Origin of the sequence: Moorena sp. SIO1F2, assembly GCF_010672755.1 — a bacterium.
Lineage (GTDB): Bacteria > Cyanobacteriota > Cyanobacteriia > Cyanobacteriales > Coleofasciculaceae > Moorena.
In genome coordinates this window covers 1-57,326 of the sequence record NZ_JAAHFV010000019.1, presented here as the reverse complement: position 1 = coordinate 57,326, position 57,326 = coordinate 1, and the positions used below count along the sequence as shown (strand labels likewise).

At 44.2% G+C, this 57,326-nt stretch carries 56 protein-coding genes; 32 read left to right on the top strand and 24 right to left on the bottom strand.

The features are described from left to right. Positions 1-19: 19 nt before the first annotated feature. From F6J94_RS04305 to F6J94_RS04290, 4 genes are all read right to left on the bottom strand, one after another. Complete coding sequence (locus F6J94_RS04305) at positions 20-1,309, bottom strand: glucose-1-phosphate adenylyltransferase (protein WP_293037203.1); 1,290 nt, start codon at positions 1,307-1,309, stop codon at positions 20-22. A gap of 497 nt (positions 1,310-1,806) precedes the next feature. Then, positions 1,807-1,959 carry a hypothetical protein gene (locus F6J94_RS04300; protein WP_293018999.1) on the bottom strand — a complete coding sequence of 51 codons (153 nt, stop codon included), beginning with the start codon at positions 1,957-1,959 and terminating at the stop codon, positions 1,807-1,809. Between the two features lie 187 nt (positions 1,960-2,146). Next, positions 2,147-2,578, bottom strand: coding sequence for a VOC family protein (locus F6J94_RS04295; protein WP_293037200.1), 432 nt, complete (start codon positions 2,576-2,578; stop codon positions 2,147-2,149). Beyond that, positions 2,575-2,895: a hypothetical protein gene (locus tag F6J94_RS04290; protein WP_293037197.1), complete on the bottom strand. Its 321-nt coding sequence runs from the start codon at positions 2,893-2,895 to the stop codon at positions 2,575-2,577. Before F6J94_RS04290 ends, F6J94_RS04295 begins: the two co-directional genes overlap by 4 nt. Positions 2,896-3,208: 313 nt before the next feature. On the opposite strand from F6J94_RS04290, the gene F6J94_RS04285 reads away from it, so the two are divergent. Further along, complete coding sequence (locus F6J94_RS04285; protein ID WP_293037195.1) at positions 3,209-3,973, top strand: TIGR00297 family protein; 765 nt, start codon at positions 3,209-3,211, stop codon at positions 3,971-3,973. Between the two features lie 197 nt (positions 3,974-4,170). Here the strand turns inward: F6J94_RS04285 and hetR are convergent, their stop codons facing one another. The 3 genes from hetR to F6J94_RS04270 all read right to left on the bottom strand — a co-directional run bounded on the left by hetR (position 4,171) and on the right by F6J94_RS04270 (position 7,049). Then, the gene (gene hetR, locus F6J94_RS04280; protein ID WP_287247612.1) at positions 4,171-5,070 is read right to left on the bottom strand and encodes a heterocyst differentiation master regulator HetR; all 900 of its coding nucleotides are present in this window, start codon (positions 5,068-5,070) and stop codon (positions 4,171-4,173) included. Between the two features lie 294 nt (positions 5,071-5,364). After that, complete coding sequence (locus F6J94_RS04275; protein ID WP_293018990.1) at positions 5,365-5,610, bottom strand: hypothetical protein; 246 nt, start codon at positions 5,608-5,610, stop codon at positions 5,365-5,367. Positions 5,611-6,185: 575 nt separating this feature from the next. Then, positions 6,186-7,049 carry a PhnD/SsuA/transferrin family substrate-binding protein gene (locus F6J94_RS04270; protein WP_293018988.1) on the bottom strand — a complete coding sequence of 288 codons (864 nt, stop codon included), beginning with the start codon at positions 7,047-7,049 and terminating at the stop codon, positions 6,186-6,188. A 60-nt stretch (positions 7,050-7,109) separates the two neighbouring features. Here F6J94_RS04270 and F6J94_RS04265 point away from each other — a divergent pair, with 60 nt between their 5' ends. Next, positions 7,110-8,012, top strand: a complete 903-nt coding sequence (locus tag F6J94_RS04265; protein ID WP_293018986.1) for a DUF3365 domain-containing protein — start codon at positions 7,110-7,112, stop codon at positions 8,010-8,012. Positions 8,013-8,330: 318 nt separating this feature from the next. Here F6J94_RS04265 and F6J94_RS04260 read toward each other — a convergent pair whose 3' ends face one another. The 3 genes from F6J94_RS04260 to F6J94_RS04250 all read right to left on the bottom strand — a co-directional run bounded on the left by F6J94_RS04260 (position 8,331) and on the right by F6J94_RS04250 (position 11,671). Further along, a complete protein-coding gene (locus F6J94_RS04260; RefSeq protein ID WP_293018984.1) occupies positions 8,331-9,602 on the bottom strand; it encodes a serine/threonine-protein kinase in 1,272 nt (423 codons plus the stop codon). 78 nt (positions 9,603-9,680) lie between these two features. Continuing rightward, on the bottom strand, positions 9,681-9,992 hold the full coding sequence (locus F6J94_RS04255; RefSeq protein WP_293037192.1) for a hypothetical protein: 312 nt from the start codon (positions 9,990-9,992) through the stop codon (positions 9,681-9,683). Between the two features lie 71 nt (positions 9,993-10,063). Beyond that, entirely contained in the window at positions 10,064-11,671 is a 1,608-nt protein-coding gene (locus F6J94_RS04250; protein WP_293037189.1) for an adenylate/guanylate cyclase domain-containing protein, read from the bottom strand. A 489-nt stretch (positions 11,672-12,160) separates the two neighbouring features. Between F6J94_RS04250 and F6J94_RS04245 the strand changes: the two genes are divergently transcribed. Together F6J94_RS04245 and F6J94_RS04240 are read left to right on the top strand one after the other, a co-directional pair. Further along, on the top strand, positions 12,161-13,528 hold the full coding sequence (locus F6J94_RS04245) for an NAD-dependent succinate-semialdehyde dehydrogenase (RefSeq protein WP_293037184.1): 1,368 nt from the start codon (positions 12,161-12,163) through the stop codon (positions 13,526-13,528). Positions 13,529-14,298: 770 nt separating this feature from the next. After that, on the top strand, positions 14,299-15,936 hold the full coding sequence (locus F6J94_RS04240) for an acetolactate synthase large subunit (protein ID WP_367142158.1): 1,638 nt from the start codon (positions 14,299-14,301) through the stop codon (positions 15,934-15,936). Here the strand turns inward: F6J94_RS04240 and F6J94_RS04235 are convergent. Then, entirely contained in the window at positions 15,919-16,107 is a 189-nt protein-coding gene (locus F6J94_RS04235; protein ID WP_293037178.1) for a restriction endonuclease, read from the bottom strand. The genes F6J94_RS04240 and F6J94_RS04235 overlap by 18 nt on opposite strands. Positions 16,108-16,222: 115 nt before the next feature. Here F6J94_RS04235 and F6J94_RS04230 point away from each other — a divergent pair, with 115 nt between their 5' ends. The 6 genes from F6J94_RS04230 (at position 16,223) to F6J94_RS04205 (ending at position 21,678) form a co-directional block, all read left to right on the top strand. Continuing rightward, the gene (locus F6J94_RS04230) at positions 16,223-16,360 is read left to right on the top strand and encodes a hypothetical protein (protein WP_293037175.1); all 138 of its coding nucleotides are present in this window, start codon (positions 16,223-16,225) and stop codon (positions 16,358-16,360) included. Between the two features lie 494 nt (positions 16,361-16,854). Further along, entirely contained in the window at positions 16,855-17,094 is a 240-nt protein-coding gene (locus F6J94_RS04225) for a hypothetical protein (RefSeq protein WP_293037172.1), read from the top strand. Positions 17,095-17,142: 48 nt separating this feature from the next. After that, complete coding sequence (locus F6J94_RS04220) at positions 17,143-17,547, top strand: T3SS effector HopA1 family protein (RefSeq protein ID WP_293037169.1); 405 nt, start codon at positions 17,143-17,145, stop codon at positions 17,545-17,547. Between the two features lie 2 nt (positions 17,548-17,549). Continuing rightward, a complete protein-coding gene (locus F6J94_RS04215; protein ID WP_293018973.1) occupies positions 17,550-17,702 on the top strand; it encodes a hypothetical protein in 153 nt (50 codons plus the stop codon). Positions 17,703-18,600: 898 nt separating this feature from the next. Further along, entirely contained in the window at positions 18,601-19,926 is a 1,326-nt protein-coding gene (locus F6J94_RS04210) for a hypothetical protein (protein WP_293037166.1), read from the top strand. 72 nt (positions 19,927-19,998) lie between these two features. Further along, complete coding sequence (locus tag F6J94_RS04205) at positions 19,999-21,678, top strand: iron uptake porin (RefSeq protein WP_293037163.1); 1,680 nt, start codon at positions 19,999-20,001, stop codon at positions 21,676-21,678. A 5-nt stretch (positions 21,679-21,683) separates the two neighbouring features. Here the strand turns inward: F6J94_RS04205 and F6J94_RS04200 are convergent, their stop codons facing one another. Both F6J94_RS04200 and F6J94_RS04195 read right to left on the bottom strand, forming a co-directional pair. Further along, a complete protein-coding gene (locus tag F6J94_RS04200; protein ID WP_293037160.1) occupies positions 21,684-25,895 on the bottom strand; it encodes a TIR domain-containing protein in 4,212 nt (1,403 codons plus the stop codon). Positions 25,896-26,068: 173 nt separating this feature from the next. After that, positions 26,069-27,310 carry a caspase family protein gene (locus F6J94_RS04195; protein ID WP_293037156.1) on the bottom strand — a complete coding sequence of 414 codons (1,242 nt, stop codon included), beginning with the start codon at positions 27,308-27,310 and terminating at the stop codon, positions 26,069-26,071. Positions 27,311-27,547: 237 nt separating this feature from the next. Between F6J94_RS04195 and F6J94_RS04190 the strand changes: the two genes are divergently transcribed. Beyond that, positions 27,548-27,757 (top strand): hypothetical protein, encoded by a 210-nt coding sequence (locus F6J94_RS04190; RefSeq protein ID WP_293018964.1) that lies wholly within the window; start codon positions 27,548-27,550, stop codon positions 27,755-27,757. Between the two features lie 6 nt (positions 27,758-27,763). On the opposite strand, the gene F6J94_RS04185 is transcribed toward F6J94_RS04190, so the two are convergent. The 3 genes from F6J94_RS04185 to F6J94_RS04175 all read right to left on the bottom strand — a co-directional run bounded on the left by F6J94_RS04185 (position 27,764) and on the right by F6J94_RS04175 (position 30,029). Then, entirely contained in the window at positions 27,764-28,387 is a 624-nt protein-coding gene (locus F6J94_RS04185) for a DnaJ domain-containing protein (protein ID WP_293037153.1), read from the bottom strand. A 237-nt stretch (positions 28,388-28,624) separates the two neighbouring features. Further along, a complete protein-coding gene (locus F6J94_RS04180) occupies positions 28,625-29,221 on the bottom strand; it encodes an ATP-dependent Clp protease proteolytic subunit (RefSeq protein ID WP_070393421.1) in 597 nt (198 codons plus the stop codon). Positions 29,222-29,372: 151 nt separating this feature from the next. Beyond that, positions 29,373-30,029, bottom strand: coding sequence for an ATP-dependent Clp protease proteolytic subunit (locus F6J94_RS04175; RefSeq protein ID WP_070396724.1), 657 nt, complete (start codon positions 30,027-30,029; stop codon positions 29,373-29,375). A gap of 474 nt (positions 30,030-30,503) precedes the next feature. Between F6J94_RS04175 and iscB the strand changes: the two genes are divergently transcribed. From iscB to F6J94_RS04125, 10 genes are all read left to right on the top strand, one after another. Next, positions 30,504-31,775 (top strand): RNA-guided endonuclease IscB, encoded by a 1,272-nt coding sequence (iscB, locus tag F6J94_RS04170; RefSeq protein WP_293018953.1) that lies wholly within the window; start codon positions 30,504-30,506, stop codon positions 31,773-31,775. Between the two features lie 69 nt (positions 31,776-31,844). Further along, positions 31,845-33,086 carry a VWA domain-containing protein gene (locus tag F6J94_RS04165; RefSeq protein ID WP_293037148.1) on the top strand — a complete coding sequence of 414 codons (1,242 nt, stop codon included), beginning with the start codon at positions 31,845-31,847 and terminating at the stop codon, positions 33,084-33,086. Positions 33,087-33,655: 569 nt separating this feature from the next. Beyond that, entirely contained in the window at positions 33,656-33,862 is a 207-nt protein-coding gene (locus F6J94_RS04160) for a ssl1498 family light-harvesting-like protein (protein WP_365939914.1), read from the top strand. 52 nt (positions 33,863-33,914) lie between these two features. Further along, positions 33,915-34,145, top strand: coding sequence for a hypothetical protein (locus tag F6J94_RS04155; protein ID WP_198954070.1), 231 nt, complete (start codon positions 33,915-33,917; stop codon positions 34,143-34,145). 88 nt (positions 34,146-34,233) lie between these two features. Beyond that, positions 34,234-34,440, top strand: coding sequence for a ssl1498 family light-harvesting-like protein (locus tag F6J94_RS04150; RefSeq protein ID WP_070393419.1), 207 nt, complete (start codon positions 34,234-34,236; stop codon positions 34,438-34,440). A gap of 52 nt (positions 34,441-34,492) precedes the next feature. After that, a complete protein-coding gene (locus tag F6J94_RS04145; protein ID WP_198954069.1) occupies positions 34,493-34,723 on the top strand; it encodes a hypothetical protein in 231 nt (76 codons plus the stop codon). A 77-nt stretch (positions 34,724-34,800) separates the two neighbouring features. Then, positions 34,801-35,031, top strand: a complete 231-nt coding sequence (locus F6J94_RS04140) for a hypothetical protein (protein WP_293019005.1) — start codon at positions 34,801-34,803, stop codon at positions 35,029-35,031. Between the two features lie 11 nt (positions 35,032-35,042). Next, the gene (locus tag F6J94_RS04135; protein WP_293018949.1) at positions 35,043-35,234 is read left to right on the top strand and encodes a DUF2949 domain-containing protein; all 192 of its coding nucleotides are present in this window, start codon (positions 35,043-35,045) and stop codon (positions 35,232-35,234) included. A gap of 433 nt (positions 35,235-35,667) precedes the next feature. Further along, positions 35,668-37,548, top strand: a complete 1,881-nt coding sequence (gene ftsH4 / locus F6J94_RS04130; protein WP_075906153.1) for an ATP-dependent zinc metalloprotease FtsH4 — start codon at positions 35,668-35,670, stop codon at positions 37,546-37,548. Positions 37,549-37,653: 105 nt separating this feature from the next. Next, complete coding sequence (locus F6J94_RS04125; RefSeq protein ID WP_293037145.1) at positions 37,654-38,001, top strand: hypothetical protein; 348 nt, start codon at positions 37,654-37,656, stop codon at positions 37,999-38,001. 3 nt (positions 38,002-38,004) lie between these two features. Here the strand turns inward: F6J94_RS04125 and F6J94_RS04120 are convergent, their stop codons facing one another. After that, the gene (locus F6J94_RS04120) at positions 38,005-38,145 is read right to left on the bottom strand and encodes a hypothetical protein (protein WP_293037142.1); all 141 of its coding nucleotides are present in this window, start codon (positions 38,143-38,145) and stop codon (positions 38,005-38,007) included. Positions 38,146-38,801: 656 nt separating this feature from the next. On the opposite strand from F6J94_RS04120, the gene F6J94_RS04115 reads away from it, so the two are divergent. The 8 genes from F6J94_RS04115 (at position 38,802) to F6J94_RS04080 (ending at position 48,562) form a co-directional block, all read left to right on the top strand. Further along, positions 38,802-38,960, top strand: coding sequence for a hypothetical protein (locus F6J94_RS04115; RefSeq protein ID WP_293018944.1), 159 nt, complete (start codon positions 38,802-38,804; stop codon positions 38,958-38,960). Between the two features lie 803 nt (positions 38,961-39,763). Then, positions 39,764-41,095, top strand: a complete 1,332-nt coding sequence (locus tag F6J94_RS04110; protein ID WP_293037139.1) for a sedoheptulose 7-phosphate cyclase — start codon at positions 39,764-39,766, stop codon at positions 41,093-41,095. Between the two features lie 11 nt (positions 41,096-41,106). After that, on the top strand, positions 41,107-41,940 hold the full coding sequence (locus F6J94_RS04105) for an O-methyltransferase (RefSeq protein WP_293037136.1): 834 nt from the start codon (positions 41,107-41,109) through the stop codon (positions 41,938-41,940). 71 nt (positions 41,941-42,011) lie between these two features. Continuing rightward, positions 42,012-43,340: an ATP-grasp enzyme gene (locus tag F6J94_RS04100; protein ID WP_293037133.1), complete on the top strand. Its 1,329-nt coding sequence runs from the start codon at positions 42,012-42,014 to the stop codon at positions 43,338-43,340. A 51-nt stretch (positions 43,341-43,391) separates the two neighbouring features. Beyond that, entirely contained in the window at positions 43,392-44,528 is a 1,137-nt protein-coding gene (locus F6J94_RS04095; RefSeq protein ID WP_293037130.1) for an NAD(P)-dependent oxidoreductase, read from the top strand. Between the two features lie 400 nt (positions 44,529-44,928). Beyond that, positions 44,929-45,909, top strand: a complete 981-nt coding sequence (locus F6J94_RS04090) for a DMT family transporter (RefSeq protein WP_293037127.1) — start codon at positions 44,929-44,931, stop codon at positions 45,907-45,909. Positions 45,910-46,060: 151 nt separating this feature from the next. Further along, entirely contained in the window at positions 46,061-47,470 is a 1,410-nt protein-coding gene (locus F6J94_RS04085) for a sodium/proline symporter (protein ID WP_293037124.1), read from the top strand. A gap of 48 nt (positions 47,471-47,518) precedes the next feature. Beyond that, positions 47,519-48,562, top strand: coding sequence for a D-alanine--D-alanine ligase (locus tag F6J94_RS04080; protein WP_293037121.1), 1,044 nt, complete (start codon positions 47,519-47,521; stop codon positions 48,560-48,562). Positions 48,563-49,075: 513 nt separating this feature from the next. Here the strand turns inward: F6J94_RS04080 and F6J94_RS04075 are convergent. Continuing rightward, entirely contained in the window at positions 49,076-49,348 is a 273-nt protein-coding gene (locus F6J94_RS04075) for a hypothetical protein (RefSeq protein ID WP_293037119.1), read from the bottom strand. 484 nt (positions 49,349-49,832) lie between these two features. On the opposite strand from F6J94_RS04075, the gene F6J94_RS04070 reads away from it, so the two are divergent. Continuing rightward, entirely contained in the window at positions 49,833-50,762 is a 930-nt protein-coding gene (locus F6J94_RS04070) for a hypothetical protein (RefSeq protein WP_293037117.1), read from the top strand. Between the two features lie 444 nt (positions 50,763-51,206). Here the strand turns inward: F6J94_RS04070 and F6J94_RS04065 are convergent, their stop codons facing one another. After that, positions 51,207-51,902 (bottom strand): hypothetical protein, encoded by a 696-nt coding sequence (locus tag F6J94_RS04065; protein ID WP_293037115.1) that lies wholly within the window; start codon positions 51,900-51,902, stop codon positions 51,207-51,209. 310 nt (positions 51,903-52,212) lie between these two features. Here F6J94_RS04065 and F6J94_RS04060 point away from each other — a divergent pair, with 310 nt between their 5' ends. Further along, a complete protein-coding gene (locus tag F6J94_RS04060) occupies positions 52,213-52,755 on the top strand; it encodes a hypothetical protein (RefSeq protein ID WP_293037113.1) in 543 nt (180 codons plus the stop codon). A gap of 293 nt (positions 52,756-53,048) precedes the next feature. Here the strand turns inward: F6J94_RS04060 and F6J94_RS04055 are convergent, their stop codons facing one another. The 5 genes from F6J94_RS04055 to F6J94_RS04035 all read right to left on the bottom strand — a co-directional run bounded on the left by F6J94_RS04055 (position 53,049) and on the right by F6J94_RS04035 (position 56,116). After that, entirely contained in the window at positions 53,049-54,146 is a 1,098-nt protein-coding gene (locus F6J94_RS04055) for an anthranilate phosphoribosyltransferase family protein (RefSeq protein ID WP_293037110.1), read from the bottom strand. Between the two features lie 30 nt (positions 54,147-54,176). After that, a complete protein-coding gene (locus F6J94_RS04050; protein WP_293037108.1) occupies positions 54,177-55,172 on the bottom strand; it encodes a LysR family transcriptional regulator in 996 nt (331 codons plus the stop codon). Between the two features lie 257 nt (positions 55,173-55,429). Then, positions 55,430-55,633 carry a hypothetical protein gene (locus F6J94_RS04045; protein ID WP_293037106.1) on the bottom strand — a complete coding sequence of 68 codons (204 nt, stop codon included), beginning with the start codon at positions 55,631-55,633 and terminating at the stop codon, positions 55,430-55,432. 92 nt (positions 55,634-55,725) lie between these two features. Further along, the gene (locus F6J94_RS04040) at positions 55,726-55,887 is read right to left on the bottom strand and encodes a hypothetical protein (protein WP_293037103.1); all 162 of its coding nucleotides are present in this window, start codon (positions 55,885-55,887) and stop codon (positions 55,726-55,728) included. Between the two features lie 43 nt (positions 55,888-55,930). Continuing rightward, positions 55,931-56,116 carry a hypothetical protein gene (locus F6J94_RS04035; protein WP_293037100.1) on the bottom strand — a complete coding sequence of 62 codons (186 nt, stop codon included), beginning with the start codon at positions 56,114-56,116 and terminating at the stop codon, positions 55,931-55,933. A gap of 293 nt (positions 56,117-56,409) precedes the next feature. Between F6J94_RS04035 and psbA the strand changes: the two genes are divergently transcribed. Further along, positions 56,410-57,326 (top strand): photosystem II q(b) protein (psbA, locus tag F6J94_RS04030; protein ID WP_293037097.1); only part of this gene is annotated, 917 nt, incomplete at its 3' end.

Genomic DNA, 57,326 nt, shown 5'->3' with positions numbered 1-57,326 from the left:
CCGTTTCCACCCCATAGGACTAAATCACGGCTCCATGGGGAATTACGGCATTTTTGAGCACTACAACAATGCCATTACGAATATAAAATCCCTCGCTTTCGCAGTTGGCTTCTTCTACACGATCCTTGTTGAATATTTTGACATTGTTACCGATACAAGCATTTTTATCGATAATTGCACGACGAATAACAGTATCCTTACCAATCCCTAAAGTCACTTGGCCTTGTTCTTGGGCTGATAGACGTTCTGTTAAAGATTGATAGTAGTCAGCCCCCATAATTAAAGAGTCCTCGATAACTGTTCCAGCTTCCACTCGCGATCGCAATCCCAATACCGAGTTATTAATGCGGCAGTCTTTGAGAATACACCCTTCCCCAATAATTGACTCTGTTACCCGACAGTCTAAAAGCTTTGAGGGCGGTAGATAACGAGCCCTGGTGTAAATCGGAGCATCTTCCTGATAAAAGCTAAAGGATGGCTTAGGTTGACGAGTCAGGGATAAGTTAGCATTGTAGAATGCCTCAATAGTGCCGATATCTTGCCAATAATCATTAAATAAGTAAGCTTGAATGTTATACTTTTGCATCGAGGCTGGGATAACTTCGTTACCAAAGTCTGTGTGCTCAGAATTAGCTTCGAGGAGTTCTTTCATCACTGCTTTACTAAAGACATAAATCCCCATAGAAGCAATATAAGGACTATTTCTGGCTTGTTCTGGTGTCAGTCCAAGCACAGTAGTATCCACTTGCATTTGTTTAAGCAATTCCCCTGTAGGTTTCTCGCGAAAGTCAATCACCTTGCCCCGATCATCAATTTGCATCAAGCCAAAGCTAGATGCCCGTGTCTCATCAATAGGCACAACCGAAAGAGTAATATCCGCTCTAGTGTCCCGGTGACGTTGGACAAATAAGCGATAGTCCATCCGGTAGAGGTGGTCTCCTGATAGAATTAGGTATTCATCAACATCCCAGCCATCAAATAACCAGAGATACTGACGAACCGCATCTGCTGTTCCCTGAAACCAGCTTGGGTTTTCGGCAGTTTTTTGGGCTGGTAAAATTTCAACAAACCCTTCTGTCAAGCCAGAGAAATTATAGGCGCGGGTAATGTGGCGATTGAGAGATGCTGAGTTAAATTGGGTTAGGACATAGATTTTGTAAATCTCAGAATTAATGCAGTTACTGACAGGAATATCGATCAAGCGGTATTTACCTGCCAATGACACCGCTGGTTTAGCCCGGGGCTTGGTTAAGGGATATAAGCGGCTTCCTGCACCACCGCCGAGAATGATTCCTAAAACTTTTTTCACAAAACACCTCTGAAAGGCTCATGCCTGAACAACTCCAGTCTCTGATCGGTTTGGGGCAGTTTTCAAGGGGGCTAAGCCAGTACTTTATTATAAATGCAAAGTTTTCGAGAAGTCTATGTAAAATCCCTAGTTAGCGCCACAGTAAGTTCGGTACTTTCCCGGTGAACAGTAGTAGGTCAAGGGGAAGAGAATAAAATCGCTGGGTCAAATTAATTGGGGAAAGGTTTTAAGACAAATTGAAACCCGGTCGGGCATTTGTATTGCCAGAGGATGGATAACTCAGATGGATACCTATACCAGTGGGTGTCCGGAATCCCTTTAGCCAATTCCTATAGACCCAAACCCGAAGCCAATTCTGATGCAGCTATCCCTAATTAGCAATTGGTACTAGCTATTGCTATAGATAACTAACTAAACATTTTGAATCACTATAGCAAACGTTACTCTTCTCCCCCCGCTGTTTTGGGGGGCTAGTTGTGATTCTCAATCAGCTCAAGTTATGACCCTGGGTCATTATCGGTAATTTCAAGGGTGACAGGAGTAAGTTCAGTATCTTCGGGATAGTTGGTTTCGTCATCTGTGGCTGTAACAGTGTGAGTGATGGTGCCGGGGTGAACACCTTCAGGAGTGCCATCATCTATAACCCGCACCGTCACAGATCCAAAGCACAGTTTATGCCTGTGGAAGTTATAGGGACTTGGTATCAGTAGTTCCAGTCAGCTTAGCAGAAAAAACCCCTTACTGAGTAAGGGGTTTTTTCTACTTTTATCAACCTTCCTGTTAATCAACCCTTCTTGGGTTTTTTCCCTGTTTTAGAATTGCTGAAAAGGATTTGGATTAAACGCGATCGCCAATTTCTGCCAACTCACGTCCACCAAAAATTGCTGAACCATCAGAGTAGAACTTAAACTCCATTAAGTTATAAAATGGATCTTGGAGGAAAAAGGTGCGATGCTCTGTAAGTTGACCGGGAAAGCGAGTCTTGGGTTGCTCGTAGAAGGGTAATTCTTTTTGTTGAGTACGGGAAAGTAAGGCTTCCCAATCAGCCAGGGATGTAAAAACTAACCCGAAATGTCGAGGATAAATACCCCGCTGAGGTGTCAGGGGTTCTTTGGTTAGGTGAGCCACGAGTTGATGACCGTATAAATTCAGAATCACGGCATGGCGAGATTCTCTACCGATTTCGCAGCCAAGTCCATCACCGTAGTAGATTTTAGTTTGCTCAAGGTCGGTAACGGGAAATGCGAGATGAAATAGCACTGGTTTCATAAGTTTTGGTTTGAAGGGAAAACTGTTGAAGGTTTTGACAGTTGAACGCGCACGCGTGGCCTTTTGGCCAAGGTTTTAAAGTTTGAAGGTTGAACGCGCACGCGTGGCCTTTTGGCCAAGGTTTTGAAGGTTGAACGCGCACGCGTGGCCTTTTGGCCAAGGTTTTGAAGGTTGAACGCGCACGCGTGGCCTTTTGGCCAAGGTTTTGAAGGTTGAATGTTTAAGGTTGTTCTTGCCCAGGGATCTCTTGTAGGGTAGGTTGAACGCGCACGCGTGGCCTTTTGGCCAAGGTTTTGAATAAATTCAACTTTATTCAAGAATCTGAACTAATCTGGTATCCGATTGCTTCAGTAGTGTGCTTTGTTGTTGGTTTTTTGGATAATGGGGAATAGGCAATGAGTAGTGGGGTAATGGCTCAGAAGCAATCACAATTACCAATTACTTATTACCACTTCTAGCAATTATCATACTGATGAGGTACACAAGATTTTTTAGCATTCTCCCCATACCCTCGCCCGATAACCCTACTCCCTACTCCCTACTCCCTAAAACCCAGGAATTTGTACCTCACCCAATTGATAACTGCTAGAGCAATTATCAATTACCAATTACCAATATAACTATTTTGCTATGCTTGATGATATTCTTTCTTTAAATCCTTGGCTAGTTGCTGTTGGAGTGAACACAGTTTTCCTAGCCATGGTATGGATTGCTCCCAAAAAGTTACTCACTGCTGCTGGGATTGTCCACGCTTGGATATTAGGGGTACTGATTTGGGGTACTCTGAGTTGGCCAGGTTACACAGTAGTTGGATTTTACTTTTTGGTAGGGTCTGGTGTCACCCGCATTGGTATGGCGCAAAAGGAAGCGGCAGGAATTGCGGAAAAGCGTTCCGGTGCTAGGGGACCAGAGAATGTTTGGGGTTCAGCACTTACTGGAGCGATTTGTGCTTTGGGTACCCTAGTGGTGGATGCTCCTTACCAGGAGTTATTGTTACTGGGCTATGTCGCTAGTTTTGCTACTAAGTTGTCCGATACCACTGCCAGTGAGGTGGGTAAGGCTTACGGCAAACGGACTTTCCTGATTACTACCTTACAGCCAGTAGCCCGGGGAACAGAAGGAGCTGTAAGTCTTGAGGGAACCCTAGCTGGAGTAATTGCATCAGCTGCGATCGCATTTGTGGGTTGGGGCGTTGGTTTGGTTAACTTGACAGGAGTATTTTTCTGTGTTATTGCTGCCTTCATCGCCACCAATCTGGAGAGTGTAATTGGTGCGACACTACAATCTAAATTAGAATGGCTGACCAATGAAGTCGTGAATATTATTAATACGATGATTGGTGCGATCGCTGTTGTGCTGTTAGCTCTAGCATGGCACTGGATCAGCCAGGTATGAAGCATGAAGCATGAAGCATGAAGCATGAAGTATGAAGTGTTAATTGCGAAGCATGAAGTGTTAATCGTGAAGTATTAAGGATGAAGGATGAAAACATACAACTTGCTAAGCAACTAATCAATCTAATAAATTGAGATAGCGTTAGACTTCCGACTTCCGAGTTCCCACTTTATACTTCATACTTCATACTTCATACTTTATTCAGATTTTGGTCCAAAGACCATCTGTAGAACCATTGGTTCACCATCATCCCGGTGATACCTATCTGCCCACTGGCGGATAATTTCATCTAACTCTTCCATGGCCTGATTGATTTTCTCTGGCGGGATATCTAGTTCCTCCAACCCTCGCATGACTTGCGGCTGACGCTCTGCCCAGTTTCTCATTAACCGGAAGTATCGCGCTGTTTCGTCAATCATGGTGTAGGTGCGGGCTTTGTCATCTACTGGCGAGTAATATGCATTGGTTAGAGCGTAGTAGGGTAAGCCACCGGTGTGATCGATTCTGGTGACAGTTCCTGAATAGGTTAAGCGACGCTTGATGTGTTCAGCTAGAGCTTCACTCAATGGTAGACGTCGCTCTGGTGGTAAGTCTTCTTGAGATCTCCGGTGGAGAAATTCTATTAATTCAAAGAATTGTAAGGAATTAATGATCTGGGCATCCGGCAGGTGATCTGGCAGCTTGATCTCAAGATTGCGCTTTTCTTCCAAGTCAAGGCTGGTGCCATTGATACGAGATTGCCCTGGTTGCCAGGGATAGTGTTCCATCCAGACATAGGGAAACTGAATCAGATAGCGAGGTTCCTGAGACCCCAGCATCTTGAGCAGTTTCCCTTCTGTTAACGCTTGTCGAACTTCCTCAACAATGACCTTTACCCGCTTTGGCTCAATGTGATGCAAATGCCCAGTCATGCGGATATTGCCATCTTGCTCCAGATAGGTCATGTAAATGGCACATTTGGCAGCGGTTGCTGCTGCATCTAAAAACGCCCCATGTCGGTGTCCACTCGTCCGCAGGGCGCTGAAAGCCAGGTATAGCATGATCTGATCCATTGCACTGGGGCTTAGGGTTTTGATCAGATCGGATTGGTTGATCATCTTAGGGGCAATCACATCTACTTCCGTTGGTTATCAAGCTTATTTAGTTTCATTTTTCCACACTAGAACTAACTCACTGTCATCGAAGAAAGCGAGCTGAGGTTGCTTGGCAGAAAATTGACGAATTAAGAGGCACCCTAATCATGTCTTTTCCAATATATTATATAAAATAAGTCAACTACAAGTACACTATATTGAATTAGCACTTTCCCACTGTAGCCCGCTACTCGTACCCAACAGTGGGATTGAAATGCAGCCAGATATGCCATCAAACTGAATCCAGTCAGTTGACTCTCACACAAGAGACAGACGTCCGCTACCACGATGGGCGATCAGGGTAGTTGGAATTACTGGTGATGAGACAAATTTGTGGTTTTCTTTTCTTCCATAAGAAAAAATTTGTCCTGTTTGCTCTACTAAACTGGGACAATCATTACTATAGTTTAGTGGTGCATTTGAGCCATGGGCAATCATCGGTAAATTAACCCCAAACCAGATGGTTAAAACAGTAATTAAAGCAATAGGAGTGTAAATTCGCATAACCGATATCCGTATCAATGTTCCTCTAATTACTGATACATCTTGCTCGGTAATGGTTCAGGAAAAAATATAAACTATAAGCGAACTTTAAAAAAAGACCGATATTTTAAATTTATAGTTAAATTATTTATTTAAAAAAAATATAGTTGAATAAATTATGTCAAGCTAGCGAATCTAAGGCGGGGGCGCGGGTATTGTGGGGCGGGGGCGCGGGTATTGTGGTAATTATGGAGATTTTATTAGAATTTTTGCCTAATTGCATGCATTGAGATGCACCCAATGTAATCCTTATCATATAAAGATTATTCTAATCTTAATAAGTTATTTATTTACCGCCATGAATCTTATTGAGCGAATTATGATGGCAATTACCTTTACTAAAAATAAAGATAGGTAATACTGCTGATTATATTAAATAACTGCAAACTTGCTAAGTATGCAAAGGCGATTACCTAGCAACTATTCACATTGCCAACCGCTTATGTAGCAATCCTAAATTATTTGTTAAAAATCCCCAATGGTAATATAATCGATTCTCTTCCGCTACTGCCGGTTTATCCCCTTGTTTGGAAGTTTTACAACTCAAATGGAAGGCTGTATAAAGGGAATGGTTTTTCTTGAATCCGTTCGGCAATCGGTCTAACCTTCTGAACCACCTCAATTAAGTAATCATAATCAGGTGCTTTAGCATTGGGGATGTATCCTGCTGATGCTGCCATGCTGCTGGAGGCAGATTCTAGTGCCTTGTGGATCTCCTGTTGTAGATTTCTCTCGACTGTTGGTCCGATCAGGATAGAACCGCTGGGAATTTTATGAGAATCTATATATAAAATCCGGAACCTGGTTTGACTATAGTCTAGGCGGTAGCGTTCCAACTCTTCTAAAGACAACGCTCCAGCGACTACCTCCTCAGAGGCAATCCACTCTAAGACTTGTTTTGGTGTGGGGGCAAAACGCACTTCCGCTAGGGTCAGACCGTAGAGATTGTAGATTGGCAGATAATATCCTGTGGCAGAACCGGGTTGACCTAAAGCAATGACTTTGCCCGCTAGTTCAGTCAAGTGTTGGATCGGGCTTTCGAGTTCTACTACGATGACTGAGCGCGACTTTTTGACTCCTTGGAGAGGTAGCACTGGTATGTACTGTGCCTCAGCAATGGCGATGGCTGCTAAACCAGGAGGAGCAAACACGATAGACAACTTGCTCTGCTTAATCAAAGTTAGTGCTCTGCGCTCGTTGTACATCGGTTCTAATTCTATAATCATCTTAAGTCGAGCACCAAGATATTCGATTAGCTTTGAGTATCGCTCTATGAAGCGATAGCTTTCCCCGTAACTTACGATCCCAATACTTAATTTCCCTAGCCTAGGGGTATCCGGTGAGTTACAAGCTGTAAAAATCAATATAAGATTCAACAAGAATAGACGGCGGTAAAACATAATTAATTACCTTAAGAACTAAAACAGCTGTGGCACTAATGATACTATGGGAGATGGCTAATGTTAAAAAAACTTAATTTAGGAATCAAGGTAAACTTACTATTGCTATCGATTTTTATAGGACTTGTACTGACTGGTGGGTTGGTTTTGTCTCAACTTTTAGAAGGCTATGCCGAAAAACTCGTAACTGACCAAGCCCTAATTCTGATCGAAACCATGGGTTCGGTGCGGGAGTATACCAATAATCAAGTGAATCCAGAATTAGCTGATCGATTAGAAAATGAAGACAGATTTTTACCCCAAACAGTACCTGCTTATTCAGCTCGTGAAGTTTTTGAAAATTTACGTAAACGTGAGCAATATCGTGATTTTTTCTATAAAGAAGCGACCCTTAATCCAACTAACCTCAGAGATAAAGCTGATAGTTTCGAGACTGAAATCGTGGAGAGTTTTCGACAGCAGCCATATCTAACAGAAAAAACCGGTTTTCGCTCTCTTCCTAGTGGAAAAATTTTTTATGTTGCCCGTCCTCTCGCCGTTTCTGAAAAAAGCTGTTTACGATGCCACAGTACTCCTGAAGCCGCCCCTGCTAGCCAAATTGCTACCTACGGTGATCAGCATGGTTTTGGTTGGAAGCTCGATGAAATTGTTGGGGCAAAAATTGTATCAGTGCCAGGGTTTAAAATCTTTAATTCTGCTAAGCAGTTACAGGTATTGGTGATTGGGATTATTACTGGTTTTTTCCTGGTAGCCATCTTGCTGATTAATCGTTTCCTCAAGGTATCGGTGACCAAACCTCTTAAGCAGATGGCTCAATTAGCTAAGGAAGTGAGTACTGGCAATATGGCTGGAGAATTTGACCATGATTCAGATGATGAAATTGGTATACTCGCCAAATCTCTGAATCGGATGAAAGTTAGTTTAGAAATGGCGATGAATATGCTGAATTCAGAAACTAATTAGTAATCCCAAATTACTAAATGCTTGCTAAGCTGATGGCTGAATGATTACTAAGTATTACTTATATAGCACTACCCATTGAGATTAGGACATTGTCTTGATGCAATAGCGAGTGGTTTGAATTTACCGTAAGATAGGGTCGCCTTATTAAAAAATATTTAACCCTTTTCTGCATAACCTGCTAACTATAAAGGCTCCACTATCTAAGGTTTTGTCTCCGGGGAAACCCCCAAGACCGCGCTGCATCGCTCCTAAACTCCGAAACGTGAGTCTAGCTGACTTCTGACTTCTGACTTCTGACTTCTGACGCTAAGCGTAGCGCTATAACTGACCCGATGACATTAAACGCCGTTGAAAGTCTTGGGCATATTTTTGATTGGGAATTTGTTGAGATAAAGCTTTTACAAATTCTTGGGCGGAAGAGTTAGGATGCTGGACAAGAGTACGCTGGCAGACAATGGTAGCCATCGGGCCAATTAACTCAGCGAGTTCCTGTTGGCAAAGAGCTACAAAATTGGGGTCTAGTAAATTACTATTCCGATTAGGGGCAGAAGAAATTGGCAGTGGTGTAGGACTAACCCAGGGTTGAGTTGTACTGGCTGGCCGTCTTGGGGAAGAACCATTACTGATTCTTGACTTATGGCTTTTTGTTTCTTTGGAGGCTTGGCTAGTTTTGGTATGGAAAGGTATCTTGGTGGGATACAACGCATTGTTAATATCTACTAACTGCTGATAAATTTCTTCAGCAGTTTGGGGACGCTGATTGGGTAAACGAGCCATCAGATAGTCGAGGAAATCTGCCAGTTGTGGCAAAATATTCAGAACACTGTCGTGCCAGCTTAACTCATCATTATAGGATTCATAAAATTTACTCGGGTCTTGACCAGTGAGTAGATAAACAAAGGTGCGCCCCAAAGCAAAAAAGTCTGATTGGGGGACTGCCTGACCGTTAAGCTGCTCTAGTGGTGTATACCCTGCGGAAACTACCCCTGTTACCATACCAGTGGCTTTTTTGGTCACAAAGGTACCTGTAATTTCCCGGGCAGTGCCAAAGTCAATTAACACCAGTTGTCCATCTGTCCTGAGCATAATGTTAGAGGGCTTGATATCCCGATGGAAAAAGTTATGACTGTGTACTGCCTGTAAGATGGCAGCTAGCTGGATCAGCCACCGAATGGCAATTTTCTGGTCAATGGGAGCACCCCGCTTTTGGATGTATTGCTTTAGATTCAATCCTTGAATCTTTTCCATCACCAGACAATGAACTGGCTCGTCCCTGTCTCTGGGGTGGACTGTGAAGTAGGCATCAGGTTCTACTTTGGGAATGCCACTATTCTCTAGTCGGGCGAGAACTTCGGCTTCTCTTTGGAATAGTTCAATATACTTGGGACTATTCTTAATTAGAACTTTCAGGACTCTAGGGTTGCCTTGAGGATCAACAATTTCATAGGTTTTGCCAAAACCGCCACTTCCCAGTTGACTGATCACTCGATAGCGCCCTTCCAGCAACAACTCAGAATTACAACTCTGACAGAATAGTTTACTGTCAGGGTTGCGGGGATTTGAGCAGTTGGGATTAATGCACAGACTCATCTGAATTAGCTGGTACAGGACTTAGGCATCGAATCAGTAGAGTTCTAGCAACAGTCAATTTTGGCTAGGTATCTATATTTACTTATCGGCTGAGCCGTGCCAATTTATGCACCAACCATGACACAACAAGTTATACACATGATATTTTAAAGGGCTATTTGGATTTTGGGTTTCCAACTTGACCAGATGGTGGTTTGGTGGTTTGGTTGAAGGTGGTTTGGTTGAAGGTGGTTTGGTTGAAGGTGGTTTGGTTGAAGGTTGTTTGGTTGAAGGTTGAAGGTTGAAGGTGGTTTGGTTGAAGGTTGAAGGTGGTTTGGTTGAAGGTTGAAGGTTGTTTGGTTGAAGGTTGAAGGTTGAAGGTTGAACGCGCACCCGTGGCCTTTTGGCCAAGGTGGTTTGGTTGCAGGTTGAACGCGATCGCGTTCAACATTCAACCTTTAACTTTTATAGCTTCCCTGGAATTAAGTATCCCACCTTAGGCGGTACAGTTGGAGGGGCTGGTCTTTACCTTTAACCTTAACCGGGGACATTTTTTCCAACGGTAGAGTTTTATCCCTCAGCTTGTCGAAGGTGCTTTGGGAAATTAGAATCTCTCCCTCCTGAGCAGCACTACAGATGCGGCTAGTAACATTGGTAGTGTCACCGATAGTAGCGTATTGAATCAGCTTCTGTGAACCGATATTACCTGCTGCGACTTTGCCAGTATTGAGTCCAATGTGGATTTCAATCTCTAAATTGCGCCGCTGGAACCAATCCTGATTTAGGTGAATAACTGCCCGTTGCATTGCGATCGCAGCTTGGACGGCTCGGTCAGCATCGTCCGGTTGGCAATAGGGGGCTCCCCACACAGCCAGTAAGGCATCGCCAATATATTTTTCTAAAGTGCCTTCGTATTTAAACACAATATCCTCTACCATCACCTGGAAGTACTCATTGAGCATCTCAATTACTTGGCGTGGCTTCATCCGAGAGGACATTTGGGTAAATTTACTGATGTCGGCAAACAGAGCGGTTACTTCGGTATCTATAATTTCCAAGTGGCCTTCTTCCTTGAGCTTTTTACTCACAGCTTCTGGAAAGAAAAGCTCAAATTTACTCCGCATTACTGCTTCTTCCTGCATCTTCTGGTAAAGTTGAGCATTGTCAATTGCGATCGCAGCTTGGTTAGCCAGAGCCGTCAAAAACTCCAAGTCTTCTTGAGAATAAATATTGGCTCTAGACAGATTGTCCGCATACAATACCCCAATCACTTCCTCTCTTGGTTTTAGGGGTACGCACATGGAGGCATGGATTTCTTGCTGGAGCACTGACTGGGAATTACTGAATCGTTGGTCAATGGCAGCATCAGCAATTAAAACCCCATCCCCCTTCTGGTGTACGAAATTGGTGATTCGTTTGCTATAAAATCGCTCATGGGTGGGTATGCCTGTTCGGGAGTTGACAGCTTTTTCCTCTAGCATTCCCGTGTCTTGATTAACCATGAGGATGATTGCCCGGTCTACATTCATAATCTCGAACAGCAGGTCAAGAATTTTTCTCAACAAGTGATCAGGCTCATCGGGAGAGGAAAGTTGCTTACTCACCTCCAATAAGATTTTTAACTTGTCTACTGAGCGTTGACCTGTATCTTGCTCTCGCAGCTTCAGGGCTGAGCCTTTATAAGTTAAACTGTCATGGTGCAGTAATTCCTGAATTTCGACACGGGTTTGTTCTGGGGATAACCTGCTGACAATCGAAAAGTTGGAATCATTATCCTTCAAGATATTTGGGGTGATTCTGCCATCATCACTCACAAATTCAAAGATTACACTGCCCAGACGTATTAAGTCTCCGTCTTTGAGCTCACACTGGTCAATTTTGGCGTCATTAACAAACGTGTGATTTAGGCTACCTAAGTCTTTTAGGATAACCCGATCATTCGTGAGTGTGACCTGAGCATGATGACGGGAAAGACTTTTATGAATTACGGTAATACTATTATTTATTTCCCGTCCTATGGTATTGGCTCCACTGCTCAATTTATAACTTTCTTGGTTATTCGGCTCTGATTTAGCAATTAAATACGGCACAATCTAGCTCTCGTCATTAGTTTCTATATCAGAGTATAATCTAAATTATAAAACTACTAATTTAAGGTTCTAGGATCTAGGTTTAATGGCTAAGGGTATTATGATAAGCCTATGAAGCGCGCCTTTTTTAGCAAGGAGGTAATCAAATGCCCCTGTTTTAACTAATACCTAATACCTGACACCATTACCCTAAGCTCTAATCCCTAACCCCTAAGCTCTAATCCCTAACCCCTAAGCTCTAATCCCTAATCCATAGAATTGGGTTGATAACTGTTTTAAAAACTGGTGAGATAAATTTTGTGGTAGTAGGATAAAACTTGAGATTAGGTTAACACTTCCTTGACTGGTAGTTTCTAGGGCAATGGGTTGAGGCTTTTTAAAAGTATATCAAACTATTAAGCCATTTTGGCAAAAATAAGTCATAGTCTATATAATTAGTTATAATCAAATAATTGGAAGTACTATCCCCATTGGGGGGAGGAGGAAGCCATGGGGATCGCTACAGTTAACCCAGCAACCGGGGAAACCATCAAAACCTTTGAGCCAGAGAGTCCGTCGTCCATTGCGACCAAGCTAGCAATTGCCCAAGAGGCGTTTGAGCAATACTGCCAAACATCAATGGAGCAAAGAGCAGAGTGGCTAAACGCAGCGGCGGAGATTGTAGAGCGGGATCGAGTCAAATTCGGCGAGCTGATGACCACGGAGATGGGAAAACCCCTCAAAAGTGCGATCGCAGAAGCGCAAAAATGTGCTTTGGTTTGTCGGTACTACGCTGAACACGCAGCTGAATTCCTCGCAGATGTCCCAGCCTCTACCGATGCCACCCAAAGCTTTGTGCGCTACCAACCTCTAGGAGTAATTCTAGCAGTCATGCCCTGGAATTTTCCATTTTGGCAAGTCTTCCGTTTTGCTGCTCCAGCATTGATGGCAGGAAATGTGGGGTTGCTCAAACATGCCTCTAATGTGCCTCAATGCGCCTTAGCCATTGAGCAAATCTTTGCTGAAGCAGGATTTCCGGAAGGGGTGTTTCAGACCTTACTGATTGGTGCTGACCAAGTAGAGCCAGTAATTCAGGATCCACGGGTCAAAGCTGCCACCCTAACTGGTAGTGAGCTAGCAGGAGCTGCTTTAGCGGCTGCGGCTGGGACACAAATCAAGAAAACTGTCCTGGAACTAGGGGGAAGTGACCCGTTTATTGTCCTAGAAAGTGCCGATTTAGAAGCAGCAGCTACTACGGGTGTGACTGCTAGGATGCTCAATAACGGTCAATCGTGTATTGCAGCGAAACGGTTTATTGTGGTGGACGCAGTAGCCGATGAATTTCAGCAACGCCTACTGGAAAAATTCCAAGCCCTGAAAGTGGGAGATCCCATGGCGGAAGATACGGATATTGGCCCGTTGGCAACCCCTGGTATTCTTAGAGACTTAGACCAACAGGTACAAGCCTGCATTGAACAAGGGGCAAAGGTTCTTATCGGTGGCCATCCTTTAAGCGATCGCGCTGGTAACTTCTACCCCCCCACAATTCTAACTGACTTCCCATCAGGCACTCCAGCTGATAACGAAGAATTTTTTGGCCCTGTTGCCCTATTGTTTAGAGTTCCGGATATTGATGCTGCTATTAAGCTTGCCAATTCCACAGTATTTGGATTAGGAGCCAGTGCCTGGACAACCAATGAGGAGCAAATCCCCAGGCTGATTGATGAACTTGAAGCTGGAGCAGTTTTTATCAATGGCTTAGTCAAATCCGACCCCCGTTTACCCTTCGGTGGGATCAAACGTTCTGGGTATGGGCGAGAACTAAGCATTCAAGGGATACATGAGTTCGTAAACATCAAAACTGTTTGGGTGAAGTAAAAATTCTAGGTATTAGGCTAAAACCATTAGTAAGCATATGCGCTATGCGCACGCTGCTTGAGGTGCTATCAGCTATCAGCTATCAGCCTATGCGCTACTTGAGGTGCTACTTGAGGTGCTATCAGCCTTGCTTATGGGTCAAGTCCCAGCGTCGAAGCCTGTGCCACACTAGTTGAGGTACTTTTGAATAAAATAAGCTGACAGCTGACGGCTGACTGCTGAATGCTTACAACCATTAGCCTATAGCAATTCTATTTAAATCCTGAACAGTGACAGTTACTACTGACGGATTCTCCGACTCAGGAATCAGGAATCAGGAATCAGAACTATTCTTAAAATTAACCTTGTTGGTGAAGCTATCTGTGTATCCGTCTCTATCCCTGTGGTGCTGGTGAAGGGGAAAATAAAAAGTTTTTAGGTAAAATTTTTAACTTTTTTATATCAACTTTTTACTGTTAACTTTTATTAAAGTTACCCAGATAGAAGCCAGAATGGCCATACAACTCAGTACTCTGCTTCTTTCATGGTTATCAAAAGCTTATCAAAAGCTACTTTAACATTGCCCCAACCCCACTTAACTTCTGATAAATTGGCATACACCGGATATCAAATGCTAAATCTTTTGTCATGAACTAATAACAAATATGGACGAAAGCTAATAGAAAAAGCTAAAAAGGAATCTCAAAATAAATCTAAAAATTATTTTTTACAATCAAAGATTATTTTGATACCAAAAACCTATATACCAGGGATGATTAGATATGGGTGACATGAATACCGCTGAACTATTGGTACATTGCTTAGAAAACGAAGGAGTCGAGTACGTTTTTGGACTACCTGGAGAAGAAAATCTCCATGTTCTAGAAGCTCTCAGACATTCTTCAATTCAATTTATTACCACTCGTCATGAACAGGGAGCAGCCTTTATGGCAGACGTTTACGGACGGCTGACAGGAAAGGCTGGAGTTTGCCTGTCTACCCTTGGTCCAGGGGCAACTAACTTAATGACTGGGGTTGCTGATGCCAATTTGGATGGAGCACCCCTAGTAGCAATCACTGGTCAGGTGGGAACGGACCGGATGCATATTGAGTCCCACCAGTACTTGGATTTGGTGGCAATGTTTGCTCCAGTGACTAAGTGGAACCGGCAAATTGTTCGCCCTGATACGACAGCAGAAATTGTCCGTAAAGCGTTTAAACTCGCTCAGACCGAAAAACCAGGAGCGGTACACATAGATTTGCCAGAAAACATTGCGGCTATGCCAGTCAATAGTCAACCCCTAGGCAAAGATGGTCGGGAAAAAACCTTTGCGTCTTTCCGTAGTTTGGGTAAGGCAGCTGTGGCAATTTCTAAGGCAAAAAATCCCCTAATCTTGGCGGGTAATGGCGCAATTCGTGCTGGTGCTGCTGAAGCCTTAACCGAATTTGCCACCCGGATGAATATTCCAGTGGTCAATAGCTTCATGGGTAAAGGGTGTATTCCTTATACTCATCCCCTGGCCTTGTGGACTTTGGGATTACAACAACGAGACCACATCACCTGTGCTTTTGAGCAATCGGATTTGGTGATTGCGGTGGGATATGATTTGATTGAATATTCTCCCAAAAAGTGGAATCCAGAGGGCAAGATTCCGATTATTCATATCGGTGCCAGTCCAGCAGAAATTGATAAAAGCTACATTCCTTTAGTGGAGGTAGTGGGGGATATTTCTGACTCTCTCAAGGAAATTATGAAGCAGGGAGACCGGGAAGGTAAACCGATACCATCCGCTGCTGAACTTCGGTCGGAAATCCGAGAGGACTACGAACAGTATGCTAATGATGAAGGTTTTCCGATCAAGCCACAAAAACTGATCTATGACCTACGCCAGGTCATGGAACCAGAAGATATTGTGATCTCTGATGTAGGAGCTCACAAGATGTGGATGGCTCGTCAGTATCATTGTGATTGTCCCAATACCTGTATCATTTCTAATGGTTTCGCAGCGATGGGGATTGCTTTGCCAGGAGCACTAGCGGCTAAGCTGGTTTATCCGGATCGGAATATCGTGGCAGTCACTGGTGATGGGGGCTTTATGATGAATTGCCAGGAACTTGAAACAGCACTCAGAGTAGGGACTGCCTTTGTGACACTGATTTTCAATGATGGTGGCTATGGCTTGATTGATTGGAAGCAACAAAATCACTTTGGTGAGTCGGCTTTCGTGAATTTTGGCAATCCAGATTTTGTCAAATTTGCTGAAAGTATGGGACTAAAAGGCTATCGTGTCAATTCAGTGGATGAGTTGATTCCTATCCTACGAGAAGCATTAGCTCAAGATGTGCCTGCGGTGATTGATTGTCCGGTGGATTATGGCGAAAACCTGCGCTTTAGCCAAAAGACTGGTGGTTTAACTTGCAAGATTTAATGTTATTTGGATTGGAGGTTGGAGGTTGGAGGTTGAAGGTTGAACGCGATTGCGTGGCCTTTTGGCCAAGGTTGAAGGTTGGAGGTTGAAGGTGGAAGGTGGAAGGTGGAAGGTTGAAGGTTGAAGTTGGAAGGTTGAAGGTTGAACGCGATTGCGTGGCCTTTTGGCCAAGGTGGAAGGTGGAAGGTTGAACGCGATTGCGTGGCCTTTTGGCCAAGGTTGAAGGTTGGAGGTTCTAATCTTCCAGTTGTGAACCCTCTGTTCCCTGTTCCCTGTTCCCTCAACAGTGAATAATTTTCAACCTACCCTACAAGGGATGCCAATAGCGAACAACCGCTTAACCTTCAACTGCTTAACCTTGGCCTTTGGCCACGCAATCGCGTTCAACCGGTTAACTTTCAACCTTCAACCTCCAACTGATTAACCTTCAACTTGTTAACCTTAAACTTGTTAACCTTAAACAAACCTTTGGGCCACAATGGCGAGACAGCAGGAATTTATATAGTTATCTTATTAAATACAACTAGGTTGGTTTCAACAACCAATCATTGCATCAAGAAATTTGGCACTAGAGAGTTGATCCAGGAAGAATAGGTGAAGGATTTTACTCTGGATTTGCAAAGTCTACTTTATCCTTCGCCAAACCTCTAGGGTTTAGGAAAAAAACTATTCCTAACTGGGACGAAAAACTGCTTTACTGGCTGCGGAAGGAATAACTAAACTTTGGGCGATATATATATGATTGCCCTGATGTTTAATGCCTATCCATAATGGTCATTACTGGATTGATTCTCTAGAGCTAATTTTACCCAACCAAATTAAACCTTTTGAAAAGGGAGAGTACTCAATATGGATGAGATGGAAATTTATAATTAGCGTCCTGCTGGTTCTGCTCTGTTTTCAACTTCGGAAAGCTTTATGGATTCCATCAAAGATTTGGACTTCATGACAGATGTGTCAGAATATCAGGTCGACAAGATTGAAGGAGGCGAAGACAACAGACACCCTCGCATTATTCCCAAAGACTTTGTCGGCGCAGGCCAGCCTTTTCTCATTAGTAATGAGGTGGATTTAGAACGAATCGCGATCGCTAAAAACGGTGGTACTGCAATCGTTAATCAAAACGTTAACATTTTCAACCTGTTCATAATTCTCTGAACTCACTTGTCCTAGCCGTATTCCTGCCTAAGTCCTAAGGTTTTGATTATGCAATTACTGGATGCTTTACGAAATCAACGACTGGATTCTTCTATACCTGGATTGTTTGATGTTTTTTATGATATTCTTAACAATGTTCAGATTCAATCTAATTTCTATATTACTCATCCAAAGTACAAACCCCTGGAACTTCCAGATGAAGTGGTGCCTCTGTTTACCAAGCAGCTGTTACCAGGACTGGCTCTATCAGAAGAACCGGATTATAAATTTACGCCTAAAGAAGATTTTGGCATGAATCGCTGCCAAATTGTTGCTAATGCGTTACTAGAAGCTTGGCTACAAGGTCACGACTCCCCAGAAGGTCGGATGAATTTTATCCTCCACAACTTTTCTTTGCTTGGAATTGATCTGAAGCGTCCTTACTTGAATGCTAACTCTAAGGATATTTATTAAAGATGGTTTGTAAGCTATCAGCTTATGCGCTACGCGCACGCTACGCGAACAGCTATAGCAAAGGGAACAGGGAACAGGGAACAGGGAGTAGGGAACAGGGAACAAACATTCTCTCAATTGATTTAGGATTGCTATATAGCGCTACGCGCTACTAATGGTGCTACTTGAGGTGCTTTTGAATAAGCGATGCAGAGGTGCGACCCGTGGCGAATTTAATTACGGGTCAAACGCACCATTACGGTCTTGGGGGTTTCCCCCAAGACCGCGCTGCATCAAGACAAGAGGTAAGCATTCGTTAGGTCACAGGCTAGAAGCCTGTGCCACATAGAAGCCTGAGCCTGTGCCACATAGAAGCCTGTTTTATATATGGGTTGTCAACCATTTCTGGCAGGAATTGGCAAAAGGTAAGAGGGAAAAAGCAAGAGGGAAAAGAAATCCAGAGTTTTATTGGAAAATAATAAACGACTTCCTAGATTTACATCTCATTTGTAAACCCTATAGTCACACAATTACAACTGATATACCACTAATTAGAGAAATAAAAAGTTTATAAACATTGCGGATAGGAATAAGCTTAGTGGGGAAGTACTCAGTATAATCAGAACAGGGTAAAATAGATCAGCAACTCCAGCTTTTTACCACTCTTTGATGGTACGGGTGAATAGTTGAACTCGTTCAATTGTTGGCTGCTACGTAGGCATATGCGCTACGCGCAGGCTACGCCAACAGCTAATGGGCTACGCGCACGCTACTTGATGTGCTTATGGGCTATGGGCAAGCTACACCGAACAGCTTTTGAATGAAAGAAGTAAGCATTCGTTTAATCTCCGTTCCCTTCCCCCAGGGAGGAATTCATCGTCTTTGGCTTTGAGTCCGTTGAACTCGTCAGCCGGATAGCTTGTTTTAAGCTGACCACTGACGACTGATAGCTGTTCGCGTAGCGTGCGCTTCGCGCATATGCTTACGTAGTACACCCTAAACGAACGGGATGTGTCTAATCAAAACAACCTAATGTGCATCTACCTTAAATAGAAATTTTGGATAAAAGCAGAAATGGCACGAAGAATTTGGTCATTAGGTCAAAGTTTATTAGCTGGCAGTCTTTTGAGTCTGCTTTGGATGGAGTCAGCAGTAGCTGAAACTCAGGAACTAAATCGGGCAGACGTATGCAGAATCAATCACCCGGTGACGGTGGAACTGTTTCGAGAAGAATTCAAGTCACGCAAAGCTACTCAGGACGATTACTTAAAACCTGAAAATGATTGGATTAAGACACAAAGGAGTTCTTTGTCAGAACTAATATTTAATGAGGGTTCTGTAATTCGAGTTGATGAAAATTCAAAGTTTCGTTTCGAGAATGGAGATAGCATATATAAATTGAATGGATACCAAAAATCTGCTTGTCTAGACAATAAGTTCATTCAAACTGATGGAGTTTTTTCTTCAACGGAAGTAGTCCTGACTGAAATCATATTTGTTCTTCAGGAGGGCAAGGCTTTAGCTATGGCTCCCTCTAATAGTATCAGTACTCAGGTTCAAACCCCACAGAGTCGTATTGATATTCTAGCTCCTGAAACTTCTGTTTCAACTCCTGGCTTACTTCAGCCACGGGAAAAAGGTACTGCAGTGGTGGTAGAGCATCGCGACAACATAACTAGTGTATTTGCCCTGACGGATGGCGACATTACAGTCTCTACTTTAGACGGTAAAAGCTCCAAGAAATTACTGGGTGGAGAAAAGGTTGATGTTGAGGACGGCACAGTGGGACAGGTTGAAGAATTTGACTTACAGGAGTTTTACCAGACCGAGCCATTAGCATCGGATCTAGGACCATTAGCATTGGATCTAGGACCAGAAGGCAACAATTCTTTCCAAGAGTCAACACCTCCAGACGTTAAAAGAACGGTCAATGACGTTCAAGATGAAACCTTGGCTGCCCTGAGAAGGCAACAGGTTGCCTCTAAAATCTCTTTTCGGGATGATGCTCTAAGAGGTAGGGACAGCTTCTTTGAGAGTGAGGATAATTTCCTTCGGGACAATGATGGTCTAACAGGGCAAACTTCCTCTGACATTATTAATCCAGTAGTTACCGATGGCATTTTTGTCAGGACAGGTGGAGATCTGGCCACCTTCACAGATGTGCAGGGTAACGTAACTCCCATTACTTTGGATTTTGATGATGACCCCACCATCACAATTGATGGCAATGGTGGGATCTCCAACAATGCTGGTCTCAGTGGGAATAATGCCTCAGGCACTGTGATTAATCCAGATGGTACCGCCACCCGCATTGAAATTTTTGGCGTGAACGGTGATGAACCTCCTGAGAATGTGCCGTTCCAGGGTACCTTGACTGACGGCATTGCTCCTGACCGCTAAGAATTGTTAGCAACTGAAGAATTGAGGGAATTAGGGCATCTACTACTCAATCAACAACCGTGGGTGTAAATTTTGAATACAAAAAATTGCTTACTGCTATCTGGAGCTTTGGCATGTCTTCTCCCTTTACCAGCCATGGCAACTCGTTCGACAGAGGGAGTTAGTCCTAACCCAGGTACATTCCCAGAAAAAGTTACTAGGTCGGTTGTCTCTGTTGATACTCTAGCTGACCTTGCTCCGGTGTTAGCAAATACTTCTGAACAAGCAGAAGCTGAGGTTACTGAAGCTAATTTCTTGGATTACCCTATGGCTCAGGTAACCCCAGTTTGGCAACTAAGGGATATACAGCCAACGGATTGGAGCTTTCAGGCACTACAGTCTCTGGTGAAACGATATGGTGTGATTGTTGGGTATCCCGACGGCACATTCCAGGGAGATCGCCCCCTTACCCGCTACGAATTTGCTGCTGCACTTAATTCTGTGCTGGATGCCATTGATCAGTTAATCGAGTCTGGGTCTGAAACAATACCAACTCAAGAAGATTTGGCCACTTTAGAAAGATTGGGTACTGAGTTTTCCGCTGAACTTGCTGAGACTCAGCGCCAGATTGAAAGTTTGGAGGTTCGGACAAAAACCTTAGAGCAGAAGCAGTTTTCCCCCAAAGTCAAACTAGGAGGACAGGTAATTTTGGGAGTGTCAACTGCTGCAGGGGGCGAACCTCCTGGTCGGGGAGAAATCGAAACAGTTCTGTCTCACCTGACCCTAATTCAGCTTAGTTCTTCATTGGTAGATCCAAAGCGGGACAAGCTGCAGGTGGGATTCGTGGCAGGGAATTTTGACGATCGCGGTTTTGCTAATCCCCAAGCTCTTAACACCAACATGACACTACTATCTTACCAAGCCGATACAGATAATCAGTTTGAACTGAGTTCTTTGGAATATCGGTTTGCTGTTAGCGATCGCTTGGTTTTCACATTCAAACCTGTGGGCTTTAGCCTCAACAGTGTGCTCAACTCCAACTCTCCCTACCAGAGTGCAAGGGATGGCGCTCTCTCTCGCTTTGCTGGAGCTAGTCCCATCTTCAAAATTGGTAGCTTAGATGCTGGTGGTGGCTTAGACTTTTTGCTGACTAATCGGGCACGTCTACAGGTTGCTTATGGGGTTCGCAATGGCAATAGCAGCGATGGAGGTTTGTTTTCAGCAGATCATCGGGCTTTGGGCGTACAGCTTTTAGCCACGCCAGCTAATAACCTCAGGACTGGCATTGCCTATGTGAATGCCTTTGCTAGAAATGGTCGTCTCGATACCTTTACCGGCAGCAACAATGCTGATATTTCGGGAGGATTCAACGAACCCGCCACCATTCATGCCGTCAATGGGACTCTGGCATGGCGAGTAACCCCTAAAATTACCTTAGGAGCTTGGGGAGGGGTGACTCTCACTGATTCCCTACCATCAGATGCCCTAGTTCTTTCAACCACATACCTATTCTCTTTAGGTATTTCTGACCTCTTTGGCAGAAAAGGTGATTTGCTAGCCGTGATGGTAGGTCAACCACCCCGACTGAGGGCTGGACTTAATATTGTGCGAGCAGATGAAGGGTCTAGCATGCACTACGAGGCTTTTTACCGCTTCCGAGTTAGTAATCGGGTATCGATTACACCAGGCTTTTTTATCGTCACTGACCCTGGGCATATCTCGGAAAATAATAACATTTTTGTTGGCTCAATCCGAACAGGGTTCAGCTTTTAGGGTGTTTATAAGTCTTGGCAAATTTTCTGATCACTCTTGCTAACATTTCGGTTGGTTGTGAGATAATCTTGGATGCGATCGCATCCACGTCTGAGCAGACTATCGAGGCTAAAATCCCACAATAGTACCTTTTCATCTTGGTCAATACTGATCAGCGTCTTTCCATCAGCACTAAATTGGACACTATCGACTGTTTTAGAATGACCGACAAGAGTTTTCAGTAAGGTTCCTTCTGTGGGATTCCAGAGTTTAATCGTCTGATCATCACTGCCAGAGACTAACGTTTTACCATCAGAACTAAATGTGACACTAGTAACTCCATTTGTGTGTCCCGTCAGGGTGTGCATAAGGCTACCGTCTTTGACCCGCCAGAGTTTAATAGTATTATCCCAACTGGCAGAGGCTAGCATTTTGCCATCGGGACTAAAGCTGAGTGCAGCGATTTCCAAATTATGTTTGTCCTCTGCTTTATCTAATGTTCTATCTGGGGTATTGGGAACACGGCCATCTGAGTGTGGCCAAAGCTTAATTATGCCGTTTTTATCCCCAGAAGCTAGCATTTTGCCATCAGGACTAAAGCTAAGGCTAGTCACTCCCTCGTGATGATCCCTCAAGGGTTCTCCAATGGGGTTACCATCAGCAGCATTCCACAATTGGATGCTTTTGTCTTCGCTACCAGAGGCTAAGATTTGGCTATTGGGACTAAAGCTAAGGCTAGTGACACTATCTTGGTGTCCCGTCAGTGGTTTTTCAATCGGGGAACCATCGCCAGAGTTCCACAATCGGATGGTTTGATAGTCTCCATCAATGGAGGCTAGAGTTTTCTGATCGGGACTAAGGATAAGACGAGTAACTCCCTTTGAATGCTTCAGCAGCCTTTTTTTCTGAACAGAGGCATCCACACAATCGGACAATCCAATTGTTTTGTCCTCACGGTCAGGAGCAATTTGATCCCTAGGGCAGAGCCAGATTCTTCCATCTCTATGTGCCATTGCCAAGGTTTCACCGTCGGGACTAACACTAACACTATTGAGTTCTGTGCTGGTATCCTCTTGCAGTGGAGGAATATTCCAAATTCGGATAGTTTTATCTTCTCCTGTAGAGATTAAGGTTTTATTATCTGGACTGCAACTGACACTCCTAATCTCACTACTATGACCCTTTATAGTTTTTGGAGACGGTATATTTTCATCATTCAGAAGCCAAAGCCATAGATTACTGTCCTCACTAGCTGCTGCCAAGAATTTGCCATCGGGGCTAAAACAGATGCTAGTAACCTGATCTTCAGGATCATGCAAAGTTTCCCACTCCGGAGTTTGTACTACTCCATTTTTCACCTTCCAGAGTTTTACTGTGCTATCGCTACTAGCAGATGCTAAGAATTGACCGTTGGGACTGAATCTGACGCTATTTACATAGTCTTGATGTCCTTTTATGGGTTCTTGAATTGAATTACCTTTTTTCGTGTCCCAAAGTCTCACTGTTTCTGAATCGGCAGAAGCTAGAATACTACCGTCAGGACTAAAACTGACATCATTGACAGAGCTGTTGTATCGCAATCGGTGAATAAGTTCGCCCTTGCCATTGGTAATTTTCCAAAGTTTTACAGTCTCGTCATTGTTAGTGGTATTCTGGTCACGACGACTAGCAGTAGCGATAAATTTACCATCGTGACTGAAGGCAACGCTACTTACCCAATTGTTATGTGCCTTGTCCTGTGGCAGCTTATTATCTACTATAAGTGATTTACGCAGCCATTGACCGTTGTTTTCGTTCCACAAGATTACTGTTCCATCTGTACTTCCGGAGACCAATATTGAGCAGTCTGGACTAAAAGCAACACTAGTCACTCTTGGTTGATGATTGAGAGGCTCCGGGATGGCGGCTTTACCATCTGGTTTCCAGATTTGGATAGTTCCGTCATCACTACCAGAAGCGATTATCTTTTCCTCTTCATCAGAACAAGAACTAACGCTGTTAATTCTTTGGCTATGACCTTCCAATCGATTGATTTCCTGAGTTTGATACACAGCTTGTTGTAAAGTTGCGATAGTCTTCATACGGACACTGTTGGGCATCCACCACTTCAACCTTCTGGCTGCCTTTACACCTGCTATCAGTGCCTTAAGCTGGTTATTTTGAGAGAGTCGAGATTCAGACAAGGTTGCCAGATTATCGACTTGGCGCTGTGTGGCTAGATTGAGCGCTATCAGAAGCCCCACCGCTGTGGTAGTAGCACCCATCAAACTCCTGTTCCTGGTTTGAGTTGCTTTGCGTGCTTTTTCTGCCTGCTCTCGTGCTTTTTCTGCCTGCTCTCGTGCTTTTTCTGCCTGCTCTCGTGCTTTTTCTGCCTGCTCTGATGCTTTCTTTTCCTGCTCCATTCTTTCTTGGAGCAGTTTATACTCTCGTTGTCTAGCTTCTTCTTCTCGCTGTCTGGCTTCTTCTTCTCGCTGTCTGGCTTCCTCAATAACCCGATCACTCGCTTTAACCAATTCCAGTAAGGTTTGATCATAGCCCAACTCATCAGCATCAGGACTACTCAACCAGCGCCCCGCCTCAGCTAATTCAGTCTCATCTAATAAACCTCCTTTGCCTTTCCCCAGGTTTACCCAATCTTGAACTTGGCGCATTAGTCTTCTACGAGTCTGTTCCGCCTCCCGTCGTTTTTCAAGCCGCCATTGCAAAGCTGGCCAACCCTCGATCAGAGCCTCGTGGGCAATATCAACGTTAATACTAGAACCGTCTTTTCCGGCATTGAGGGTTAACAAGCGATTTTCAGCTAAGAAATATAGTGTTCTGTCAAACAGTTCTGGATTTTCACCTAGGGCTTTCAACTGCTCAACTGACTGCTGGCGACGAGTATCAGCACGTCCTTCACCAAACTGAATCAAGCGTAGGAAGATACGCCAAGCTATCTGTTGTTCTTCTTTGGACAGTTTGATAACAGTAGAATCAGCATGATTAGCGATTACAGCCTGCAATCCTTTACGGTTGCTACCATCTATCTTTTCATAGCTTGTGCTGGTCAGTACTAGGGTGTCATAGGCTCTAAAGGGTAAAAATCGCCGCTCTAGTTTCTCCCATAACCACACCATTGCTTCTTGCACTATAGGCAAAACTCCTGGTTCCTCAGCAGCATCTGCCACCAAACGCTCTACTAGCACTGACTCTATAAAAACTTTGACTTTTTCCGCTGGTTTGGTAATGGCTTCACGCAATCCCTCACCATTGAGAGGAACAATCTCCAGCCGAGATCTTTGAATCTGGTCCCATAGCATAGACTCCATTAGTTCAGGATAAAAGTCTGCTCTGACGGTCAAAATTACATAGCAGTCAGGAATTTCCAGTAGACCCAGTAAAACCTTTTGAAAAAGTTCTGCTTCTTGCTCAGCTTGCGTAAATACTTCCTCAAATTGGTCTACCACTAACAGCAATCGTCGAGTATTGTCTTGAGTGGCTAAAGCTGTAGTAACTGCTAAGGTTGGATCAGCTAGGTCACTTCCTAATTCTGTTTTTAAAGCCGTCAAAGGTTTTTCACCAGGACGGATTTTGCGAATTAACCATTTTCCATCCTCAAAAAGTCCACTTCCCTTTAAATTCTTTAAATAGGGAATTAGACCTGCAAACACTAAGGAAGATTTTCCACTACCTGACGGACCAATTACACTCACAAAATTATGATGACGCAAGTGCTGTAGGAGTTGCTTGATTTCCTGATCACGCCCAAAAAAGCGATCGCTGTTTTCCTCACTAAAGGGTGTCATGCCGGGATAAGGGCATTCTGGTTTAGATGGAGAGTCAGGCACTGAACGTTGTAGATCCTGACACAAGCGTTCAATTGCCTTTTCCGATTCATCTTCATCGGTTGCCTTCAGTGGTACGAGAGCACTGAGGCTAGGGGGCAATTCCAGAGTTTCATCCGTGATCAGAGGGATAACTGGCCAAATCCCTTTGTCTAAGCCATAGGATTGACCTAGCAAACGAATAAATTCGGTGACATCATTGGCCAGATAGGCATGAGAGAGTACTAGTAAGGTGCGATCGCATTGCTCAATAGCACGCTCAAATTCTGCTATCCGAGGCGCACCAGGAGTAAAGGCAGTTTCTACCAGATAGCGGACATTAGCCTGTTGCAAGGCATCTAGTAAATAGCCTTCTACCCAAGCCCGATCAGCATCTACATAGGAGATAAAGAGGTCGTATTTTTTAGCCTGCATCCTAATCCTTACCTATAGGAAATTCTGGTTTGATGCAGATACAAGCCTGAAGTATTAAACCGATAAGAAACACTGAAATCTCTAAAGAGATCTCTAGATTAAATGACAACTATATTGTAGTGGCTATTTCAGGCTTTGACAGTATCCTTGAGGGTACTTTTTAGGTTTTTCCATCAACCATTTCTCCTCGATGGGGGCTGCCACAGTTGGTAAAGCAAGCGTTTTATGTTAGTCTCAAACTCATCCTCATCAGTCATGTCCAACAAGGGGAGCATGCGCAGTCCCAGTCGTGGCGTGCATTCGACCCGTAGAATCGGTATTAAATGATACTGACTTTCTTCTAGTCCGAAATGTTGACTCGCCACGTTCTCAAACTGACCATAACTACTCTGTAAGTAAGCTGGGGAAAGTACCACAAGAGTATAGCGACTTCGCTCAATAGCACCTTCGATGCTGGTAATTATAGGTACGCCCAAGGGAAAGCTAATATCAAGATAAACCTTTAGCCCCTGTGACTCCAAGTAAGGCAGCAACGCCTTGCGCACCCAAGGCTTATCCTCTCCCTTGGCTTGATAGCTGATAAAGACATCGTACTCGTAATCATCACTAGGCAAAGTTAGAGGCATTGGCGTTTCCGCCTTTCCTCCTCGGTAACGGGCGATGGGAAAGTTGTCCTCAATCTCAGCTTTGAGAATAGGATGCTGATTGGCCTGATCACTGGTAACTCTGGGCTGTAAGTAATTAAAAAGGTCAAGGATACGGATAACTCCCCCTGAACCGATCGCACCCCCTTGCAACCCAGCCAGCAAGTGTTGGGTAAACAGACTATTTTCAGCATCCCGTAAAACATAAGATTTTTCACTGCTGCGAGAAGAAGCGAGGATAACCCGACCTCGTCCCTGGGTAAGGGAGTCATAATACTTTTCTGGTAAGCCCTCTTTAAGGGTAGACCCATCCACATCTTTGGGTTGACCAATGCCGCCAGCATGACAGCAGTCAAAAACAACGACTAATTTCCGAGCTGGAATCGCCCGTAGAGCCTCGGTAAACTGATCGCCAGAAATGGCAGTTTGAGCTAATAATGATCCGCCGGATGTCAGGTTTGTGTCTACTGGTAACAGGTACTCTCCTTGGTAAGCACCTTCTTTAATCTGTCCGCCATGACTGGAAATATAAATCAAAACGGTAGAGTCTTTGTTACTCTGTTGGGCTAGATTTGCTAATGCCTCACTGAGTGCTGCCTTAGTTGCTTGACTATCTAGCAGTAATTGCACCCTCTCAGGTGAATAGCTACAGTATTCCGGGTCAATCAGCAGGTTGTAAATGTCCTGAGCATCTTGGAGGATAGTGTTTGGGAGTTGGTTGATGTTTTGATAGTTGGCGATGCCAACAACTAATGCATGAGCGTTATCCATTGCAGGTACGATGGGACAATTTTGATAGGGACAGGTAATGAGTTGGAAGTGTTGAACGTTTCAAAGTTTTAAAGGTTTAACGCTTATGTTCCAAACCCTTTGTTAATTCCCTGGTAATTTCCCGTGAATCCGGAATGGCGTTGCTGAATTTCGTAGGTAAGCATATGCGCTACGCGCACGCTACGCGAACAGCGCTCAGCGGTCAGCGGTCAGCTTAAAATAAACCTCGTTCGTGTAGTGTGCGCACCTCAAGTAGCGTGCGTGTATTTAGCGCAGTTGCGATCGCAACACCAGTACCAGAGCGTAGCCAAACCACTACATCTTGACCAATACCAACCCTATATAGCGTTTCTCATACAGAATTTTTTACCTCTTCCCTCTTCCCTACTCCCTGCTCCCTGCTCCCTGCTCCCTAAAACCCAGGAGGAAAGTACCTCACCCAAATAAGAATTGCTATATCATCTGTTCGATCACAAGAAAATCCTGTTCTATCTGAGCACACAGAGACTTATTGTAGGGGTCAGTCTTGAGGGCTTTTCTGAGATAATTTCTAGCTTTATCGAGCTTGTGCTGTTTAAGCAAGTGTCTTGCCCAACTTTGATAAGCGATCGCTTGCCACTGACGCACTTCTGGGTCTTGGGGCATTCTTTGGGCCAAGGCTTCGACTAATGCGATCGCTCTCATCAACCGTCGCTCTCGAAGCAATTGCTGGAGTTGATGATAGGAATCCCACTTCAGCTGTTGTTCAACTGCTGATAGGGGTTGATTGAATTCAACGGATGGTGGCTTAGGTGTTACCCAAGTTGAAGTTGGGGGATGTGAGTCCTCAGGCTGATTACTCTGATTACCAAAGCTAGTGGCGGAGGTTAATACTGGTTCACGGTCAGACTCTTTGATAACACTGAGGAGAAGCTTATAAGCCTCCGTAAACCGAATAAACTTTTCTTGGGCAAGCTTGTCTCCAGGGTTAATATCAGGATGATACCGACGTGCCAGACGCCGATAAGACTCCTTTACTTCAACCTGCTTTGCTCCTGGGCCTACACCCAATAAGCGATAGCAATCAGCCAGATTCATCAATGGGATAAGTAATCAATAAGCGTTTAAACAGACTTATTTGTTTCCTATATATAGAGTACCCTGCTGAATAATGTAACTACTTTTCCCTTTATATTACTTCATCACCAGATCATCAAACAGCCCTTACTCACCAAGACGGTTACAACCCGCTTTCCAGTTATAAATCAAAGTGCAATTACGGTTAATAACCGCCTTGGCAGTGTAAGTTCTGATCAAATTGACCAGACCAACACTCTAGGGTGCTCTCTGGTCAATGACTTGGTCAATCAAGCCATACTCCTTGGCTTCATCGGCTGACATGAAAAAGTCCCGATCCATGTCTTTTTCGATTTTCTCTAGGGCTTGACCAGTATTTTGGGCGTAGATTTCATTGAGTTGATGGCGGATCCGCAAAATTTCCCTAGCTTCAATCTCAATATCCGTAGCTTGTCCACGGGTTCCCCCAGAGGGTTGGTGAATCATAATCCTGGAGTGAGGCAAGGCGATCCGTTTTCCTTTTTTACCTGCAGCTAGCAGGAAAGACCCCATGGAAGCAGCTAGACCAACACAAACGGTTACTACATCGGATTTGATATGCTGCATGGTGTCATAAATAGCCATGCCTGCGGTGACTGAACCACCAGGAGAGTTTATGTAGAGTATGATATCTTTGCTATTATCTTCAGAGTCGAGATATAGCATGACGGCAATGATTTGGTTGGTAATTTCGTCATCAACCTCTTTGCCTAGAAAAATAATCCGTTCCCGGTAGAGACGGTTGTAGATGTCAATCCATTCAGTATACTGACTTCCTGGCATCTGGTAGGGAACTTTGGGCACACCAATTGGCATAATTTGCTCCGAGTTAGTACTAGATTGTGGGAAGGTGATAGCACCTCAAGTAGCTTGCGTGGCACAGGCTTCTAGCCTGTGGGTAGCGCATAAGCTGATTGCTGATTGCTGATTGCTGATTGCTGATAGCTGATAGCTGAATGCTTACAACTTAAGTAATACCAGCAGGAATCGGAGTATCAAGCTCTTGAGGTTCTAGCACCCTGTCGATCAGACCATACTCTTGGGCTTGGTGAGGTGTCATGTAAAGGAACCGATCCATATCCTTGGCAATTTTTTCTTGGTCTTGACCGGTATTGCGAGACAAGATATTGAGCATCGTCTTCTTATTGGTCAGAACTTCTTGAGCACGAATTTGGATATCCGTGGCTTGACCCTGGGCATAACTCCTGGGCTGATGTAGGACAATAGTGGCATTGGGTAAACTTGCCCGACAGCCTTTGGTTCCTGCGGAGAGGAGCATCGCTGCCATCCCAAGGGCTGAACCAATACAAATAGTGTGGATAGGGGGCTTGATGTAATTTATGGTGTCACAGATGGCAAAGGCTTCGGTTTCAAAACCCACGGGTTGGCCATCGTAACGGGATGTGCCGGTGGAATTGATGTAAATTTTAATGGGCTTGTCTGGGTCGTCGTACTGTAAATACAACAGTTCGGCAATAATTAATTCTGTTACCGCACTCACCAAGGGCATACCCAAATATACAATCCGCTCACTTAACAACAGCGAGGGTAAGTCTGGTGGCGGTGTCCGCTGGGCAGGTCTACCATAGTAGGTGGATTGAACAGCCTGGATGGGTCGTTTCATGATATTTGGGGCTGCAATAATGGCACTATCTTTAACCAGTGTAGCTTGCCATACTTTCTTCGTGATTTTCTTCGTGTCGGTTAGCCCCCTGAAGGTTAAAAGTGTAACATAGGGGAAAACTGCCTACACCCATAATCAATTACCCTTGCTGCCTGAGGAGCTATCTAAAGTCAATAACTCACCGCTAAGTCTTTCGGCGTAGCCGAACGCGCCCCGCGTGGCCTACGGCCTCCGCTGCGCGAAAAGACTATAGCGGGAGCTTGTGAAAAGCTCATAGTTGACCAGTCTAAGTTCTATAAGAACTCCGTTATTTCCAAGAGTTAAAGTCCTACCTGGGGATGCGTAGCTAGTCCCCAGCTCTAGAACCCGGTCGTTAAACAGACCTAGTTGAGTTAAGTCAGTGCGATCAGGAAAGTACCGAGAAATAACTTTGACTAAGCTAACTTTACCCTAGCAATAGGAGGAAACACAATTATGCGTGTATTTGTACTAAATAAAAATCGACAACCTTTAGACCCCTGCAAACCGGCGAGAGCTAGAATTATACTTTCGACAGGCAAAGCTAAGGTCTATCGTCGTTACCCATTTACTATAATTTTAACGGAGGAAATAGAAGAGCCAATAACTCATACTCATCAGCTCAAAATAGACCCTGGTGCAAAAACAAGTGGTTTGGCCATTGTTCAAAATAGCAGAGTGGTTTGGGGAGGTGAACTTACCCATAGAGGCTTTCAAATTAGAGACGCTTTGACTTCTCGTAGACAGTTAAGGCGCGCCCGTCGCAATCGTAAAACTCGGTATCGCAAGCCCAGGTTTCTTAACCGACCATGGTCAGAAGGCTGGTTAGCTCCTAGTCTGATGTCTAGAGTTTACAACATTTTAACTTGGGTCAAAAAACTAACTCGTTTATGTCCCATTACAGGGTTCTCTCAAGAGTTGGTTAGATTTGATACTCAGAAACTGCAAAATCCTGAAATATCTGGGATCGAGTATCAGCAAGGTACGCTTTACGGTTACGAGCTTCGAGAGTATCTACTTGAAAAATGGAATCGTAAATGTGCTTACTGTGGGACAACAGATACTCAGTTAGAGATTGAGCATATCAAGCCATTATCTAAAGGCGGTTCTGATAGAGTTTATAATTTAGCTATCGCGTGTCATTCATGTAATCAAGCTAAGTCTAATCAGGAGGTTGAGCATTTCTTGTCTGGAAAGCCTGATGTCTTGAGGCGGGTTAAAGCTCAAGCAAAACGACCTTTAGCTGATGCGGCATCTGTTAATGCGACTCGCTGGAAGTTGTACCATGAACTAAAATCTATTGGGTTGCCTGTCGAAGTTGGTAGCGGCGGATTGACTAAGTTTAACCGATGTCGCCAAAACCTCCCTAAGACTCATTGGTTAGATGCTGCAAACGTCGGAAAAATTGAAACATTGGTTATCGAAGTAACCCATCCTTTGATAATTACCGCCAAAGGTCACGGCACTCGTCAACTTTGTCGAACCAACAAGTACGGATTCCCCATTCGTTACTGCTCAAGAACCAAAGTGCATAAAGGGTTCCAAACAGGGGACATTGTTCGTGCTGTGGTAACTAAAGGTAAAAAAATAGGTACTTACGTGGGGAGAGTCGCAACTCGAAAATCGGGTTCTTTCAATATCTCCACTAAATCAGGATTAGTACAGGGAATTAGCCACAAATATTGTCAGTTTATTCACAGAAAGGATGGTTATGCTTATACGATTTAAACCCTGTCCTCCCTTTCCTCTCACCGCTAAATCAAAGATTATAGCGGGAGACGACCGGGAGGCGGACAGATGAAAGTTGGTTTGCACCCAGCCCTTAACGATACTAATATTGATGCTAATCAACCGAGTAGTCAGCGTCAATTATCCGTGGCGATTTCTGCGATCGCTGCTTCCTCTAGTCGAAGTGTACCCTTGAATTTGTGTCTGGTACTCGACCACAGTGGCTCCATGCATGGGCAGCCCCTGGAAACTGTCAAGCAAGCAGCAGTGGGGTTAATTGAGCGCCTGCAACCGGATGACCGCCTCTCGATTGTGGCCTTTGACCACAGAGCCAAAGTGCTAGTTCGCAATCAACCGATGGGCAACCTAGACCAAATCAAACGAAAGATTAACCGACTTGCGGCTGATGGGGGTACCGCCATTGATGAAGGTCTAAAGCTAGGGGTTAAAGAATTAATTAAAGCTAAACAAGACACGGTATCTCAGGTGTTTCTGCTCACTGATGGGGAAAACGAACATGGAAATAATGAAAGCTGCATAAAATTAGCTGAACTGGCTGCTGAAAATAACTTGACTATCAACAGTCTGGGATTCGGTTCCAACTGGAACCAAGATATTTTGGAAAAAATTTCGGATATTGCTACTGGTAGCTTGTCTTACATTGAAGAACCAGAGCAAGCCCTGAGTGAGTTTGCACGTTTGTTCAACCGCATGCAGTCTGTGGGCTTAACTAATGCTTATCTGTTGTTGGATTTAATGCCAAAAGTGCGGTTAGCAGAGCTCAAACCCATCGCCCAAGTAGAACCAGATGCCATTGAACTCCCAGCACAATCACAAGGCGATCGCTTTATGGTACGTTTGGGAGATTTGATGACTGATTCAAAACGGGTGATTCTCGCTAACTTGTATGTTGGTAAAATGCCAGAGGGTCGTCAAACCATTGCCCATGTACAAGTCAAATATGATGACCCATCCAGTGGTGCCCAAGAGTTACTCTCGGAAATCGTGCCAGTTCAGGCAAATTTCCAGGAGGGTTATCAACCAGTTCCCAATCCTGAGGTACAGAAGCATATTCTAGCTTTAGCTAAATACCGTCAGACTCAAATTGCGGAAACGAAATTACAGCAGGGCGATCGCGCCGGGGCTGCCACCATGTTACAAACTGCGGCAAAAACCGCTATCCAGATGGGGGATAAAGGAGCTGCAACGGTACTGCAAACCAATGCTACGATTTTGCAAACTGGGGAAGAGCTCTCAGAAGCTGATCGTAAGAAAACCAGAATTGTATCTAAGACTCTGTTACAAGAGTGATCAATTGTAGGGGTAATCAATAAGGGTAGGGCATGATCCTTGCCCTTTCAAGGGTATGTTTTTTACAAAGACGTCAGGTGTGGGGTGTAGGGTGACCGGGTGTGGGGTGTGGGGGAGAAGAAAGCGATGCAGTCGCTCCTAAACTCCGAAACGTGAGTCTAGCTTACTTCTGACTTCTGACTTCTGACGCTAAGCGTAGCGCTATAACTCCTCATTATCTAAAGGCTGACTAGGATCGGGCTGGGGGGATGCCATCTATTCCTAAAGATATAGGCCGAAAGTAAGAACTTAAACACTAATACTTAAACCCTTAGACGTAAACACTTAGATTTAAACACTTATAAATAAGGATTATCAGCCATTATTTGGTTTTATAGGCGTAATTAGCAGTAATTACGCCTATTTACTGTTGTTAACTATTCACAACTTAGGCTTTTTACCTTTTTGTCGGGTTTTTACACCTGACTCTATACGGTATGCACTACAAAAAGTATCTGTCAAGATGTTGAAACAAAAAGTTACATAGTGTTATATTTATTTACAGAAAGACGAAAGGAGAAAAAAACCAAATGACTTTCAGCACTAACACCATGACCAAGTCCACTATGTACACCACCGTTGATGAAACTGGAGTGCTCAATAACTACGCCCCTGAAACCGAGATTTACTACGCAGATTTCCCAACACCCGAACAGCAACGTAATTATATTTCCCAAGGTGCTATTGCTAGCTTCTTAGTCAGCTTGTTAATTTTGACCGCCTTCGGTATCAGCTAAACCATTCGTTACTTATTTGACCACTACCTCGTAAAACACAAAGGAGAAAATGATGACTATTGTAATTGCACTGTTAATTGTGGGTTGGACTGCTGCAGCTCTAATTGGTACTCAAGCTTACTTCCGTGGTGAGCAAACCAAACCCATCCATGAGCGCAACTGGCGTAGTGAGTCTTTCAACAAACTGGCCAAATCCGTGACTGGTCAAGAAACTGACTATAGCGATCGCACTCCGGCCTATGCCATGGATGCTTTTGCTAGCAACTCTCTGCCCAATTCCTAATAACAAAGCATTTGACACTTTAATCAAGCAATGCTTTAAGGGTTTGACCCAAACCTCGTAAAACATAGACGAAAGGAGAAAAAACCAAATGACTTTCAGCACTGACACCATTACCAAGTCCACTATGTACACCACCGTTGATGAAACCGGAGTGCTCAACAACTACGCTCCTGAAACCGAGATTTACTACGCAGATTTCCCTTCAGTAGAACAGCAGCGTAATTATATTTCCCAAGGTGCTATAGCTAGCTTGTTAGTCAGCTTGTTAATTTTGACCGCCTTCGGTATCAGCTAAACCATTCGTTACTTATTTGACCACTACCTCGTAAAACACAAAGGAGAAAATGATGACTATTGTAATTTCACTGTTAATTGTTGGTTGGACTGCTGCGGCGCTAATTGGTACTCAAGCTTACTTCCGTGGTGAGCAAACCAAGCCCATCCATGAGCGCAACTGGCGTAGTAAGTCTTTCAACAAACTGGCCAAATCCGTTACTGGTCAAGAAACTGACTATAGCGATCGCACTCCGGCCTATGCCATGGATGCTTTTGCTAGCAACTCTCTGCCCAATTCCTAATCTTGAAGCATTTGACAGATTAAGCAATGCTTTAACGGTTTGACCCAAAGCTTGTAAAAAACACAAAGGAGAAAATGATGACTATTGTAATTGCACTGTTAATTGTTGGTTGGACTGCTGGGGCGCTAATTGGTACTCAAGCTTACTTCCGTGGTGAGCAAACCAAGCCCATCCATGAGCGCAACTGGCGTAGTGAGTCTTTCAACAAACTGGCCAAATCCTTCACTGGTCAAGACACTGACTATAGCGATCGCACTCCGGCCTATGCCATGGATGCTTTTGCTAGCAACTCTCTGCCCAATTCCTAAACCAGAGGTCGATGCAGTATTCAGTGCTCACTAAATTGATTCGCTGGTTACAGGAAGACTTAGAGATTCCTGGGGCTTCCATTGCCCTGGCACTACGCCAGGGCGAACCAAGCCCAACCTTTTTACCCATGATTCTTTGGCAATACGGACTAATTACATTAGATCAATTAGATCAAATCTTTGATTGGTTGGAAGCCGTCTAAGTCTATTTCTGAATAGAAAGCTTTGCCTAGAGTTGACCATATGATCACTCTATGATCAACTCATCTAAATTTTAGAAGCCTTACTAACAAAAGATTGCATAACTAGTAAGCATAAATACTTATATAATCCATCTAAATTTTAGAAGCCTTACTAACAAAAGATTTCACAACTAGTAAGCAAAAATACTTATCGTAGGTATTTCAAAATAAGATGGGAATACCGCTGAGCAAGTAAGTCACGGATTTTAGAGTTAATACCAATTCTCAGGGCTGACACCGCTACACGTCAATTTCATATCCCCATCTCCCCATCTGAATCTGTAGTCCTGCTTTGAACAATTTGTATAACTTTTAACCCTACCCTGGTAGGCTAAGAATGAGGGCTTTCACCCTCTATAAGAAAAAGATTTTAAACAAAGACTACGTTGCATCTATGAGTATTAAAGACAAACCTCAACCCCCTCGATCTCGCCTAATTGGCAATATTCTCTTGTTTTTAGGGGGTTTATTTCTCGTAGCTAACTTATTCTTGCCTGGGTTTTTTGGACCGAAAATCCCTCGGGTACCCTACAGCTTGTTTATTGACCAAGTCCAAGATGGAAAGGTAGCGCGGGTTTATGTTGGGCAAGACCAAATCCAATATCAGCTCAAAGCTGATACTGAACAGCAAGGACAAATTCTGATCACGACCCCAATCTATGACCTAGAGTTACCCCAACGGTTAGAAGATAAAGGAGTAGAATTTGCTGCTGCTCCTCCCCCTAAACGAAGCTGGTTTACCATCGTGCTCAGCTGGGTGATACCTCCACTAATTTTTGTTGGCATTTTGCAGTTTTTTGCAGGGCGTTTTGGTGGTGGTGGACCCCAAGGTGCTTTGTCTATTAGCAAGAGTAAAGCTAAGGTTTATGTGCAAGATGATACCACTAAAGTTACCTTTAATGATGTGGCTGGGGTAGAAGAAGCCAAGACTGAATTACAGGAAATTGTGGATTTTCTTAAAACGCCCCAACGGTTTACTAACATAGGAGCACGAATTCCAAAAGGAGTGCTATTAGTTGGACCTCCTGGAACGGGTAAAACCCTAATGGCTAAAGCAGTAGCTGGGGAAGCTGGTGTACCATTCTTTAGTATTTCTGGATCTGAGTTTGTAGAACTGTTTGTTGGTGCTGGTGCTGCCAGAGTCCGGGATTTATTTGAACAGGCCAAAAAGAAAGCTCCCTGTATTATTTTCATTGATGAGTTGGATGCTATTGGTAAATCCCGTGCTAGTGGTTCTGGTTTTGTTGGTGGGAACGATGAGCGGGAACAAACCCTCAACCAGTTGCTAACGGAAATGGATGGGTTTGCTGCTGGTGATGCTACGGTAATTGTGCTAGCAGCCACTAACCGCCCTGAAACCCTAGATCCAGCTCTGTTACGACCAGGACGATTCGATCGACAAGTGTTAGTAGACCGTCCCGATTTATCCGGTCGCTTGAAAATTCTAGAAATCTATGCTAAGAAAGTGAAGCTGGGGGAAGATGTGGATCTAAAAGCGATCGCAACTCGTACTCCTGGTTTTGCTGGTGCTGACCTTGCTAATCTGGTTAATGAAGCAGCGCTGTTAGCTGCCCGCAACCGCAAAGAAAAAGTAACCCAGGCAGACTTTGCGGAAGCGATTGAGCGAGTAGTGGCTGGTCTAGAGAAGAAAAGCCGGGTACTCAATGACAAAGAGAAAACCATCGTTGCTTACCATGAAGTCGGTCATGCTCTAGTTGGTGCTTTGATGCCTGGTGGAAGTAAAGTCGCTAAAATCTCGATTGTGCCACGGGGGATGGCAGCACTAGGCTACACCTTGCAAATGCCTACAGAAGACCGCTTCTTAATGGACGAGAAAGAACTCCAAGGTCAGATTGCTACCTTACTTGGTGGACGGGCAGCAGAAGAGATTGTGTTTAATAGCATTACCACTGGCGCTTCCAATGACCTCCAACGAGCTACGGATTTAGCGGAGCAGATGGTAACCACCTATGGCATGAGTAAAGTTCTCGGACCGTTAGCTTACCAGAAAGGTCAGCAGTCAAGCTTTCTCGGAGATGGGATGATGAATCCCCGCCGCAATGTCAGCGATGAAACTGCTAAGGCGATTGATGATGAAGTCAAAGAGATTGTCGAAACAGGTCATCAACAAGCATTAGCGATTCTGAACGAGAATCGGGAGTTGCTCGAAACCATTGCTAAAGAAATATTGGACACGGAAGTAATTGAGGGTGACAAATTGCAAGAGCTTTTGAGTAAAGTTAAGTCTGCCGAGCAGGAGCCTGCTGTCGTTTAATCGCAATTTTCAATTGCAAGGATTACAAGGGTTGGGTGCGGAGTTTCCCCGTGCCCAACCCTTTGATTAATCAAGTAATCTGAATGCTTACATAGTATAGTTGTTATGAATGGATTATTTGATATTCTAGAAAAAATCGAAAAATGCCCTGGTATGTATATTGGTCGTCCTTCGGTAACCGATTTATTTATGTTTTTAGTTGGCTATGAATATGCTCGCAGTGAGATGGATATTGAGTTGACTGAAGCAGAAGCCAAATTTTATGAGGAGTTTCAACCTTGGCTACAGGAAAAACTGGGGGTTAAGTCGGTTACGTCATGGGCTAAGTTAATTATGCTTTCTTGTCATGATGAAAAAGTAGGTTTTGAATATTTTTTTCGGTTGTTGGCTGAATTTAAACAAAACCATGGCTTGTTAGCTACAGAATCAAGTTCTGAATTTGTTCGTCAATAATGATTATTGTTGAAGGTCAAAAAAAAGTAGAAACTTGGCACCAGGCATCAGCAGTTTCAGTACCTGCATATAGCCCTTAGCATCAGTAGGGTTCTCGAACCGAGCGAAAACCACTGGTGCCATCGGTGGTAACAACCTCACCATTACCCATGGGTATAGGCGATGGGAAATAATATTAAGTTATCTCCTGTAAAGGGGACCCAGAGCCAGCCTTCCAGCCTGACGAAAACTCTAGGCTGGCTCTTCCCGTGGATTTTATTCTCCACAATTTCAGTTTAGCACAAAAAATTTAATATCATAGCATATTTTTTGAATTTTTGTAAATTTTTTTTTTTGAGGCACTATTTACTAAGTCCCAACTCCCAAAGGACGGTTAATTTATGCCTAATAGATTCCTCTTAGATCAGATTAGAGCAAATTTCTTTCAGCTGCAGGGGATGCTATCTGAAAATCCCCCCAGGGCAAACCCATCTAAATTCTCGAAACCTTAATCAGAATTAATAAGCAAAAATACTTATTTTATTACTCTCATATTCATTAAGTATTTGTAACTAAAATGTGTTTACCCTGAACAAAATTTGGAAAGCGTGAACCACCCCAGTCCCTTTCACCACAGTTAATACAGCTTAAAAAGACAATAAGTTAATGATTTTCGGAGATAATAGGATATAATGATATGTAAATGGCTAAATAAAACTAAATTTGATTAAAAATAAGCGAATAAGCACCTTTGACACCATACTAATTAGTCTGCTTTAATCTACTGACGTGGGTAACGAAATGTTAAGTAGCAAAAATTAGTGTTCAACAAATTTGCCAAAAACCCCGACTATGACCTTTTCTTGATGCAGTTGCTCATCAAGAAAACCCGTAATACCAAGCCGGTAGTCGCTCATGGGGGGGATCCCCAACACCGCGCTACCTCCCTGCATCGCTTGTCGAAAATTATCCCCATCTAGACCACCCGACCATCTCCCTACCTATTTTCTCCAAGCTTGAAACGACCCTACTAGCACAACAGCTGTACCGGTCGCAATCGGGAATTGAGGAGGGTGATGATTACGGGTATGGCTACTGTGAGTGGGGTTAGCCCGAGCAGCAGGTTAGTAGTAATAAATACTTATCTTAATAGGATGGCCGCCTAATGTCAACCACAAGGAATGATGCCCTTCACCCTAGAAGAGACTCGTCCTGACTGCCTGTGTTGCCATCATTCGCAGTGCAGTGCTCCGGTTGTGTTAAACCTTTACCGTGAATTAAGTCTGTTCTTAGAAATACAGTTTTCTAAAAAAATTTGTCGCTACCCCTAGGAAAATTTGTAAATTTTTGTTACAATACTTAAGTAGCGATGCTAAGGTTAAGGTAGTCACTCCTTACAAAGCAAATCTAAAGAAAATATAAAATTAGCGTTGCTCAAGCAGTGCAGCGAGGTAGCGCCTTCATGCGGGGGTTCCCCCACCATGAGTGACTACCGGTACAGCCAAAGGGGTTTTTCCCCCCTCGCGCTTTGCATAAAGACATTCAAGAATGAATTTAGATGGTCTGGTTTTGGTAAATCCCCCGTTGCTTCCCTAATTTTCGGTGAAGTTGAGGCTTTTGTGCCCTGCCCCGGTGCCCTTGCAGTGGTCGAATTAAATTCGCCGCGAGTCGCACCGGCAAATTGGGGGGCTAGGGGGACGGAAATATACCTAGAAATCTGCCTTGCCATGTAAATTCTTTCAGATCGGAACATCCAAACAAGCAATCTCCAAACAACACAATTATGGTTCAAGCTAAACCTAATCCAAAATCACTAAAGCTCTCTCCTTCACACTCAGAGCAGATTATTCAATTCCACCACCCAGAAAAGTACCGCACCTCAGAGTGGTACACCGGTCATGGAGAAATCGCTGCTAGTGGAGACGGTCGCTCTTTTGAAATCTCTGCTACCTATGCGCTAAAGGCAACAGTTAAATTAGTAGACGGAGTTTTCAACCCTGCTAATCCCACTTTGGCGGAGGTTTACAGTCGTCGCGGTCGTTGTGTGGCAATTGTGGATCAGACCGTAGATGAGCTTTACGGAGCCTCAATTCGCCGCTACTTCGAGGAGTATGAAATTCCTCTAAACTTGCAGCCCTGCCGCGCTTGGGAATCTGACAAAACTCCCGAAACCGTCCACCGCTTGCTGAAATTTTTAGGTAAAGATGGCTGCGACGTGTCCCGCAACGAACCCGTACTAGTAGTAGGGGGCGGTGTGCTGAGTGACGTAGCTGGACTTGCCTGCGCCCTGCAGCACCGACGCACTCCTTATATTATGGTCGGAACCACGGTTGTGGCTGCTATTGATGCTGGTCCGTCGCCCCGCACTTGCACCAATGGTGCCCAATTCAAGAACAGCATTGGCTCCTATCATCCTCCAGTAATGACTTTGGTAGACCGCAGTTTCTTCCGTACTTTGGCGACAGGTCACGTCCGCAACGGTATGGCAGAAATTATTAAAATGGCAGTCACCGATGATCCGGTTCTGTTTGAGTTAATGGAACAATACGGTCCGCGCTTAGTAGAAACTCACTTTGCGACCATAAATGGCGATGAGAAACTCGCAGCGATCGCTGATACCATCATCTATCGGGCATTGTTTTCCTACATGAAGCATGAAGGAACAAATATGTTCGAGACTTACCAAGACCGTCCCCACGCTTATGGTCACACCTGGAGTCCTCGCTTTGAACCTGCTGCCAAATTGATGCATGGTCATTCTGTCACTATTGGCATGGCGTTCGGCGCGACTTTAGCTGCAGAAATGGGCTGGGTCAAACCAGAAGAACGCGATCGCATTATCGCTTTGTGTCGCTCTCTGGGTCTGTCTGTTTACCACCCCATCCTAGAAGATATTGACCTGATGCTTGAAGGTCAGAAAAATATGCGGCGCAAGCGGGGAGAAGGGGGTTTGTGGGCTCCATTGCCAACAGGGATTGGTTCCTGTGATTACGCTCAAGAAGTATCGTCAGGATTGCTACAACTAGCCATTGACAAGCATAAGGAATTATGTTCTTCTTTTCCTGATGATGGAAAAGGCACAGAAATGTACCTCAGCGACCTCGGCCTTGAATAAAAGGAGTAAAAATGACTAACCTATTACAAAGTCCCCCAACTCCAAGGCCCGTAACTCCCTTAGGAATTTTAGTGCAACAGCTGGAAGGAATCGTGGAGATGGCCGAACAGGAGAAAGTGCCCGCTTCTCTGATGGCGTCTCTCCAACAAGCACTAGCCCTAGCCGCTGGCATCGATCCTTACCTTGAAGAATGTGCGACTCCAGAGTCTCCTGCCCTAGCGGCCTTAGCCCAGAAAACGGCAAGAGAAGATTGGAGCAAGCTTTTCTCAGATGAAGAAACCGTGCGCCAGTTGGAGCAAGAGATGCTCTCTGGGCATATTGAAGGACAAACCCTCAAGTTGTTTGTCTACATGACTAAGGCAAAGCGCATCCTAGAAGTCGGGATGTTTACTGGATATTCCGCTCTAGCCATGGCAGAAGCCTTGCCTGAAGATGGGGACTTGGTTGCCTGTGAAGTCGATCAATATGTCGCCGACTTTGCCCGTGCTTGCTTTGAAGCATCTCCTCACGGCAGCAAAATTAAAGTGGAAGTCGCTCCAGCTTTGGAAACCCTAGAAAAGTTGGCAGATGCCCAGGAATCCTTCGATTTGGTATTTATTGATGCTGATAAGAAGGAGTATGTCGATTATTTAAAGGTCTTGCTAGACAGGGATGTATTGACTCCTGGTGGCTTTATCTGTGTGGATAATACCCTGCTTCAGGGACAACCTTATTTACCCCCAGAGCAACAGACTGCCAATGGAAGTGCGATCGCTAAATTTAACCAGTTTGTAGCGGATGACCCCCGAGTAGAACAAGTGTTACTACCGTTGCGAGATGGTTTAACTATCATCCGACGCACCTAGATAAATTACGATCAGACAATAAACAAAAGGCAATGAACAGCTCCATTGCCTTGTTCTTCCCCTAGTAAATAATGATTGCTTTACTAAAAAATATCGGCACCTTAACCTTACTGTTAATTGCCTTACCTCTAAATGCCACTCTCGTCTTTATTTCCCTAGTAATCAATTGGATAACTTCCCCATTTCGCAGAGGACGAATACCTGTTGAAGGTTCCAAAAACATCTTGATTACCGGGGGCAAAATGACCAAAGCCCTGCAACTGGCTCGCTCTTTTCATAAGTCTGGGCACAATGTCTTTTTAGTTGAAACTCATAAATATTGGCTATCTGGTCACCGATTTTCTAATGCGGTTAAAGGGTTTTATACCGTGCCAGCACCAGAAAAATATCCCAATGGTTATTCCCAAGCCTTACTAAAAATTGTTCAAAAAGAAAACATTGATGCCTTCATTCCCGTATCTAGCCCAGTAGCGAGCTATTATGATTCTGTCGCTGGAACGTTACTCTCCCCCTACTGCGAAGTCATCCACTTTTCTCCTGACATCACCCAGATGTTAGACGACAAATTTACATTGTGCGAGCAAGCCCGTTGTTTGGGATTATCAGCACCAAAGTCTTTCCTAATTACCGATCCACAACAAATTCTAGATTTTGACTTCAAAGCAGATGGGAGTCGGTATATTCTCAAAAGCATTCAGTATGATTCAGTTTCTCGCTTAGACATGACCAAGTTTCCCTTTGAAGGAATGGAAGATTATGTCAAAAATCTTCCTATTACAAAGGAAAACCCTTGGACAATGCAAGAGTTTATTACCGGTCAGGAGTATTGCACCCACAGTACAGTCCGCAAGGGAAAAATTAGACTTCACTGCTGTTCCCCATCGTCTCCTTTCCAAGTTAATTATCAGCATCTTGATAAGCCTGAGATATATGCATGGGTAGAGAAATTTGTCAAGGAATTAAATTTGACAGGACAAATTTCCTTTGACTTCATTCAAACCGAAGACGGCACCGTCTATCCGATTGAATGTAATCCTCGCACCCATTCTGCTATCACCATGTTTTACAATCATCCAGGATTAGCAGATGCTTACCTAAAAGATAGTGATGAGGAAAATCAAGCACCGATTGTGCCCCGCCCTGACAGTAAGCCAACTTACTGGCTCTATCATGAAATTTGGCGGCTGACTGAGATCAGGTCATGGTCAGCTTTACAAGGGTGGATTCAAAAGATTGTCAAGGGTACAGATGCCATTTTTCAAGTCAACGATCCCCTGCCCTTCTTAACCGTACCCCATTGGCAAATTACTTTACTCTTATTAGAGAATTTACGGAAACTAAAAGGCTGGGTAAGAATTGATTTTAATATTGGTAAATTGGTAGAATTGGGTGGGGATTAAATAGCGTTCGGCTTAAGATTCGCCCTATCAAAAAAGTTAAGCAATCAACATATGTTACCAATTAACAACACTTCGGACAGAGGATATACCCTCAATCATCCCACCATCGGTATCATCGGTTGCGGCAATATTGGAGGGCGACAAGCTGCTAATTTTCTAGCCCATGGCTACTCGGTCTATGTCTACGACATCAATCCAGATGCCATGGCTCAGTTACAGCCCTTAGGTGCGTGTATTGTCCAGAGTTGTGCTGAAGTTGCGACTTATTCGGAAATAATCTTTACCGCCCTACCTACTCCAGCCGATGTCATAACAGCCGTGCTAGAGGGTCCGCAGAACCTCTCTCAAGGATTGCGCTCCGGCAGTGTTTACATAGACCTTACCACCAACTCTCCCAAAACAATACTCAGACTTCATCAAGCCATGGAGCAACTGGGGGTTGAAATGCTAGATGCCCCCTTTAATGATTGCCCTGTAGGTGCCCAAAGCAAAGGGGGTATGGGTTTAGCAATTATGGCCAGTGGCTCAAAAGTAACCTTCGAGCGAGTGCAGCCTATCCTGGAACTTATGGCTGATCGAGTTCTCTACTGTGGAGAGATTACCACGGGGACTAAATGCAAACTCATCCACAACGCAGTGAATGCTGTTGCAGTCCAAGCCGTGAGTGAAGGAATTACTTTAGGTTTAGCCCAAGGCATCCCCTTAGAAATTATCTGGGATGCCCTGCGCTTCGGATCCTTTGGTCAGAATGCTGGGGACATTCACGGTTTACCCCACTATTGGTTTTCCCGGCGCTGTGATGACAGCTCTAAGCACCCAGCCTTTACGGTTAAACTACTCCATAAAGATTTGCGGATTGCTCTAGGCATGGCTAATCAGAGTAATATCTGTGTTAACCACTTAAGCTTGACAGTCAAAGACTATGAAGAAGCAGAGCAACGGGGTTGGTCTAACTACGCTACCACCAAAGTCCGCTGCCTGCAAGAAGAGCGAGCTGGAGTGATCGCTAAAGGTGCTCTACCTGTAATCTCCAGTGACACCCAACAGCAACCCCAGTCTACCCCCACGGGGACAGAGGATTCTGGGATCAAAAAAGGGAGATTCTCTGTGTTTGCTGTGTTAGTCCTAGTGATAGGGAGTAACCTTTTTCAATTAGGATTACAGTGGCTATTGCGCAGCCTAAATTGATAGTAATAATTCTTACATATATCTAAGCTCACCCCGCTGGTAAGGTTTTTTAGCATCTGTAAATGCTAGATATTTTATAGATAATCAAGTCTAGATTAAAGCAAATTTTATTGCCTTTAGACTGTTATTCATCGTTGTTTTAATTTAGTTTGTAACCTGCAATAAAAATACCAATACTGATTAATTTATAGCTAGCATAAACATTAATTTATGACTAAAATTACTATCATAAATAGCATATTTTTTAGGGTTTAGGCTATTAATAAAGTCAACTCAAAATTAATTATATATTTTTAAAAAACTAAACTTTTTTACGGTAAGGGGTATAGATAATTATTATAGTAGTAATTAATTCTGTTGAGGTGCTCATTTTCTGTTTTGAATAATTCTATGAATAAAGATGAATCCTCAAGCAAAATTGCTAGGGCTACAATCCCTATCTCCATTACCAATAGATTCCTTCGCTGCATTACTAGGTAGTCTAATCTGTCTGTCTTTATCACCAATTTTTATCCGTTTGAGTGAACTGGAAATAGGACCAAATGCTACGGCATTTAATCGTTTCTGGATTGCGGCTGTTGCCTTTGGACTACTGAATAGCTGGTTAAATGTGGGTCAGCAACAGCAGGACGCTGAACCTAAACTACAGAAAAACTATCTGGGAGCAGAAAAAAGGCTACTGATTGCCGATGGGCTACTTTTAGCGATGGGTACAATATGTTGGACTTGGTCTTTAACCCAGACCAGCGTTGCTAACTCTAGCATTATCCATAATTTGATTCCCATATTTACTATCTTAGGAGGCTGGCTAGCGTTTGGTCAACTCTTTGACCGTAGGTTTATCGTGGGTATGTTTGTTGCGATCGCAGGAGTTACGTTACTAGAAATCAATGAGCTGTTGTCATTTAGAATAGGCCCACAACTACTAGGGGATTTGGCAGCGTTAGTCTCAGCAATATTTTTTGGGGTACACCCATTAATAGCTGAGCAACTTCGGACTAAATTTAACTCTGTGACGATTATGACTTGGTCTTCAACAACTAGTTGTCTGTTGCTATTACCTGTTACGGTGTTGTTTTCTAAAGAGCAACTTTTTCCGAGTTCCTTAACTGGGTGGTTTTCAGTAATCGCCCTAGCCTTCGTTGGTCAAATGTTGGGTATAGGACTTTGGACTTATTGCCTCAAAAAGATATCTTCAGGGTTTGCTAGCCTAGTTGGCTTGATTGTTCCTGTTTTCAGTGCCCTGGAAGGTTGGGCGATTTTATCAGAACCTCTTACTTTTTTAGCTTTAGTCAGTTTTGTGGTAATCTTAGTGGGAATGTATTTGGCTATTTCTAGCAGATCGGCTATTAAATCTCCCCTTGAATCTACTAATAGTTAAATTTCACTACTGCATCTATCAAAATTTGATATTAGAAACATCGAAGTATTAACATTAAACACTTGTGGTGCCATATAATCAAATGAGCAGAGATTTAGTCAATAGGATTAACCATTCCTAGCAATCGCTCATTAACCCCTAAACAAACCTAATGGCTAAACAAGTTGGGATTGCACTCACGTTTATCATGTTCCTGCTGTTATTTACAGCAGTGGGCATTTACTCGGCAACCCGCAAACAAAATACCACCACCGATTATTTACTGGCTAGTCGCAATGTCAACCCTTGGCTGACAGCACTATCAGCAATGGCAACTGGTCAAAGTGGTTTATTATTCATCGGTCAAGTAGGTTTTGCCTATAAAATAGGCATTTCCTCCCTCTGGCTGACCATTGGTTGGGCAATTGGGGACTATCTTGCTTGGTATTTTATTTTCAAACGGTTGAGACAGCTCTCTGAGGAAACTGCTTCAGATACTGTCTCTTCCTTTCTAAGTCAAAATATGAAAGGCTCCCGTTTGATTGCCATTATCTCTGCTATAATTACTATAGTATTTCTAGGTTCCTACGCCGCAGCCCAACTGGTAGCAGGAAGCAAAGCACTCAATGCTGTGTTCGGATGGAACTATAATTTAGGCATCATTATAGGAGCAGTAATTGTCGTTATCTACTGCTTTTCTGGAGGAATTCGCGCCTCAATTTGGACCGATGCTCTACAAGCAACAATCATGATCGGTTCCTTGTTACTGTTGTTAGTGGTGGCGGTTGCCAGTTGTGGTGGAACCGGGCAACTGTGGCAATCTTTGGCAGGCATTGATCCAGCTTTAATCAACTGGAATTCTTCTCAGCAACCGTGGGGATTTGCGCCTTTCTTTATTGGTTGGATAGTAGCTGGTTTTGGTGTGGTGGGACAACCCCACATTATGGTGCGCGCTATGGCGATTGACTCAGCCGACAACATTGCTTTTGCCAGAAATCTTAAAGCTGCTTTGGGGTTAGTAACCTCGATCTCGGCTATGGGTATTGGCTTAACAGGGCGAGTGCTGATGCCAGATTTGTTGGCTTCCGGGGATCCAGAATTGGCACTTCCTTACCTATCGTTGAAATTGTTACCAGTGGTTTTAGTGGGATTGATGCTCGCTGGGCTGTTTTCTGCCACTATGTCCACAGCAGATTCTCAAATACTCTCTTGTTCAGCTGCCCTAACCCAAGATATTTTTCCGGCTGCAGCTAAATCTTACCAATTCGCAAAAGTAGGAACCCTAACTGTAACAGCAGTAGTTTTGGCGATCGCCCTACTTGGAAATAACAATGTCTTTGCTTTAGTAACTTTTTCTTGGTCGGCTCTGGCTTCAGGTTTGGGTCCTTTATTAATCTTGAGAGTTTGGCAGCGACCAGTCAATCTTACCACAGCGATCGCAATGATGGGAATTGGGATTGCTACAGCTTTGATTTGGAATTTAGGACTTGATTTGTCCAGTGCTATTTATGAAGTGCTTCCAGGTATGGCTGCAGGAATGGCAGTCTATGGAATTGCTCAGTTTTTGAAACATCCTAAATGATTCCGTTTTTAGTTGTTTAGTTTAGTTCTTTATAAGAGGAGATTAGTTATGTCAGTACTTCGCATTCTTCATTTAGTTGGGTCTGCAGACAATGACTTTTACTGCGATTTGTCACGGCTATACGCCCAAGACTGTATTGCCGCAACGGCGAATCCTTCTCTCTACGAATTTCATATTGCCTACATCACCCCCGATCGCCAGTGGCGGTTTCCCTCATCCCTCAGTAAGGAAGACATCGCCGCAGCCAAACCCATGTCCCTCTCTGAGGCTGTAAAGTTCATAACAGCAAAAACTATTGACCTAGTGCTGCCACAAATGTTTTGTATCCCTGGCATGACTGAATACCGTGCCCTATTGGACTTGCTTAATATTCCCTATGTGGGCAATACCCCAGATTTGATGGCACTAACTGCCCATAAAGCCAGAGCTAAGGCGATTGTGGCAGCGGCAGGAGTTAAAGTACCTTTTGGAGAACTACTTCGCCAGGGAGACATTCCCACCATTAAGCCGCCAGTAGTGATCAAACCTGCTAGTTCTGACAATTCTTGCGGGGTAGCTTTAGTCAAAAATGTCGCTGACTATGACGCTGCCCTGAAAACAGCCTTTGAACATTCAGATGAGGTCTTAGTCGAAGAGTACATCGAACTCGGTCGGGAAGTTAGATGTGGAATCGTTGTCAAAGACGGTGAGTTAGTGGGTTTACCCCTGGAAGAGTATCTGGTGAATTCCCATGACCACCCGATTCGGAACTATGAGGATAAACTAAAACGAACAGAAGATGGCAACTTGAGTTTGACTGCTAAGGATGGTGTTAAGGCTTGGATGCTAGACCCTAGTGACCCTGTAACCAAGCCAGTTCAGGAAGTAGCCAAGAGGTGTCATCAGGCGTTGGGCTGTCGCCACTACAGTCTTTTTGACTTCCGTATCGACCCACAAGGGCAACCTTGGTTTCTAGAAGCAGGGTTGTATTGTTCTTTTTCTCCTAAAAGTGTGATTGCTTCTATGGCGAAAGCATCGGGCATATCTGTAAATGAGTTGTTGATGACAGCGATTGATGAAACGTTAATTGATAAGGCTGCGTGTAGGGAATAGGGAACTTCGGATCAGGGAATAGTCTGAGGCGGGGGCGCGGCAGGTGTGGGGAAATGGGGATAATATGGGAAGTGTGGCAGGTGTGGGAGGTGTGGGAGGTGTGGTAAGATGGGGAGTCAGATTAGCAACTAGCTCCCCAAGACAGTGCTGCCTAGGTATTCCCTAGTCCCTAGTCCCTATTCCCTAGTCCCTAGGGCGTGTTTTCAAAGTTTTCCGCAAGATTATGATCCCCCCCAGCCCCCCTTAAAAAAGGGGGGAGCCATAGTCAAAGTCCCCCTTTTTTAAGGGGGACCAACGGGGGATCTCCGAGGCAAGAAGACACACCCTAGTCCCTAGTCCCTATTCCCATTAACCCAGGACGAGGTACCTCAGCCAATTGAGAACTGCTATTATGATTAAGTAACGTTTAAGTTTTCCGTAACAAGAGTGCCACTCCCCAGTTAGCGATCGCATGTAGTCTTGGTCATGGCATCATACCACCATCAGCATAGTTATCTAAATCTAAATTGTTATCTAAATTACTGGCCTCAGCCCATTCCTGATCAGGGTATTTACTTGTGACACACCGATTGAGGTATTATTGATTTGGCGTTGCTGAATCTTAGAATGAATATAAGTAGGGTGGGCATCCTGCCCGCTTGGTAATTGTAACGGGCAAGATGCCCGTGCCACCAAGATGCCCGTGCCACCAAGATGCCCGTGCCACCAAGATGCCCGTGCCACCAAGATGCCCGTGCCACCAAGATGCCCGTGCCACCAAGATGCCCGTGCCACCAAGATGCCCATTCCACAAAACTCTTAAAATCATTCCATTATTAAGCAACGCCAGTGATTTTCCCCTACAGGTGCCCGATCCTAGCTATAGACTTTCCCACTAGGAGCTACCTAGAACAGCCAGCTTAAGCAGGCTTTTTGGCCAATTAGAGCAGTTTCATCTGGAGCAGTTGGGATAAATCAGGTTTTGGCTGCTGATTGCCGCCATTTTGGCTGGAAAAATGGCCTATCTAAGCTAACGTTTATAAAGACTTCACATAAAATTTACAATCTGGTGGGACGATTCATAAGTAATTTACAGAAAATTGCTGATAGACATGGTTAACTTTAGAAGAAGCAAAAAGTGCAGCAGGTACTCAAAGCATGTAGTTTCTCCTAGTCACTGCTTAAACGCCAAGATGCTAACCAGAGTGAAAAAACCGTACCATGCGGAATTTCTCTAACAGCCCTTGAGGTAAATAGTAACACGAGTAGTTTTAACAGTTAACTATACAACATGTCAGGCTCTCCTCTGAATAAATTCCTTTTTAAACCCGTTCTTCTTGCAGCAGCGGTATTGTCAGTACTGTCCTTACCAGTAGCAATTTTTGGCTCACAACCAGTATCCATTCGCATTCAGGGAGAACAGTGGATGGATGGTGAAATTAAGGATCTTGCTCCCCCTTACCTAGGCTTGGTTGGAGCCTTAAGTTTGGGAGTCGGTGTAGCCAGTTTGGCAATTTCAGGGTGGCAACACTCCGCCCATAAATTTTCTCAAACTCAGGACAAAGTTTCCACTCTAGCTGAGGATATCCAGGCAAAAGAAAAAGAATTAGAAGACCTTAAGCTTTCTCTGTCGAGTTTGGAAGCTTCTGGACTCAGTGATTTTATAGATCCGGGAGAAACCCAGAGAACAGTTACAGAAAACCTTCCGGAAAAAGTTACCGACAAAGTTACCGACAAAGTTATAGAAAACCTTCCGGAAAAAGTTACCGACAAAGTTACCGACAAAGTTATAGAAAACCTTCCAGAAAAAGTTACCGACAAAGTTACCGACAAAGTTATAGAAAAGGTTACGGAAACTCAGGATAACAGCATTGAATTCCAGCCAGTCTTTGAAACTATAGTGACTAGCTCGAATTTTGTTGAAGAGCCCTCCATAACAACCCCTACAAGGTCTGTAGAGGATGTAACCCAGAAGTTTGCCTCAGCACAAACGTTTCTAGGTTTTGTGCGCACAAAACCTGTAGTCACCCAACCTATCCAGGTGAGTTCACCAAAACCCGAGCAGCTGGATCAACTCAACACTCAACTTCAAACAATTATGACTCAGATGGCTTCTTTACAATCTGCCCTTGATGGCACACAGAAAAGTCGAGAGATTGAGGTACCTGTAGCCAATCGAGCATCCAAACAACTTGTTAAGTCCTGGTCTGTAAAGGGTTAGGAAGGTTTAAGACAAGTTGTTAGACGATTAGGGTGCATTGTTATCGAACCATAAGCTAAAAAGCATCTACTGGAATTTACTCCAGATAGTTATGTATAGATAGTTTACTGTTGGCAATTCGTCAAAATTGCTGAATTTAGTTGACCATTTTTGCCTTCCAAATTCACAATTATAACCTCAATTTATCCATAGATTAATTTGGGATTAGCTAATTACTGGATTGTTACAATTGATATCACATTGATCCTGTTCACAAAAAGCGCCAACAAAACGCGATCATAGCGCTCATTAAATAAAACTGTTAGGGTATGTCGGTTAAGACCTTGCACAGTGTTGCTGAGTATTATAATTAGTATTATTATTAATATTATTCATGGTTCAGGCTTGATAGTAACCAACCATGAACCATGACCATGAACTATGAACCAAGATAAAGGTTTTGTCTTATCGGAAAAACTCTGACGGCGAGAGTGGAGTATCGCTTTGATTTTTTAAATTGGTTTGTGGGCTAATACTACCACTAACCGATCTTTGGGGTCTAAGTTCTGAGCGGTTTCCCCAGCCACCATTGCGTTCTGCTGCCCTAATGCTAGGTACTGATTTCCTGCCACTAGGTAGCGCTATCGGTAGGGTGTAACTTGCCTTTACGTAAGGTTGACCATCATTATTAAATCGGACGAGGTCACCTTCCATCTCTGGAATCTGCGGCTGTTGCTCTTCAGCCCTTCCTAGGTGACCATAGGGCTCATAGGTAGCTAAGAAAGAGACACTATTATTGGGGCTAACCGAGAATCGTCCTTGTGATTGATTGATTTGCCAAGCTTCCTGAAGGCGACCATCTGGTGCCACCTCCCATAGGTTAAGCCTAGCTTCCCATTGACCCTGCTCGTCTACCTCAACAACTTGGCGATCCAAAATAGAATAGGTGCCTAGGGGGTTAGAACCAAATAAAGGCTGTTGTGTCGGACGCAAATAGCGAATAGCAGCCACAGCAATTTGACTTTGGTTAGGTAGATTACTAGTACCGGATACAGTATACGCACCAGGACGACTGGCCGGTTTCACACTGAGTTCTAACTCAAGGTCAGGGGATTCTTTTGGGGAGCAGCTGACACACAATGCCATTAGCATTAGGATCATAGTCACCTGCTTATTAGAGTAAAGTGAGCGAACTGTTTGACTTAAAAATTGGTAGAATCGCATAAGCATAGGTATAAACAGATTAGATATTCCTTAGGGATAGCTTACAAAGAATGAGTAATTGTAAGATTAGGGGTTGAAAATATCGACTATCATAGCAAGTTGTTAAAAACGACCTAAGTTGATTGGTAGTTAGTGATGGATTTACTACGGAACCCTAATCAACGTCTAACATAATCAATACCTTGATTGTTTATAATTGAGCGTTTATAATTGATTATTTATAAAATTTTATCGACTAAGACTAGTTATGAAGCAGCAAAGTAGGTTTAGACATACATCTTTATTGAAATTTTGTACTACTCAGTTGGCAATCTCTGGCCTAGTAACCCTAGGGATTCCTAATGGTTCTGCCACTGCTGGGAATGGATTTAGTTTGTGTGCCAAAGATCTTAAAGCGGCCAATATAACTTCAGAAATCGCATCACAAGCTTGTTCAGAGGCACTACAACCTGAGGATTTATCTTTATGTGTACTGAAAATTAAGGTACTGACCTCATTAGTAGGCCAAAAAGCCTTAGGTGCTTGTACACGAGTCCGACGACCTTTGGAATTGGCTAGCTGTGTGGTTGATATTGACAATCAGATTGAAAACATAAATGCTAACTCAGTGCTGGATCACTGTCGTCGTAGCCTCCTGCCAGAGCAATTTTCTGAATGTGTTATTGGCTTGAATAGTGCCAATGTCGCTAGCCCTGACAAGGCTCTAAACACTTGTATTTCTGTTGATCAATATCCCTCCGAATTGTCTCCGACCTTTGCGCCACCTCCGGCAAGAACGTCGGTTCAGTAATTTGGTTGAGTATTGTAAGCATATGCGCTACGCGCACGCTGCGCGAACAGCACTCAGCAGTCAGCAGTCAGCTTTATGGCACAGGCCACAAGCCCTGTGACAACACTGCAGCATTATTCCAATGCTTACCGATTTTATTCAAAAGCTGTTCGGTGTAGCTTGCCCTATGCTCATAAGCACATCAAGTACCGTGGCACAGGCTTCTAGCCTGTGACTGATTAGCTGTTCGCGTAGCGTGCGCGTAGCGCATTAGCTGATAGCTGATAGCTGATAGCTGAATACTTACCTTCTATTTATTTAACCTTGTGTAAGTAATCAACAATTTCGTTAAATTTTTGAGCCACATTACCACTGGTGAATAAATCTTCAGCCTTGGCCAGACCTGCTCTAAAATCTGGGCAAACACCACAACGCCACAGATAAAACCCACCATTCCAGATAGCGGCTGGCATCAATGGGTTGGATTTACCCTTTAGGATTTCCTGGTAGTGTGCCAGCAGTGTAGTGGTTGACTCAAACGGTAACTCCTTGCCAGCCAAACCGTATTCACTCGGATGGAGTAGCAAACGCTCAAACCCTTGACTGGCTGATGCTTGACTAATGGCTATGATGGCAGTGCGATCGCGTGGGAGGTCACAGCTACCCTCTAAGCCTTTGACAAAGGTAAAATTCTTGACCAGACGCAGCTGAGATGTCTGTCTAAATAGGATTTCTGTAGGTGGATGAACATACCCGGCAACATGATGAGTCTCTCCTCTATAGGCAGACCACAGGAGTTCCATGGTTGCTATCGGTGGACGTTTACCGATTTGGTCGCGGTAGGAAACTAACTGATCAGCTTGGGGAAAATGCTGGGGTAAATAGATAAATCCTAAGCCAGTTGTCTCCAATACTTGTTGCACCTGGGGCATAGAAAGTTGGGAGAAATCCATTCCCAATCCCTGCCAAATCTCAATCAAGGGGACTCCATACTTAGTGGGCATACAATCTCCCCCATGCATGACCACAGGTACCCCAGCAGTAGCTAAGACTAAGGCGGTCAGGGGTGTGACTGGTGCAGTACGGTTTCGTCCATCATAGGGTGTTCCTAACACTGTAATCCCCAGGGATGGAGAAGAAGAAAGTGACCGAGAGGCATCTTGCCCATGGTTGATGTCCCAGGGGTGTAACCTTGGTCCAAGTTGGTCATAAGCATCCAACATTCCTGCCAGTTCTTCACTGGTCGGTCGTTTGATGCGGTGGGCAATCATAAATGCTCCAATTTGCGCTGGTGTAGCCTCTTGTGTCAACATGAGGCGGGTTGCAGTGGTGGCTTCCTCACGAGTTAAGGCTTTCCCAGTGTGTACACCACTGCCCACTTTCTTTAATAATTCCCTGAAGGCATTACTCATTGGCGATTAGTCCAAAGCTGGAAACAGTGATCAAGCTTGAGCAAGGGCTGGCAGCTGGAGGTTCCAAGCCTGAACTGTTGGCATGTCCAGCTGACGCACCAGTTGACAAAAATGCTGAATTGGTGGAATGTCTAAGCGATCGCGAGTCGTGACTAAGACCACTTGACGAGTCCACTTGGAATCCAAGGCCGAGAGGTTACCAACTAGTTTGTTGGAGCTAGCCACGGATTCTGGTAGTTTTTCTAGGGTACGCACAGCCAGAGTAGAGTCTTCCTGTACATTGATCAGGGCTGATTTGGGCAATAGGGCAATCAATTCTCCTTGGCGCACTACTCCTTGGAATGCTTCTAGGGTATTTAACTCCATAACTGCCCGCAAATTAGCCCCTAGGCGGGAAAACTGCTGTTGTACTAAACGTTGCATCCCGTAGCCACTTTTAAAGACTGCTTGTGGGTATTTAATCAGTTCTGACCAGGGCACTGGTTGATAGTTGACTAAGGGATGGTCTGATGCCATCAGGACTTCGATGGGCTCTTCGTAGAGTACCTCAACTACCATCTCTGAACTAGTGGTCAAAAAGCGATTGTTCATCACAATTGCTACATCCACTAGACCATCTCGCAGTACCTTCAAAGAGCGATCGCTTCCGAGGGCCGTCACTCGTAACTGCACTTGAGGATAGGCCTGACAAAATTGCCTTAAGATCGGTGGCAAGTAGTGAGCGCAGACTGATTGGATTGCCGCTACACACAATTCTGGCTGCTTCCCTGCGATCAAATCTGCTAATTCTTGGGTAGCAGTTTGCCACTCTTGACAGATTTTACGAGCACGGGGTAACAGCTGTTCCCCTGCAAGAGTCAACTTGGCGTGAGCAGTGCGATGAAACAGTGGCATACCCAGATAGCTTTCCAGAGACTGAATTTGTCTACTGATAGTCGATTGTGTTACGCCGCATTTTTGTGCCGCTTGTCCAAAATTACCTGTCTGGGTGACTGCCAGAAATGCCTGCAACTGCTCAATCCGCATGATTTGTTTAAGGTGTATGAGGTTTCATCATAATTAATTGAACATAGTAGATTTTTTGAGGAACTTCGGTAGAATTTGATACATTGACGCTTTCCGATTTAACTAGATCCATAACTCAACTAATGTAATCTAATAAACCTAAGTACACCAATTTCAAATGGGACAGTTACGGTGAAAGGAGAACAGGGCGCTTTGGATCCGTCAACAATCCAGGATGTTAAGAAAGTATAAATAAATAGATCAATATATAGCAGTTCTCAATTGGGTGAGTTACTTTCGTTCTGGGTTTTAGGGAGTCGGGAGTCGGGAGTTGGGAATCGGGAGATAGGTAAATGGGCATAGGTGGAGTGGTAAAAAATCCTGTGTACCTGATCAGTATGAGAATTGCGAACGCGCCCCGCGTGACCAAACGCGATGGACTTCGTCCCGCTTTGCTGCGAAGCGCGTGGCCTTTTGGCCAAGGTCAATCGCGAAGCGGTTCCAAAGGAACATCGCGTTTCCTAGTCTACTGACCTACACCAAAATTTTGGCGTTGCTTAATAATGGAATGATTTTAAGAGTGATTAGGTGCGCGCCTCCTAGGCCGGGGAACCCGGCCTAGGAGGCGCGCACCTGTGGAATAGGCATCAGGCGTGGAACTGGCATCTTGTGTAGAACTGGCATCTTGTGTAGAACTGGCATCTTGGTAGAACTGGCATCTTGGTAGAACTGGCATCTTGCCAGTTTCAATATATTTTGGGGCGGGCAGGATGCCCACTCTACGAATATTCATTCAAAGATGTCGCACCTGTGGAATAGGCATCAGGCGTGGAACTGGCATCTTGTGTAGAACTGGCATCTTGTGTAGAACTGGCATCTTGTGTAGAACTGGCATCAGGCGTGGAACTGGCATCTTGTGTAGAACTGGCATCTTGGTAGAACTGGCATCTTGGTAGAACTGGCATCTTGCCAGTTTCAATATATTTTGGGGCGGGCAGGATGCCCACTCTACGAATATTCATTCAAAGATTCAGCAACGCCAAAATTTTCTCAACCACTCCTTTACCACAATAACAATATAAAGTCAATACTTACGTAATATAAGTCTTACTTATTTACATTATTTAATAACCTGAGGTGAAATTACTCGAAAAACCCTTTACAAAAATAAATATATTGCTTAATATAAATACATGAAGGCGCACACAAGCCGGACGAACCTCGAAAAGTTCATATTCATACCCGTAATCATAAGAACATGACTACTGTATTACAGCAGAGCAACACCTCTGTGTGGTCTCAGTTCTGCAATTGGGTCACCTCCACCAACAACCGCCTCTATGTAGGTTGGTTTGGTGTATTAATGATCCCAACCCTGCTAGCTGCTACCACCTGCTTCATCATTGCATTCATCGCTGCTCCTCCTGTGGACATCGATGGTATCCGCGAGCCCGTTGCTGGCTCCCTGATGTATGGCAACAACATCATCTCTGGTGCTGTTGTTCCTTCTTCTAACGCCATTGGCTTACACTTCTACCCAATCTGGGAAGCTGCTTCCTTAGATGAGTGGCTCTACAACGGTGGTCCTTACCAGTTGGTAGTGTTCCACTTCCTGATTGGTGTATTCGCCTACATGGGTCGTGAGTGGGAACTGAGCTACCGCTTAGGTATGCGTCCTTGGATCTGCGTAGCTTACAGCGCACCGGTTGCAGCTGCTAGCGCCGTATTCTTGATCTACCCAATCGGACAAGGTTCTTTCTCCGATGGTATGCCTCTAGGTATCAGCGGAACCTTCAACTTCATGTTCGTGTTCCAAGCTGAGCACAACATCCTGATGCACCCCTTCCACATGCTAGGTGTAGCCGGTGTATTCGGTGGTTCCTTGTTCAGTGCAATGCACGGTTCTTTGGTAACCTCCTCCTTAGTACGTGAGACTACTGAAACTGAGTCTCAGAACTATGGTTACAAGTTCGGTCAAGAGGAAGAAACTTACAACATCGTTGCAGCTCACGGCTACTTCGGTCGTTTAATCTTCCAATACGCTTCCTTCAACAACAGCCGTTCCTTGCACTTCTTCTTGGGTGCATGGCCTGTAATCGGCATCTGGTTTACTGCACTGGGCATCAGCACCATGGCATTTAACCTGAATGGCTTCAACTTCAACCAGAGCATCAT

What these genes read in the sequence shown, in the direction of transcription:
- F6J94_RS04295 (WP_293037200.1), bottom strand. Translation starts at nt 2,578, where the DNA reads ATGAAACCAGTGCTATTTCATCTCGCATTTCCCGTTACCGACCTTGAG.
- F6J94_RS04285 (WP_293037195.1), top strand. Translation starts at nt 3,209, where the DNA reads ATGCTTGATGATATTCTTTCTTTAAATCCTTGGCTAGTTGCTGTTGGA.
- hetR (WP_287247612.1), bottom strand. Translation starts at nt 5,070, where the DNA reads ATGATCAACCAATCCGATCTGATCAAAACCCTAAGCCCCAGTGCAATG.
- F6J94_RS04275 (WP_293018990.1), bottom strand. Translation starts at nt 5,610, where the DNA reads ATGCGAATTTACACTCCTATTGCTTTAATTACTGTTTTAACCATCTGG.
- F6J94_RS04270 (WP_293018988.1), bottom strand. Translation starts at nt 7,049, where the DNA reads ATGTTTTACCGCCGTCTATTCTTGTTGAATCTTATATTGATTTTTACA.
- F6J94_RS04265 (WP_293018986.1), top strand. Translation starts at nt 7,110, where the DNA reads ATGTTAAAAAAACTTAATTTAGGAATCAAGGTAAACTTACTATTGCTA.
- F6J94_RS04260 (WP_293018984.1), bottom strand. Translation starts at nt 9,602, where the DNA reads ATGAGTCTGTGCATTAATCCCAACTGCTCAAATCCCCGCAACCCTGAC.
- F6J94_RS04245 (WP_293037184.1), top strand. Translation starts at nt 12,161, where the DNA reads ATGGGGATCGCTACAGTTAACCCAGCAACCGGGGAAACCATCAAAACC.
- F6J94_RS04240 (WP_367142158.1), top strand. Translation starts at nt 14,299, where the DNA reads ATGAATACCGCTGAACTATTGGTACATTGCTTAGAAAACGAAGGAGTC.
- F6J94_RS04225 (WP_293037172.1), top strand. Translation starts at nt 16,855, where the DNA reads ATGGATTCCATCAAAGATTTGGACTTCATGACAGATGTGTCAGAATAT.
- F6J94_RS04220 (WP_293037169.1), top strand. Translation starts at nt 17,143, where the DNA reads ATGCAATTACTGGATGCTTTACGAAATCAACGACTGGATTCTTCTATA.
- F6J94_RS04215 (WP_293018973.1), top strand. Translation starts at nt 17,550, where the DNA reads ATGGTTTGTAAGCTATCAGCTTATGCGCTACGCGCACGCTACGCGAAC.
- F6J94_RS04210 (WP_293037166.1), top strand. Translation starts at nt 18,601, where the DNA reads ATGGCACGAAGAATTTGGTCATTAGGTCAAAGTTTATTAGCTGGCAGT.
- F6J94_RS04200 (WP_293037160.1), bottom strand. Translation starts at nt 25,895, where the DNA reads ATGCAGGCTAAAAAATACGACCTCTTTATCTCCTATGTAGATGCTGAT.
- F6J94_RS04195 (WP_293037156.1), bottom strand. Translation starts at nt 27,310, where the DNA reads ATGGATAACGCTCATGCATTAGTTGTTGGCATCGCCAACTATCAAAAC.
- F6J94_RS04185 (WP_293037153.1), bottom strand. Translation starts at nt 28,387, where the DNA reads ATGAATCTGGCTGATTGCTATCGCTTATTGGGTGTAGGCCCAGGAGCA.
- F6J94_RS04180 (WP_070393421.1), bottom strand. Translation starts at nt 29,221, where the DNA reads ATGCCAATTGGTGTGCCCAAAGTTCCCTACCAGATGCCAGGAAGTCAG.
- F6J94_RS04175 (WP_070396724.1), bottom strand. Translation starts at nt 30,029, where the DNA reads ATGAAACGACCCATCCAGGCTGTTCAATCCACCTACTATGGTAGACCT.
- iscB (WP_293018953.1), top strand. Translation starts at nt 30,504, where the DNA reads ATGCGTGTATTTGTACTAAATAAAAATCGACAACCTTTAGACCCCTGC.
- F6J94_RS04165 (WP_293037148.1), top strand. Translation starts at nt 31,845, where the DNA reads ATGAAAGTTGGTTTGCACCCAGCCCTTAACGATACTAATATTGATGCT.
- F6J94_RS04160 (WP_365939914.1), top strand. Translation starts at nt 33,656, where the DNA reads ATGACTTTCAGCACTAACACCATGACCAAGTCCACTATGTACACCACC.
- F6J94_RS04155 (WP_198954070.1), top strand. Translation starts at nt 33,915, where the DNA reads ATGACTATTGTAATTGCACTGTTAATTGTGGGTTGGACTGCTGCAGCT.
- F6J94_RS04150 (WP_070393419.1), top strand. Translation starts at nt 34,234, where the DNA reads ATGACTTTCAGCACTGACACCATTACCAAGTCCACTATGTACACCACC.
- F6J94_RS04145 (WP_198954069.1), top strand. Translation starts at nt 34,493, where the DNA reads ATGACTATTGTAATTTCACTGTTAATTGTTGGTTGGACTGCTGCGGCG.
- F6J94_RS04140 (WP_293019005.1), top strand. Translation starts at nt 34,801, where the DNA reads ATGACTATTGTAATTGCACTGTTAATTGTTGGTTGGACTGCTGGGGCG.
- F6J94_RS04135 (WP_293018949.1), top strand. Translation starts at nt 35,043, where the DNA reads ATGCAGTATTCAGTGCTCACTAAATTGATTCGCTGGTTACAGGAAGAC.
- ftsH4 (WP_075906153.1), top strand. Translation starts at nt 35,668, where the DNA reads ATGAGTATTAAAGACAAACCTCAACCCCCTCGATCTCGCCTAATTGGC.
- F6J94_RS04125 (WP_293037145.1), top strand. Translation starts at nt 37,654, where the DNA reads ATGAATGGATTATTTGATATTCTAGAAAAAATCGAAAAATGCCCTGGT.
- F6J94_RS04120 (WP_293037142.1), bottom strand. Translation starts at nt 38,145, where the DNA reads ATGGTGAGGTTGTTACCACCGATGGCACCAGTGGTTTTCGCTCGGTTC.
- F6J94_RS04110 (WP_293037139.1), top strand. Translation starts at nt 39,764, where the DNA reads ATGGTTCAAGCTAAACCTAATCCAAAATCACTAAAGCTCTCTCCTTCA.
- F6J94_RS04105 (WP_293037136.1), top strand. Translation starts at nt 41,107, where the DNA reads ATGACTAACCTATTACAAAGTCCCCCAACTCCAAGGCCCGTAACTCCC.
- F6J94_RS04100 (WP_293037133.1), top strand. Translation starts at nt 42,012, where the DNA reads ATGATTGCTTTACTAAAAAATATCGGCACCTTAACCTTACTGTTAATT.
- F6J94_RS04095 (WP_293037130.1), top strand. Translation starts at nt 43,392, where the DNA reads ATGTTACCAATTAACAACACTTCGGACAGAGGATATACCCTCAATCAT.
- F6J94_RS04090 (WP_293037127.1), top strand. Translation starts at nt 44,929, where the DNA reads ATGAATCCTCAAGCAAAATTGCTAGGGCTACAATCCCTATCTCCATTA.
- F6J94_RS04085 (WP_293037124.1), top strand. Translation starts at nt 46,061, where the DNA reads ATGGCTAAACAAGTTGGGATTGCACTCACGTTTATCATGTTCCTGCTG.
- F6J94_RS04080 (WP_293037121.1), top strand. Translation starts at nt 47,519, where the DNA reads ATGTCAGTACTTCGCATTCTTCATTTAGTTGGGTCTGCAGACAATGAC.
- F6J94_RS04075 (WP_293037119.1), bottom strand. Translation starts at nt 49,348, where the DNA reads ATGGGCATCTTGGTGGCACGGGCATCTTGGTGGCACGGGCATCTTGGT.
- F6J94_RS04070 (WP_293037117.1), top strand. Translation starts at nt 49,833, where the DNA reads ATGTCAGGCTCTCCTCTGAATAAATTCCTTTTTAAACCCGTTCTTCTT.
- F6J94_RS04065 (WP_293037115.1), bottom strand. Translation starts at nt 51,902, where the DNA reads ATGATCCTAATGCTAATGGCATTGTGTGTCAGCTGCTCCCCAAAAGAA.
- F6J94_RS04060 (WP_293037113.1), top strand. Translation starts at nt 52,213, where the DNA reads ATGAAGCAGCAAAGTAGGTTTAGACATACATCTTTATTGAAATTTTGT.
- F6J94_RS04055 (WP_293037110.1), bottom strand. Translation starts at nt 54,146, where the DNA reads ATGAGTAATGCCTTCAGGGAATTATTAAAGAAAGTGGGCAGTGGTGTA.
- F6J94_RS04050 (WP_293037108.1), bottom strand. Translation starts at nt 55,172, where the DNA reads ATGCGGATTGAGCAGTTGCAGGCATTTCTGGCAGTCACCCAGACAGGT.
- F6J94_RS04040 (WP_293037103.1), bottom strand. Translation starts at nt 55,887, where the DNA reads ATGCCAGTTCTACCAAGATGCCAGTTCTACCAAGATGCCAGTTCTACA.
- F6J94_RS04035 (WP_293037100.1), bottom strand. Translation starts at nt 56,116, where the DNA reads ATGCCAGTTCTACCAAGATGCCAGTTCTACCAAGATGCCAGTTCTACA.